General features: G+C 68.4%; 55 protein-coding genes and 1 pseudogene (2 of these 56 running past the window's edge). 31 read left to right on the plus strand and 25 right to left on the minus strand.

From position 1 onward, the window contains the following. The 4 genes from AC5592_RS20110 to AC5592_RS20125 all read right to left on the minus strand — a co-directional run. A protein-coding gene (locus tag AC5592_RS20110) for a DedA family protein (RefSeq protein WP_036500115.1) crosses the window boundary here: on the minus strand, window positions 1-160 show its start. 467 nt of this gene lie to the left of the window's left edge; 160 of the gene's 627 nt are visible here — the first part of the coding sequence; the start codon lies at window positions 158-160; the stop codon falls past the left edge of the window. A 53-nt stretch (window positions 161-213) separates the two neighbouring features. Beyond that, on the minus strand, window positions 214-1,953 hold the full coding sequence (locus AC5592_RS20115; protein WP_232329459.1) for a hypothetical protein: 1,740 nt from the start codon (window positions 1,951-1,953) through the stop codon (window positions 214-216). Between the two features lie 156 nt (window positions 1,954-2,109). Further along, complete coding sequence (locus AC5592_RS20120; RefSeq protein WP_063065118.1) at window positions 2,110-2,376, minus strand: hypothetical protein; 267 nt, start codon at window positions 2,374-2,376, stop codon at window positions 2,110-2,112. Beyond that, window positions 2,373-2,927: an RNA polymerase sigma factor gene (locus tag AC5592_RS20125; RefSeq protein ID WP_036500121.1), complete on the minus strand. Its 555-nt coding sequence runs from the start codon at window positions 2,925-2,927 to the stop codon at window positions 2,373-2,375. The genes AC5592_RS20120 and AC5592_RS20125 overlap by 4 nt, the downstream gene beginning before the upstream one ends. A 280-nt stretch (window positions 2,928-3,207) precedes the next feature. Between AC5592_RS20125 and AC5592_RS20130 the strand changes: the two genes are divergently transcribed. Beyond that, window positions 3,208-3,876 carry a trimeric intracellular cation channel family protein gene (locus AC5592_RS20130; protein WP_062999868.1) on the plus strand — a complete coding sequence of 223 codons (669 nt, stop codon included), beginning with the start codon at window positions 3,208-3,210 and terminating at the stop codon, window positions 3,874-3,876. Further along, entirely contained in the window at window positions 3,876-5,138 is a 1,263-nt protein-coding gene (locus tag AC5592_RS20135) for a M20 family metallopeptidase (RefSeq protein WP_063065119.1), read from the plus strand. Before AC5592_RS20130 ends, AC5592_RS20135 begins: the two co-directional genes overlap by 1 nt. Before the next feature lie 23 nt (window positions 5,139-5,161). On the opposite strand, the gene AC5592_RS20140 is transcribed toward AC5592_RS20135, so the two are convergent. Beyond that, on the minus strand, window positions 5,162-5,635 hold the full coding sequence (locus AC5592_RS20140) for a DUF6194 family protein (RefSeq protein ID WP_063065120.1): 474 nt from the start codon (window positions 5,633-5,635) through the stop codon (window positions 5,162-5,164). Between the two features lie 95 nt (window positions 5,636-5,730). Between AC5592_RS20140 and AC5592_RS20145 the strand changes: the two genes are divergently transcribed. After that, complete coding sequence (locus tag AC5592_RS20145) at window positions 5,731-6,426, plus strand: MerR family transcriptional regulator (RefSeq protein WP_232329460.1); 696 nt, start codon at window positions 5,731-5,733, stop codon at window positions 6,424-6,426. A gap of 227 nt (window positions 6,427-6,653) precedes the next feature. Here the strand turns inward: AC5592_RS20145 and AC5592_RS20150 are convergent, their stop codons facing one another. Together AC5592_RS20150 and AC5592_RS20155 are read right to left on the minus strand one after the other, a co-directional pair. Further along, the gene (locus AC5592_RS20150; protein ID WP_036500129.1) at window positions 6,654-7,073 is read right to left on the minus strand and encodes a group I truncated hemoglobin; all 420 of its coding nucleotides are present in this window, start codon (window positions 7,071-7,073) and stop codon (window positions 6,654-6,656) included. A gap of 262 nt (window positions 7,074-7,335) precedes the next feature. After that, on the minus strand, window positions 7,336-8,010 hold the full coding sequence (locus AC5592_RS20155) for an NADPH-dependent F420 reductase (protein WP_063065122.1): 675 nt from the start codon (window positions 8,008-8,010) through the stop codon (window positions 7,336-7,338). A gap of 90 nt (window positions 8,011-8,100) precedes the next feature. On the opposite strand from AC5592_RS20155, the gene AC5592_RS20160 reads away from it, so the two are divergent. The 4 genes from AC5592_RS20160 (at window position 8,101) to AC5592_RS20175 (ending at window position 12,252) form a co-directional block, all read left to right on the plus strand. Then, window positions 8,101-8,487: a winged helix-turn-helix transcriptional regulator gene (locus tag AC5592_RS20160; protein WP_198163892.1), complete on the plus strand. Its 387-nt coding sequence runs from the start codon at window positions 8,101-8,103 to the stop codon at window positions 8,485-8,487. Window positions 8,488-8,521: 34 nt separating this feature from the next. Further along, window positions 8,522-9,622 (plus strand): glycine cleavage system aminomethyltransferase GcvT, encoded by a 1,101-nt coding sequence (gene gcvT, locus AC5592_RS20165; protein ID WP_036500136.1) that lies wholly within the window; start codon window positions 8,522-8,524, stop codon window positions 9,620-9,622. Window positions 9,623-9,866: 244 nt separating this feature from the next. Continuing rightward, window positions 9,867-10,967 (plus strand): branched-chain amino acid aminotransferase, encoded by a 1,101-nt coding sequence (locus AC5592_RS20170; protein ID WP_036500139.1) that lies wholly within the window; start codon window positions 9,867-9,869, stop codon window positions 10,965-10,967. Between the two features lie 304 nt (window positions 10,968-11,271). Beyond that, window positions 11,272-12,252 carry a formylglycine-generating enzyme family protein gene (locus tag AC5592_RS20175; protein WP_083870693.1) on the plus strand — a complete coding sequence of 327 codons (981 nt, stop codon included), beginning with the start codon at window positions 11,272-11,274 and terminating at the stop codon, window positions 12,250-12,252. A gap of 111 nt (window positions 12,253-12,363) precedes the next feature. Here AC5592_RS20175 and AC5592_RS20180 read toward each other — a convergent pair whose 3' ends face one another. The 6 genes from AC5592_RS20180 to AC5592_RS20205 form a co-directional block, all read right to left on the minus strand. Continuing rightward, window positions 12,364-12,972: a TetR/AcrR family transcriptional regulator gene (locus AC5592_RS20180; RefSeq protein ID WP_063065123.1), complete on the minus strand. Its 609-nt coding sequence runs from the start codon at window positions 12,970-12,972 to the stop codon at window positions 12,364-12,366. Between the two features lie 89 nt (window positions 12,973-13,061). Continuing rightward, entirely contained in the window at window positions 13,062-13,784 is a 723-nt protein-coding gene (locus tag AC5592_RS20185) for an ABC transporter ATP-binding protein (protein WP_036500145.1), read from the minus strand. Beyond that, window positions 13,781-14,905 carry an ABC transporter permease gene (locus tag AC5592_RS20190; protein WP_063065124.1) on the minus strand — a complete coding sequence of 375 codons (1,125 nt, stop codon included), beginning with the start codon at window positions 14,903-14,905 and terminating at the stop codon, window positions 13,781-13,783. The genes AC5592_RS20185 and AC5592_RS20190 overlap by 4 nt, the downstream gene beginning before the upstream one ends. A gap of 182 nt (window positions 14,906-15,087) precedes the next feature. Further along, on the minus strand, window positions 15,088-15,801 hold the full coding sequence (locus AC5592_RS20195; RefSeq protein WP_036500151.1) for an MBL fold metallo-hydrolase: 714 nt from the start codon (window positions 15,799-15,801) through the stop codon (window positions 15,088-15,090). A gap of 104 nt (window positions 15,802-15,905) precedes the next feature. Next, complete coding sequence (locus tag AC5592_RS20200; RefSeq protein ID WP_036500154.1) at window positions 15,906-16,877, minus strand: carbohydrate kinase family protein; 972 nt, start codon at window positions 16,875-16,877, stop codon at window positions 15,906-15,908. Window positions 16,878-16,979: 102 nt separating this feature from the next. Beyond that, window positions 16,980-17,330 carry a HesB/IscA family protein gene (locus tag AC5592_RS20205; RefSeq protein WP_036500157.1) on the minus strand — a complete coding sequence of 117 codons (351 nt, stop codon included), beginning with the start codon at window positions 17,328-17,330 and terminating at the stop codon, window positions 16,980-16,982. A 312-nt stretch (window positions 17,331-17,642) separates the two neighbouring features. On the opposite strand from AC5592_RS20205, the gene AC5592_RS20210 reads away from it, so the two are divergent. The 3 genes from AC5592_RS20210 (at window position 17,643) to AC5592_RS20220 (ending at window position 21,397) form a co-directional block, all read left to right on the plus strand. Then, the gene (locus tag AC5592_RS20210) at window positions 17,643-18,311 is read left to right on the plus strand and encodes a DUF3043 domain-containing protein (RefSeq protein ID WP_062999860.1); all 669 of its coding nucleotides are present in this window, start codon (window positions 17,643-17,645) and stop codon (window positions 18,309-18,311) included. A gap of 235 nt (window positions 18,312-18,546) precedes the next feature. Next, window positions 18,547-20,469, plus strand: coding sequence for a nicotinate-nucleotide--dimethylbenzimidazole phosphoribosyltransferase (gene cobT, locus AC5592_RS20215; RefSeq protein WP_084506918.1), 1,923 nt, complete (start codon window positions 18,547-18,549; stop codon window positions 20,467-20,469). A 187-nt stretch (window positions 20,470-20,656) separates the two neighbouring features. Beyond that, window positions 20,657-21,397 (plus strand): adenosylcobinamide-GDP ribazoletransferase, encoded by a 741-nt coding sequence (locus AC5592_RS20220; RefSeq protein WP_371507345.1) that lies wholly within the window; start codon window positions 20,657-20,659, stop codon window positions 21,395-21,397. A 77-nt stretch (window positions 21,398-21,474) separates the two neighbouring features. Here the strand turns inward: AC5592_RS20220 and AC5592_RS20225 are convergent, their stop codons facing one another. Next, a complete protein-coding gene (locus tag AC5592_RS20225; RefSeq protein WP_167331960.1) occupies window positions 21,475-21,753 on the minus strand; it encodes a hypothetical protein in 279 nt (92 codons plus the stop codon). A 163-nt stretch (window positions 21,754-21,916) separates the two neighbouring features. Here AC5592_RS20225 and AC5592_RS20230 point away from each other — a divergent pair, with 163 nt between their 5' ends. The 3 genes from AC5592_RS20230 to AC5592_RS20240 are packed head-to-tail and all read left to right on the plus strand — an operon-like array spanning window position 21,917 to window position 25,743. Next, window positions 21,917-22,957 carry an ATP-grasp domain-containing protein gene (locus AC5592_RS20230; RefSeq protein ID WP_232329466.1) on the plus strand — a complete coding sequence of 347 codons (1,041 nt, stop codon included), beginning with the start codon at window positions 21,917-21,919 and terminating at the stop codon, window positions 22,955-22,957. 38 nt (window positions 22,958-22,995) lie between these two features. Then, a complete protein-coding gene (locus AC5592_RS20235) occupies window positions 22,996-24,999 on the plus strand; it encodes a hypothetical protein (protein WP_036500165.1) in 2,004 nt (667 codons plus the stop codon). A 21-nt stretch (window positions 25,000-25,020) separates the two neighbouring features. Next, on the plus strand, window positions 25,021-25,743 hold the full coding sequence (locus AC5592_RS20240; protein WP_063065126.1) for a maleylpyruvate isomerase family mycothiol-dependent enzyme: 723 nt from the start codon (window positions 25,021-25,023) through the stop codon (window positions 25,741-25,743). Window positions 25,744-25,918: 175 nt separating this feature from the next. Here the strand turns inward: AC5592_RS20240 and AC5592_RS20245 are convergent, their stop codons facing one another. After that, on the minus strand, window positions 25,919-27,688 hold the full coding sequence (locus AC5592_RS20245) for a purple acid phosphatase family protein (RefSeq protein ID WP_084506920.1): 1,770 nt from the start codon (window positions 27,686-27,688) through the stop codon (window positions 25,919-25,921). 120 nt (window positions 27,689-27,808) lie between these two features. On the opposite strand from AC5592_RS20245, the pseudogene AC5592_RS20250 reads away from it, so the two are divergent. Beyond that, window positions 27,809-28,006, plus strand: a pseudogene (locus tag AC5592_RS20250) (hypothetical protein); the annotation flags it as partial. A gap of 128 nt (window positions 28,007-28,134) precedes the next feature. Here the strand turns inward: AC5592_RS20250 and AC5592_RS20255 are convergent. From AC5592_RS20255 to asnB, 3 genes are all read right to left on the minus strand, one after another. Next, window positions 28,135-28,404 (minus strand): DUF2277 family protein, encoded by a 270-nt coding sequence (locus AC5592_RS20255; RefSeq protein ID WP_039777254.1) that lies wholly within the window; start codon window positions 28,402-28,404, stop codon window positions 28,135-28,137. A 53-nt stretch (window positions 28,405-28,457) separates the two neighbouring features. Beyond that, entirely contained in the window at window positions 28,458-28,793 is a 336-nt protein-coding gene (locus AC5592_RS20260; RefSeq protein ID WP_063065129.1) for a hypothetical protein, read from the minus strand. A 231-nt stretch (window positions 28,794-29,024) separates the two neighbouring features. Beyond that, window positions 29,025-30,950, minus strand: coding sequence for an asparagine synthase (glutamine-hydrolyzing) (asnB, locus tag AC5592_RS20265; RefSeq protein WP_063065130.1), 1,926 nt, complete (start codon window positions 30,948-30,950; stop codon window positions 29,025-29,027). Window positions 30,951-31,406: 456 nt separating this feature from the next. On the opposite strand from asnB, the gene ctaC reads away from it, so the two are divergent. Then, window positions 31,407-32,405, plus strand: coding sequence for an aa3-type cytochrome oxidase subunit II (gene ctaC, locus AC5592_RS20270; RefSeq protein WP_083870695.1), 999 nt, complete (start codon window positions 31,407-31,409; stop codon window positions 32,403-32,405). An 18-nt stretch (window positions 32,406-32,423) separates the two neighbouring features. Next, window positions 32,424-32,840, plus strand: coding sequence for a cytochrome c oxidase subunit 4 (locus AC5592_RS20275; RefSeq protein ID WP_036500184.1), 417 nt, complete (start codon window positions 32,424-32,426; stop codon window positions 32,838-32,840). Between the two features lie 132 nt (window positions 32,841-32,972). Here AC5592_RS20275 and AC5592_RS20280 read toward each other — a convergent pair whose 3' ends face one another. Further along, window positions 32,973-34,256, minus strand: coding sequence for an FAD-binding oxidoreductase (locus tag AC5592_RS20280; RefSeq protein WP_036500186.1), 1,284 nt, complete (start codon window positions 34,254-34,256; stop codon window positions 32,973-32,975). Window positions 34,257-34,284: 28 nt separating this feature from the next. Then, window positions 34,285-35,196: a CPBP family intramembrane glutamic endopeptidase gene (locus AC5592_RS20285; RefSeq protein ID WP_063065131.1), complete on the minus strand. Its 912-nt coding sequence runs from the start codon at window positions 35,194-35,196 to the stop codon at window positions 34,285-34,287. Between the two features lie 374 nt (window positions 35,197-35,570). On the opposite strand from AC5592_RS20285, the gene AC5592_RS20290 reads away from it, so the two are divergent. Continuing rightward, window positions 35,571-36,338, plus strand: coding sequence for an SDR family oxidoreductase (locus AC5592_RS20290; RefSeq protein WP_036500187.1), 768 nt, complete (start codon window positions 35,571-35,573; stop codon window positions 36,336-36,338). 291 nt (window positions 36,339-36,629) lie between these two features. Here the strand turns inward: AC5592_RS20290 and AC5592_RS20295 are convergent, their stop codons facing one another. Together AC5592_RS20295 and AC5592_RS20300 are read right to left on the minus strand one after the other, a co-directional pair. After that, the gene (locus tag AC5592_RS20295) at window positions 36,630-37,268 is read right to left on the minus strand and encodes a PASTA domain-containing protein (protein ID WP_084506922.1); all 639 of its coding nucleotides are present in this window, start codon (window positions 37,266-37,268) and stop codon (window positions 36,630-36,632) included. Between the two features lie 9 nt (window positions 37,269-37,277). Continuing rightward, window positions 37,278-38,162 (minus strand): IclR family transcriptional regulator, encoded by an 885-nt coding sequence (locus AC5592_RS20300; protein ID WP_063920350.1) that lies wholly within the window; start codon window positions 38,160-38,162, stop codon window positions 37,278-37,280. A gap of 542 nt (window positions 38,163-38,704) precedes the next feature. On the opposite strand from AC5592_RS20300, the gene cysD reads away from it, so the two are divergent. Genes cysD through AC5592_RS20325 form a run of 5 tightly spaced genes read left to right on the plus strand, consistent with a single transcriptional unit; the run spans window position 38,705 to window position 44,717 of the window. Further along, a complete protein-coding gene (gene cysD / locus AC5592_RS20305; RefSeq protein ID WP_036500296.1) occupies window positions 38,705-39,610 on the plus strand; it encodes a sulfate adenylyltransferase subunit CysD in 906 nt (301 codons plus the stop codon). Then, a complete protein-coding gene (gene cysC / locus AC5592_RS20310; RefSeq protein ID WP_051024488.1) occupies window positions 39,610-41,502 on the plus strand; it encodes an adenylyl-sulfate kinase in 1,893 nt (630 codons plus the stop codon). The genes cysD and cysC overlap by 1 nt, the downstream gene beginning before the upstream one ends. Window positions 41,503-41,537: 35 nt before the next feature. Further along, complete coding sequence (locus tag AC5592_RS20315; protein WP_063065133.1) at window positions 41,538-42,779, plus strand: hypothetical protein; 1,242 nt, start codon at window positions 41,538-41,540, stop codon at window positions 42,777-42,779. Then, complete coding sequence (locus tag AC5592_RS20320) at window positions 42,776-43,567, plus strand: SDR family oxidoreductase (protein ID WP_063065134.1); 792 nt, start codon at window positions 42,776-42,778, stop codon at window positions 43,565-43,567. Before AC5592_RS20315 ends, AC5592_RS20320 begins: the two co-directional genes overlap by 4 nt. Before the next feature lie 13 nt (window positions 43,568-43,580). After that, window positions 43,581-44,717 (plus strand): sulfotransferase family protein, encoded by a 1,137-nt coding sequence (locus AC5592_RS20325; RefSeq protein ID WP_063065135.1) that lies wholly within the window; start codon window positions 43,581-43,583, stop codon window positions 44,715-44,717. Between the two features lie 78 nt (window positions 44,718-44,795). Here the strand turns inward: AC5592_RS20325 and AC5592_RS20330 are convergent, their stop codons facing one another. Then, window positions 44,796-45,461 (minus strand): TetR/AcrR family transcriptional regulator, encoded by a 666-nt coding sequence (locus AC5592_RS20330; protein ID WP_063065136.1) that lies wholly within the window; start codon window positions 45,459-45,461, stop codon window positions 44,796-44,798. Between the two features lie 140 nt (window positions 45,462-45,601). Between AC5592_RS20330 and AC5592_RS20335 the strand changes: the two genes are divergently transcribed. The 5 genes from AC5592_RS20335 to AC5592_RS20355 are packed head-to-tail and all read left to right on the plus strand — an operon-like array spanning window position 45,602 to window position 50,689. Next, on the plus strand, window positions 45,602-46,753 hold the full coding sequence (locus AC5592_RS20335) for an acyl-CoA dehydrogenase family protein (RefSeq protein ID WP_063065137.1): 1,152 nt from the start codon (window positions 45,602-45,604) through the stop codon (window positions 46,751-46,753). A gap of 25 nt (window positions 46,754-46,778) precedes the next feature. Next, window positions 46,779-47,537, plus strand: coding sequence for a 3-oxoacyl-ACP reductase FabG (gene fabG / locus AC5592_RS20340; protein WP_063065138.1), 759 nt, complete (start codon window positions 46,779-46,781; stop codon window positions 47,535-47,537). A gap of 20 nt (window positions 47,538-47,557) precedes the next feature. Further along, window positions 47,558-48,715: an acyl-CoA dehydrogenase family protein gene (locus tag AC5592_RS20345; protein ID WP_063065139.1), complete on the plus strand. Its 1,158-nt coding sequence runs from the start codon at window positions 47,558-47,560 to the stop codon at window positions 48,713-48,715. Next, complete coding sequence (locus AC5592_RS20350; protein ID WP_063065140.1) at window positions 48,712-50,196, plus strand: long-chain-fatty-acid--CoA ligase; 1,485 nt, start codon at window positions 48,712-48,714, stop codon at window positions 50,194-50,196. The genes AC5592_RS20345 and AC5592_RS20350 overlap by 4 nt, the downstream gene beginning before the upstream one ends. Window positions 50,197-50,236: 40 nt before the next feature. After that, window positions 50,237-50,689, plus strand: a complete 453-nt coding sequence (locus tag AC5592_RS20355) for a MaoC family dehydratase (protein WP_036500209.1) — start codon at window positions 50,237-50,239, stop codon at window positions 50,687-50,689. A 100-nt stretch (window positions 50,690-50,789) separates the two neighbouring features. Here the strand turns inward: AC5592_RS20355 and trpD are convergent, their stop codons facing one another. Next, complete coding sequence (gene trpD, locus AC5592_RS20360; protein ID WP_063065141.1) at window positions 50,790-51,842, minus strand: anthranilate phosphoribosyltransferase; 1,053 nt, start codon at window positions 51,840-51,842, stop codon at window positions 50,790-50,792. Window positions 51,843-51,933: 91 nt separating this feature from the next. Beyond that, entirely contained in the window at window positions 51,934-52,401 is a 468-nt protein-coding gene (locus tag AC5592_RS20365; protein ID WP_036500212.1) for a hypothetical protein, read from the minus strand. A gap of 209 nt (window positions 52,402-52,610) precedes the next feature. Between AC5592_RS20365 and ctaE the strand changes: the two genes are divergently transcribed. From ctaE to qcrB, 4 genes are all read left to right on the plus strand, one after another. Beyond that, window positions 52,611-53,222, plus strand: a complete 612-nt coding sequence (gene ctaE / locus AC5592_RS20370; protein WP_062999114.1) for an aa3-type cytochrome oxidase subunit III — start codon at window positions 52,611-52,613, stop codon at window positions 53,220-53,222. Between the two features lie 81 nt (window positions 53,223-53,303). Then, window positions 53,304-54,182 carry a cytochrome bc1 complex diheme cytochrome c subunit gene (gene qcrC, locus AC5592_RS20375; protein ID WP_083870697.1) on the plus strand — a complete coding sequence of 293 codons (879 nt, stop codon included), beginning with the start codon at window positions 53,304-53,306 and terminating at the stop codon, window positions 54,180-54,182. 20 nt (window positions 54,183-54,202) lie between these two features. Continuing rightward, window positions 54,203-55,351: a cytochrome bc1 complex Rieske iron-sulfur subunit gene (gene qcrA, locus AC5592_RS20380; protein WP_051024499.1), complete on the plus strand. Its 1,149-nt coding sequence runs from the start codon at window positions 54,203-54,205 to the stop codon at window positions 55,349-55,351. Continuing rightward, window positions 55,348-56,142, plus strand: the 5' end (the start) of a protein-coding gene (gene qcrB, locus AC5592_RS20385) for a cytochrome bc1 complex cytochrome b subunit (protein ID WP_036500225.1). The gene runs 834 nt beyond the window's last position; 795 of the gene's 1,629 nt are visible here — the first part of the coding sequence; its start codon is at window positions 55,348-55,350; the stop codon falls past the right edge of the window. The genes qcrA and qcrB overlap by 4 nt, the downstream gene beginning before the upstream one ends.

Genomic DNA, 56,142 nt, shown 5'->3' on the forward strand with positions numbered 1-56,142 from the left:
GGATGCCGGCGGGGAAGATCAGGGTGTCGCCCGGAAGGAAGAAGCCCACGACCAGCAACCCGGACTCGGCGAAGGTCCCGACCAGGACGGCCAGCGCGCCGAAGTTGGCCAGCAGGGAGGATCCACTCGTCGGGTTGAGTGCGGTCCACGTGCCGGTCACGAGACAACCGTAACGGTTTGCCGGATTCGGGGTGGGGAACGGCGTCCGTCGCGCTAGGAAGCGTTCCCCGCCCGGCTGCGCTCCACCGTCTGACTCGGTCGCAGCACCGTTCCGCAGTCACCGGTCTTCTGGTAGTCGGACAACAGATGCGGCAGGACCTCGCTCGAGTACCGGCGCAGTTGCGTGAGCTGTTTGTCGCCGCGCACCACATCCTTGCGGACCCAGTCCTCGTCCGGGCTGGCGGTGTTCTGCGACTGCTGGATCCGGTAGTAGTCGCGGTCCATGCGCGGATCGACGGTCAGTCCGTTCTGCATCCAGACGCCGTGGGTGTGGACGAAGGTGGGCTTCAGGTCCTCGAAGACGTAGTCGGACAGGCCGATGTCGGCCTTGCCGGCGTAGATGTCCGCGATCCGCGCGTCGGCGAGTCCGGCCATATCGATCAGCCGGAGTCGGGAGGTCAGTGCGCTTCCGCCCATGTCGGGCGCCAGCAGTGTGCCCTGCTGCAGGTCGAGGATGTCGGCGTAGCCGTTGAAGTAGCGGCCGAAGCGAAACGCGATCCAGCACAACGGGATATCCGAATCTGCCCGATAGGATCGCGCGGCATCCGCCAGGGCCACCCCGGACGGGATCATGGCGGCGACCAGCGTCAGCGCGACCAGCGCCCGGCCCCGGGCACGCAACCGGGCCAGCACCTCCGTCGCCGAGAGCGCGACTACGAGCGCGGCGAGCGCCCACACCGGAGTGGCGAACCGGAACTGCTCCATCCAATCCGGTTGCAGCACACAGTAGCCCGTAATCGCCAGCGTCAGCGGAACCAGCAGGGCGACCAGGCCGTGACGGATTCTGCCCGGGCCGGCCAGGGCGAATCCGACCACGCCGACGGCCGCGACCACGGCGGGTGCGCCCGCATACTGCACCAGATCGCCGGCCCTGGTCAGGTCGTGCACGGTCGGCATCGCCTGATTCTTGGCGACCGCAGTATTCGCGACGAGCCGACCGAACTCGGTGATCCGCCACACCAGATACGCCCCGAACGGAATCGCGAACGCCACAACGGAATACACCACGTGACGCACGGCGACGGGCCAGGTGGCACGACGAACGAGGATCACCGAAACCAGGGGGTACGCGGCGAGGTAGATCAGGCCGTCGGGGCGGGTCAACGCCGCGAACGCCGCTAGCGCACCGGCGGTTACCGCCACCGTGGGTGTCCACAATCGGTCGTCCAGCACCGCCAGGAACAGGCGGACGGCGAGGGCGCATGCCGCCAGCGCGAAGAGTGAGTTCTCCAGGCCGGAGAAGCACCAGATCACGAACGACGGAATCGCGGCGAGCACGGCACCGGTGACGAAGGTCACCACCGCGGGCCATCGCGACACCCGCCGCGCGGCGACGTAACAGCAGAGGAGGATCCCGGCGCAGCACAGGGCCGCGATCGCCTTGGGGTAGAAGACGAAATCGGGAATGCCGAACAGGGAGCCGGAGTCGAACAGGCCGCACCATTTGCCCAGCACCAGCACCGCGAGCCAGGTGGGATCGGAAAATCCTTCCACCGGTTGCGCCCCGGGTTGCAGGACCGGCCCCGCCCCCTCGGCGACACTGCGTGCGTAGGCGAACGTGATTCCGGCGTCGTCGACCAGCCAGATGCCGTACTGCGCCGCCTGCCACACCAGTAACAGCACGCCGCTCGTCACCGCGGCCGCCGCGCCCCACCATGATCGCCCGCGTCGCTGCCGCAGGTTCTCCCGCCGCGGGCCGGAGGTTTCCGGCCGCGCTGTTACTACCTCAACCATTCACCGAAACCCATACTCGAAAGATTCGCCAAGGGGCGCAACGACTTTTGCGTCCCTCGGTGATCACTTCTACAGCTGTCGGTCGATCTTGAATCCGCGTGCCGACGGCTGTCAATCCGGCGAGACCGGCCAGAGATGGGGAAGGGTGGGTAGCGGTTACACGCGCATCCGGCACCGGCCTTCCACGCACTGTCGTTCGATTCTGCCGCGTGACACCGTCTGCGCCAGGCCGATGAGCCAGCAGGTCGGGCAGCCGCGCAGCGCGACCACCCCGGCAGACAGCAGGAGCAGGGCGGTCAGCCCCGCAACGGGGATCAGCGCGATCGATCCGGCGATCAGGCCGAAACCGAGCAGCCCGCGTGCCAGGTGAACGGGGACCGAGCGGCTGGCGAACGTTTTCTGCTGTCCGGCACCGTCGTTCATGGCCGCAGACCTCGATCCGGCATCCCGAGTTCGGCGCGAACGGCGGCACGCGCTCGGTGCAGCCTGGATTTCATTGCCGCCGTGCTCAATCCGAGCGTGCGGGCTACCATGCTGCCCGGCAGTCCTTGCACATCACGCATGATGAGGACTCGACGCTGATCGGCGGGCAGGGCGGCGATCGCGCCGGCGACCCGTTCGATCTCCAGCCGGGCCAGCACATCGTCCTCCGCCGACGCCGCCGCGACCTCCGCATCCGGTTCCCGGTGCGCGGCGGTGCGTATCCGCCGCAGGCATTCGTTGCGCACGATGCGGAACATCCACGAGGCCAGCGCACCCGCCGCCCGCAGCGTGCCGATCTTGCGGAACAGGACCAGCATCGCCTCCTGCGCGGCGTCCTCGGCGTCCTGACTGGTCGCGCACAAGGAACGGGCGAAGCGCTGGACGTGGGGATAGGAACCGGAAACCAGTGCGGCGATGGCGGACTCGTCGCCGTTGCGGGCCGCCGTGACCAGATGTTCCTCGGGCCACGCCGATCTCGTGCACTCAGCCACGGTTACGCCTCCGTCGCAGGACCAGCATGCAGCTGCACAGTAGTACGGCCGCGACCACCACGGCGATGACGGCGACAACCATGTCGACTCCTTCGATTCCGCGGGCCGGTTGCCCGCACGGATATGAGAGCGATCGCGGACGGGAAAGGATTCACGCTGTTTTCGCGTGAAGGTGCCGAGGCCGGTCGGGCGACGGCGGCCCGCCGGTTCCCGGGCGATTCGCTGACCGGCGGGTACCGTGCCGATAGCGGATGCGGATATCGCGGAAGGAACGGGGTCGATGGCGGCAGTGTCGGATACCGTCCCCGAATTGCTGCGCGCGCTGGATCTGACCGGTGTGTTTGCCAACGCGATGCTCGGCGGGGCGGTGGCGCGCACGTTCCGGTTCGACCCGATCGGATTCGCCGTGCTGGCCACCGCGTCGGGACTCGGTGGCGGCATCATCCGCGACACGCTGCTGCAGCGGGGGACGCCGGTGGCGCTGGTCGACTACACCTACCTGCTGACCGCCCTGATCGGGGCGCTGATCGCCTTCGCGTTCCGATTCGAGGGCCGGTTGTGGGACCGGCTGTTTCCCTGGGTGGACTCGCTGGCGCTGGGCTGCTGGGCGGCGGTCGGTGCGCAGAAGACGCTCGAAGTCGGGCTCGGATGGTTGCCGGCGGTGTTGCTGGGGACGACGACGGCTGTCGGGGGCGGAGTGGTTCGCGATCTCGCCGTGGGGCGGGTGCCGACGATTTTCGGGGGTAACACGCTGTATGCCACGTGTGCGCTGCTGGCCAGTGCGACACTGGTGATCATCTGGTATTCCGGGCACGTGACGGCGGGTTCGATCGCGGCGACCGTGGTCGGAGCGGGGTTGTGCCTGCTGGCGCGGTGGCGGGGATGGATGTTGCCGGAGCAGATGAGTTGGCCGGAGCGGTTGCGTTACGGACGGCGAAAGGAGAGGTAATGGCCTCGACTGCGCAGGAAGCAGCGGTATTGGCCGGGCTGGACGGAATCGGTGGGTGGCAGGACGAGTGCTATCGCGACCTGCACGCCAATCCGGAATTGTCGCATCGGGAGCACCGCACTGCCGGACTGATAGCCGAGAAGTTGCGGTCATGGGGGTACGAGGTGCGCGAGGGGGTCGGCGGGACCGGGGTGGTCGCAATCCTGCGGAACGGGGACGGCTCCGGAGTGCTGCTGCGCGCCGATATCGACGCCCTGCCGGTCCGGGAGGCGACCGGATTGCCCTATGCCAGTTCGGTTTCCGCCACCGACGCCGGCGGGCACGAGGTTCCGGTGATGCACGCCTGCGGCCACGACGTGCACGTGACCTGCCTGCTCGGCGCGGCGCAACTGCTCTCCGAACACACCGATCACTGGCAGGGCACGCTGGTCGCACTGTTCCAGCCCGCCGAGGAGGTCGGCGACGGGGCGCGCGGGATGGTCGAGGACGGTCTGGCCGAGCTGCTGCCGAAGGTCGATGTCGCGCTGGGTCAGCATGTCCTGCCCGCGCCGGCCGGGATCGTCGGAACAGGTAGCGGGCCGATGCTGGCGGCCGCCGACAGCATGCGGATCACCGTCTACGGGCGCGGCGGGCACGGGTCGATGCCGCAGGCGACCGTCGATCCGGTGGTGCTCGCGTCGATGATCGTGCTGCGGCTGCAGATGGTGGTCTCGCGCGAGGTGGCGCCGACCGAGACCGCGGTGCTGACCGTCGGCAGCATCACCGCCGGAACCAAGAGCAACGTCATCTCCGATCATGCTGTGCTGCAACTGAATGTGCGCACCTACGACGAATCGACCCGCACCACGATCCTCGACGCGATCCGCCGGATCGTCACCGCCGAATGCCAGGCCTCCAACTCCCCGAAAGACCCGGAATTCGAACTGTTCGATCGATTCCCGGTGACCGACAACGACGTCGAGACGACCCGCCGGGTCGCGGCCGCGTTCACCACTCACTTCGGCGACCGCGCCGTGGAACTGCCACGGCAAAGTGCCAGTGAGGATTTCAGCGATATCCCGAACGCCCTCGGCGTGCCCTACACCTATTGGGGCTTCGGCGGCATCGACCCGGAGACGTTCCAGGCAGCGGCGAAGGCCGGACGGACAGCCCAGGACATCCCGGTCAACCACTCGCCGTCCTTCGCCCCCGTCATCGAGCCCACGTTGCGGACCGGGACGGAAGCACTGGTCGTGGCCGCGCTGGCGTGGTTGGGGAAGTAGGTCACCGTCGGACGATGACGACATCAATTGTCTGCGTGTGATTCTCGGCGTTCGGATCGGGTGCGGGCGATGTGGTGGGCACGATGGAGGAGGTCGGTGACCGTGGTGGCGGTGTGCGGGCCCGGGTTCACTACGGCTAGCCAGCCCTGGGCGCCGTAGACGGGGTGGGAGAACAGGGTGTCGGGGATGCTGGGGTCGGCCGGGTTCGCGGCGTGGTCGCGCGGAGTGTGGCCGGTCACTTCGGTGAAGGCCTCTTTGCCCGCGAAGATGTTGAGGCGGAACGTGTTCGGGCGGTCCAGGCGGGAAGATTCGTCGTCCGGATAGTTCTTGGTGACGATGGTGGCGAAGGGCTGGGTGCGGGGAACCACGCCGTCGGGGGCGTAGTAGAAGAAGGTGTCGCCCCAGCTGATTTCGGGGGTGCCGTCGCCGGGCCGGGGGTGCAGCGTCAGCACGCCGCCGAGGTTTTCGACGAAGTCGATGATCTCGTTGATGTCCATACCTCTAGCGTTTCATTCATGTGCTTGTGGAGACTACATCCTTCGGAATGGCAGGTCAGCTGGTGGTAAGTCGCAAAACCGCTGTTCTACGAACCGTGGATGTGGCGCGGCGGGCCGGCTGTTCCGTTCAGCAGGTACGCAACCTCGAACGCGACGGTGTGCTGCCCGCGGCCGAGCGTGGTCCGTCCGGGTATCGCGCATACCGTGAGGTGCATGTGCTGTCGGCCCGCGCGTATCGGCTGGTGGCGGCGGCCGTCGGCCCCGCCGAGGCGAGAGTTGTTCTGCGCGAGGCACATTCCGGGCAGCGGTTGCCCGTGCTGATGGATGCCGCGCACGCGCGCCTCGACGCGCAGCGCCGGGAACTGCGGCTGGCGCAGCGAGCAGCCGAAGCGATCGCGGAGGAACCGATCGGGGATGCGAAGCCCGCCGACTCCATGACGGTGTCCGAACTGGCGGGCGCGCTCGGTGTGCGGCCGTCGACATTGCGGCACTGGGATGCGGAAGGGCTGGTCGTGCCCGGCCGGGCCGGGGCGCGCGGTGCGCGGCTGTACGCGCCGGAGGCTGTGCGGGATGCGCGGATCGCGCATCAGCTCCGGCTCGCCGGATATCGCATTCCCGCGCTGCGCGAGCTGCTGTCCGCCCTGCGAACCTTTCGAGGTGGTGACGTGTCGGCCGCACTTGCCGCGCGGGAGGCCGAGATCGATACGCGTTCCTGGGCGTTGTTCGAGGCGGCCGCCCTGCTGTTCCGGATCGTCTCGTCGCCCGGGGAGGACTCCAGCGGGATAGGTTAGCGGTCGTCGGCAATGCGTTTCCGCGGTCGGCCACGCATCGTCTGTCGGAGACCGCGGGTCCGGGTGCCGCTCGACCGCCGCCGATCCTGTGCGCGGGTCAGGAGCGGCGGTGGCCGTTGGGGCGCGGTCGCCCGCGCGGCGATGTCACGCTGACAGATGCGCCCCCGGGGGAGCGGTCGCCGGCGCGGGGAGGCGCGGCTCTCTCGTCGGCACCCCGTGAGCGCGGCTCACGACACGGGTGCGTCGGAGGCGATTTCCGGTGCCAAAGGTGCGATGGCGCCGATGATTTCGCCGAGGGTCGGCTCCTGAACCCCGGCGGCCACCAGGGCGTCGGTGAGGTGGGCGGCGACGAGGGTGAAGTGGTGCATGGTGATGCCGCGGCCCTGGTGCACCTGCTTCATCGCGGCGCCGGTGTACGGCTCGGGACCACCGAGGGCAGCGGCGAAGAATTCCACCTGGCGGCCCTTCAACCGCGACATGTTGGTGCCGGTGAAGAAGCCGGCGAGCTCTTCGTCGGCGAGGACGCGGACGTAGAAGTCCTCGACGACGGTTTCCAAGGCCTCGTGCCCGCCGATCTGCTCGTAGATCGACGGTGCGGGCGCGGGCGGAGCTGCGGACGATTTCGAGAAAAGTGACGAGATTCGCATGAAAACAGCAAATCAGCGGCGTGTTTCACCTCCGTTAGTTATGTGTCGCCGACCGATTGCCCCGTGTAGAAAGACGGTTGCTCCGAACTCACACTCGCCGCGGCCGGGCTGCGAGGTTTCTCTCGCTGCGATGACGAGCCAGCGGTCCGGATGCGCGACCGCCTCGATCTTCGTGCGCGCCGCGCGGTCGGCCGCTCCGGATCCCGGTGCGCGAGCCCGGCGCCGTGACGCCGGAACCCGCACAACCTCCGCGCGCATGGAACTACTGGGTCGGCATGGCGGGCACCGCCCGGCTGGGATCCACGCCGGAGAAGGCCAGCGAGATGACGAAACCGGCGGCCTCCTCCAGTTGACGTGCGCGGTCCAGACCGCCCAGCACCACCGGTTCGGCGCCGACGTCGCGGACCAGTTGTTCGGTGATCTCCAGCGCGGCCGGGTCGTCGCCGCAGATCGTGACCGACGGCGGCAGCTGAGTCGTTCCGGCATCTGCGGATTCGGCCGAGGCCCATTGTTCGCTCGGGAACAGATGGAACGCCTTGACCACCCGGGCGCCCGGCGCGAGTTCCGCCACGCGCTGTGCGTGCGAGGCGCCCGGCGGTAGCCGCAGCACGCCGACGCCGTGGTCGATCGCATTGGTCGCGTCGATGACGGTGACTCCGGACAGCGCGCCGCCGGGAGCGCCGACCGCGCGCAGAATGTCCTCGACTCCGGTGTGGGCGACCGCCAGCAGCACCGCCGCCGTGCCGGCTCGTGCGCCCGCTGGAACCGCCGCAATCTCCGCCAACGGCACCGCCCGCGCGCCCGCACCCAGCCCCTGCGCGAGTTGCCGGGCCTTCTCCACCGATCGCCCGGCCACGGTGATGTCGTGTCCGGCGCGCGCCCATCGGCGGCCCAATGCCCCGGCCAAGGTGCCGGTGCCGAGAATCGTGATGTGCATCGTGTTCTCCTTCGACGTGTCGATCCGGCGCTACCGTAGGGGAGCCGATACGCACCGATCGGTGCGCGACGGATGGGTGATCATCACGGGATGAGCGGTTACGACGAGCATGCGGGCGAACTGGTCGCCGACTGCCGATTGCGCGCGGCCACAGACCTTTTCGCGCACACCTGGGATCCGGTGGTGCTGGTCGGACTGCTCGGCGGGGCGCGCCGGCGCAGCGAATTACGGGCCGAGATCGGCGGGATCAGCGACAAGGCGCTCACCGAGGCACTGCGCCGGCTGCTCGGCCACGGCCTGATCGAGCGTCAGCGCTACGCGCAAGCTCCGCCCCGGGTCGAATACGCGCTGACACCGCTGGGGCTGAGCCTCGTCGAGGGGCCGATGCGCGCGCTCGGCGAGTGGATCGAGGTTCACGGCGACGCACTCTTGGATGCGGGCGAGCCCGATGGGGAGCGCCAGGAAGAACCGGCGTGAACCACTGGCGGACGACGCTCGATAAGCTCGCCGGGTGACCGACGAGACGCTGCAGCAGGGCCCCATCCACGCCGTCCACGCGGAGCTGGGCGCGACCTTCGCCCCGTTCGGGGGGTGGGAGATGCCGGTGCAGTACGCGGGCACCGTCGCCGAGCACACTGCCGTGCGGACCACCGTCGGTGTTTTCGATGTGAGCCACCTCGGTAAGGCGACCGTGCGCGGCGCGGGGGCGGCGGCATTCGTGAACGCGGCGCTGACCAACGATCTCGGCCGCGTCGGGCCCGGAAAGGCGCAGTACACGCTGTGCTGCACCGAGCAGGGCGGGGTGATCGACGATCTGATCGCCTACTACGTCTCCGACGACGAGATCTTCCTGGTGCCGAATGCGGCCAATACGGCCGCGGTGGTGGCGCAGTTGCGCAAGGCGGCGCCGGAGGGCATCACGATCACCGATGAGCACCGCGAGTACGCGGTCTTCGCGGTGCAGGGCCCGAAATCGGCGGAAGTGCTTGCCGCGCTGGGGCTTCCGACCGATATGGAGTACATGGCGTTCACCGATGCCGAGTGGGACGGGCGTCCGGTGCGCGTCTGCCGGACCGGATACACCGGCGAGCACGGCTATGAACTGCTGCCGCGCTGGGCCGATGCCGAGGCGGTTTTCCGCGCGCTGACGGCGCAGGTCGAGGCTGCGGGTGGGCAGCCGGCCGGACTGGGTGCGCGCGACACCCTGCGCACCGAGATGGGTTATCCGCTGCACGGCCACGAGCTCTCGCCGGAGATTTCGCCGGTGCAGGCCCGCGCCGGCTGGGCGGTCGGCTGGAAGAAGCCGGAGTTCTGGGGCAAAGCGGCACTGACGCAGGAGAAGTCGGCGGGTCCGCGGCGAATCCTGTTGGGGCTCAAAGCTCTCGATCGCGGCGTGCTGCGGCAGGGGCAGACGGTGCTGCGTGGAGAGGAGACGGTCGGCGAGACCACCTCGGGCACCTTCTCACCGAGTCTCAAGGTGGGCATCGCGCTGGCGTTGCTGAATACCGACGCCGGACTGGAACCGGGCGACGAGGTCACCGTCGATGTACGCGGCCGCCGCCTGCGCGCCGAGGTGGTGCGCCCGCCGTTCGTGACACCGCACACCTCTTGAACCGGGTCACGAACCCATGCACGTGACGGAAATCATGACATTTCCGGAGTGAAGTGTCCGGTGACCGGTATGTGCGCTGCACGACGGCGCCGGGCAAGCTCGCTGGGGTGGGGCGAATGGCTCGTATCGGACGCCGTCAAGGGGGTATTACGCCTCGATTGTCCGGTTTCCTGGCCGCTGCCCGGCGGTTCTCGACGCAGGTCCGAGCATCGGTGCCGAGGGCCGCAGTTCTAGTATCGAGGTCATGACAGTCGCCGCACAGTTCACTCGTACCCCGCATCCCGCCCCGGTTCCGGCGGATCGGCGCACGGAGATTCTGGCGGCGCCCGGGTTCGGTCGCTACTTCACCGACCACATGGTGTCGATCGACTACCTCGACGGGCAGTGGACGAACGCGCGAGTCGAACCGTATGGGCCGCTGTCGCTGGATCCGGCGACCATGGTGTTCCACTACGGTCAGGCCATCTTCGAGGGCCTCAAGGCGTATCGGCAGGCCGACGGCAGTATCGCCACCTTCCGCATCGATGCCAACGCGGCGCGGTTCCAGCGGTCGGCGCGGCGGCTGGCGATGGCGGAGCTGCCGGAGGAGCTGTTCATCGAATCGGTGCGCCAGCTGCTCGAGGTCGACGCGGACTGGGTGCCGGCCGCCGGTGGTGAGGAGTCGCTGTATCTGCGGCCGTTCATGTTCGCCACGGAGGCGGGGCTGGGCGTGAAGCCCGCGTCCGGCTACAAGTACCTGCTGCTGGGTTCGCCCGCCGGAGCGTACTTTCCGCGCGGCGTGAAGCCCGTGCGGGTGTGGCTGTCCACCGAATACGTGCGTGCCGCTCCGGGCGGTACCGGCGAGGCCAAGGTCGCCGGCAACTACGCGTCCTCGCTGCTCGCGCAGCAGCAGGCCACCGACAAGGGCTGTGATCAGGTCGTGTGGCTCGACGCCTGCGAGCGCAAGTACGTCGAGGAGATGGGCACCAACAACCTGTTCTTCGTCTACGGTTCGGGTTCCGAGGCCCGGTTGGTCACCCCGGAACTGTCGGGTTCGCTGCTGCCGGGTATCACCCGCGACAGTCTGCTGACCCTGGCCGCCGACTCCGGTTATCCGGTCGAGGAACGCAAGGTGTCGGTCGAGGAATGGCGCAAGGGCGCCGAATCCGGTGAGATCACCGAGGTTTTCGCGTGCGGCACCGCCGCGGTCATCACCCCGGTCGGCTGGGTGCAGTCCGCCGAGGGCGAATTCGAGATCGGCGGCGGGGAGCCCGGCGAGGTCACCATGGCGCTGCGCGACACGCTGACCGGAATCCAGCGCGGCACGTTCGCCGACAACCACGGCTGGTTGCGCACCCTGGCGTGACACAGCCGGGGAACGGGCTGCGGCGCCGGGCCTTTCGGCACGCGCCGTAGCCGCGCACCGGAACCGGCGCGCCCAGCCCGGGGCCGCAGCTCACGTGCCGGCGATCGTCGCGCCGCGTGCGCGATACGGTCGCGGCGGTGCGCCTCATCCGCCGAGGGTGAATTCGTTATCCCTCCTCCACAGCCGTCCGAACAGTTGCCGAATACTGCCCACGACGGGGCGAACGGCGCTGTACCGTCGGGTCAGCGAACGATCGGCTAACGCTGCTGGTGTTGTCGTTTCGGACAATGAGGGAGAGGAAGTCATGCCACATCGCACCGACTCCGGCACCCGCCAAGCCTGCTGCGCACCCTCCGCGGACAAGAACGCCGAGCCGACCGGGCACGGCGAGGACGCCGCGCGGTCGGCCGGGGGAGATCGCCGCGGCGACCTCGAGCTCGCGCTGGTCGCCGTTCCCGGTGGCACCTTCACCATGGGAGACGAGAGCCGCTGGGCCTATCCCGGCGACGGCGAGGGGCCGTGCCACCCGGTCACCGTCGACGCCTTCGCCATCGGCCGGTACGCGGTGACCAATGCCGAGTTCGCCGCATTCGCCGCCGACACCGGCTACCGTACCGATGCCGAGAAGTACGGCTGGTCGTTCGTCTTCGCCGGGTTGCTGCCGCCGGATATGCCGCCCACCCGTGCGGTGGTCAACGCCCCCTGGTGGCGGCAGGTGGAGGGCGCGGACTGGGCTCATCCGTTCGGGCCCGACTCCGATGTCGGCGCCCTGGCCGACCATCCCGTCGTCCATGTCTCCTGGGAGGACGCCCGGGCCTTCTGCACGTGGTCGGGCACGCGGCTGCCCACCGAGGCCGAATGGGAGTACGCCGCCCGCGCCGGATCCACCGGCCCGTTCCCCTGGGGCGAGGACTTCGAGCCGGACGGGCAGCGGCAGATGAACGTCTTCACCGGCGAATTCCCCCGCACGGCCCCCGGCGTGCACCTCGGCACGATGCCCGTGAATGCTTACGCTCCCAATGGTTTCGGGCTCTACAACACCACCGGAAACGTGTGGGAGTGGTGTTCGGACTTCTTCTCACCGGACTACTATCGGCACAGTCCCGAGGCGAATCCCACCGGACCCGATCTCGGCCGCGACCGGGTGATGCGAGGCGGATCGTATCTGTGCCACCTGTCCTACTGCCGCCGCTACCGGGTCTCGGCGCGGCAGGGCAGCGAGCCGGTCTCCTCGACCGGGAATCTCGGTTTCCGGGTGGTCGCCGATTCCCCTCCCGCACGCTGACGCCAGTACCCGGCGCCGGCGCGGACTCGTACTCGTCCGGCGGGGTTCCGCACGATCACGGTAGAGCGGGGATGACCGCGTGCCGTCACACGTTGCGGTGAGATCGGCGGGCTAGGTGCCGCCGGAGGGGCGCGAGACGGACGCGGTGTGAACGAGGTACGGACTCAGCAACTCTCGGACGCTCGTCGCCACGGTGTCGACGGGAGTGTGGTTTTCCACCAGGCGGGAGGCGGTGTGGACGACGGCATTGATCAGTTCGGCGGTGGTGGCCGGATCGGGTGCGCCGAGTTCGGTCAGCGCGTCGAGCAGCGGTGTGCGGAGTTCGTCGTGGATGGCGCGGCCCTGGGCGGCGAGGGCGTCGGCGGCGACGTGGGTCGAAAGCCCTTGGACCACTGCGTGTTCGCCCTCGTCGACCAGTTCGAGGTTGGCCATCGCGTAGGCCAGGACCTTGCCGCCGGGGTCGCCGGCCGCGGCCATGCGTTCGGCGATCCGTGCGCTCCAGCGGGGGAGTGCGTCGGCCAGGACCGCCTCGAACAGTTCGTCTCGCGAGCCGAAATACTGATACACGCTGGGCCGGGCCAGACCGGCGCGGGCGGCCACCTCGGCGAGGGTAGGCGCCGCACCGGTCTGTTCCGAGAGGATCGCGCGGGCGGCGTCGAGGAGGGCACGTCGCTGCGCCTGCCGGTGTTCCGCGACCGTTGCCGCCTGAATTCTCGGCACGACACCTCCTTCTCGCACGACCGGGCCTGGGTCCGACCCTAGCGACAGTGCTATCACACCCCGTCGCGGTGACGGGGTGTGGCGCATGCTCAGCGCTCGGGAGTGAGGCGGCCGTCGACCATGTGCAGGACGCGGTCGCAGCGGTCGAGGATGTCGTGGTCGTGGGTGACCATGACGGTGGCGACCGCCGCCGCGCGGGTTTCGCGGGCCAGCAGTTCCACCACCTCCGCGCTGCGGGCGCGATCGAGGGCGGCGGTGGGCTCATCGACCAGCAGGACTCGCGGTGAGCCGATGAGTGCGCGGGCGATGCCGACGCGCTGGCGTTCCCCGCCGGACAGTTGCTCCGGACGCCGATCGGCCTTCGCGCCCATCCCGACCGCATCGAGCAATTCCTGCGGATCGCGCCGGGCACCGGTGAGCCGGGCGATCAGGCGCAGTTGATCGGCGGCCGTGAGCGCGGGCAGCAGGTTGCCCGATTGGAAGACGAAACCGATGTGGCGCAGGCGGAATCGGGTGCGGGCCCGGGCGCCGAGGGCGGCGAGATCGGTGCCGCCGATGCGGACCCGCCCCGCGTCGGGCGTGGTGAGCCCGCCCGCCACCGCGAGCAGACTCGATTTGCCCGAACCGGAGGGGCCGATGATCGCGACGAATTCCCCCGGCGTGACCGACAGGTCAATGTCGTCCAGCGCGGTCACCGTATCGGCGCCGTCGCCGAGGGTGAGCGCTACGCCGTCGAGTTCGAGGCCCGTCAGGTCGCGGTCGTGCGAATCGTCCTGTGCCGCAGCGGCTTCGTGTGTGGTGAACAGACTCATCGGTTGGCTCCCAGGGCCGCGAGGGGATCGATTCTGGTGACGCGCACGATGGCGGCGGCCGCGCCCAGCACGCCGAGCAGCACCAGCAGGCCGGCGCCGGTGGCGATGGCCGCGGGATCGAGGGTGAACGGCATACCGTGAATGAATCGGCTGCCGCCGACGGCGATCAGCACTCCGACGGCGGTCGCACCGACCAGCACCACCACGGCCTGAGTCAGTCCGTCCGCGAGCAGGAATCGCGTCGGTGCGCCGATCGCCCGCAACACCGCCAGTTCGCCCGCGCGCTGAATGGTCCACACCAGGAAGAACGCACCGACCACCAGTGCCGAGATCGCGTAGAGGAACACCTTGATCAGCGACATGGTCGCCATCTCCGCCGAGAAGCCGGGGGAGGCGTCGTAGGAGGCGGTGCGCGTCATGGCGGTCGTATCCGCCGCCGCGTCGCCGGCGGCCAGGTCGACAGTCGCACCCGGCCGCGCGCGCAGTGCCACGGCACTGGCCTCGCGGTAGGCCTGCTCCCGCACCTGCTCGCCCGGTTTCACCCCGGCATGGATCTGCTGCCAGGTACGCAGCGGCACATAGGCGACATCGACGTGGCCGAAGGTCTGCTTGCCCGCGGTGACACCGACGATCGTCAACGTGGTGCCGAGCCGATCGATCACGACGGTGTCGCCCAGTCGCGCACCCTTGTCGAGGGCGGTCGCGCTCACGACGATGCCGTCGGGCCGGTCCAGCCGTGCGCCCTGCGCCGGATCCGGGGCCAGGAACGACACCGGATCGACGCCGAACAGGGCGAAGTCGACCGCGACCCCACCCCCGGTCTTGGCGTTGACCAGCGTATTGCCGAAGGGCGCGGCGTCGGCCACGTCCGGCCGGGACCGCCACGCCGCGACCTGCGCGGTGTCGATCGTGCTGCGGGTGAACGCCGAGTCGGTCTTCGTGCCGTGCGCGAAGGCGAAGGCGTCGACGGGCAGAGCGCGCAGGCCGGAAACGCCGTCGTCGACCAGTCCGGACGACAGCCCGGACAGCATCACGGTCAGGATCGAGATGAGCGCGACCACGCCGCCCATCAGGCCGAATCTCACTCGCGCGTACCACAGTTCGCGCAGTGCCAGGAACATGACAACTCCTCACGGCTGCCGCCGGGCGGGCCGGCGGCGGGACAGCACCATCTTCCTGACGGTGCGTCGGTAAGATACCAACGCTGCGTCGGTAAAACTGCGCCGGGGTGGTGTATCTGCGCCGGAAATGCGAAAAGCCCTCTCGCGCAAGGCGAAAGGGCTTGTAGGGCGGGTGCGTGTGCTCAGCCGGGCATGAGCATATGCCACTGCTCCAGGGTGGTCGGGCGCATCACGTAGTTGTTCTCGCGCACCGACGACAGGGCCGCGCTGGGTTCTTCGGAGTACCAGTGGCCGGGGTAGACGACCGGGTCGCCGGACAATTCGGCCAGGTGGCGCAGGCTGCGGAACATGGCGTCGGAGTCGCCGCCGGGGAAGTCGGTGCGGCCGCAGCCGTCGACGAACAGCGTGTCACCGGCGACGAGCCGGTCCTCGAACAGGAAGCACTGGCTGCCCGGAGTGTGGCCGGGGGTGTGCAGGAATTCGATCTCGACGCCGCCGACGGCGAGAGTGTCACCGTGATCGTGGCCGGTCAGCTCGCTCGGGGCGATACCGGTGACGTTGGCGACCCAGGACAGTTCCTCGTGATTCACGTGCACCGGAACCTGCACCCGCTCGAGCAGTTCCCTCACTCCGCGCAGGGTGAAACCCATCATCGTGCCGCCGACGTGGTCGGGGTGGTGATGGGTTGCCAGCACGCCCGTCAGCCGCAGGCCGTCGGCCTCGGCGATATCGACCAGATCACCCGCCGCGTACGCGGGATCCACCACCACACATTCGCCGGACTCGCGATCGCCGATCAAATACGAGAAATTGCGCATTTGAGTGGCGATCGGGTCGCCGACGGCCCAGTCCCGGCCCGCCAGCAGCTGACGAAAATATAAACGATCGGATCCCATACGCACACCCTATTGTTCGCCGGCGAACTCCGCGCATCCGGACGCAATGTTGTGAATCCTCACGGCAGTGGGCCGCCGAATGGCTCGGTTCTTCGGGGACGGCGTCAGCTCAGCAGCGCGCCGAGTTCCTCCGCCGCCTCCGGTCCGTACGCGCCGCGCAACCGCCGCAGCGCGTCGTCGCGGTCGAGCGACCACTCCTGGGTGCCCACGGTCTCCAGCACGAGCACAGCGGTCAGCGAACCCAGCTGGGCCGAGCGCTGCAGGCTGAGTCCGGCGGTGTGCCCGGTGAGGAAGCCGGCCCGGAACGCGTCGCCGACACCGGTCGGGTCGACCTGCGAAAGTTCCGGCACCACTTCGACATTCACCTCGACACCGTCGCCGTCGACGATCAGCGCGCCCTTGGCGCCGAGGGTGGTGACGCGAATGCCGACCCGGCGGCCGATCTCCTCGGGGGACAGGCCGGTCTTCTGCAGCAGCAGGCCCCACTCGTACTCGTTGGTGAAAAGGTATGTGGCGCCGTCGATCAGGGCGAGCGCCTGGTCGCCGTCGAGGCGGGCCAGCTGCTGGGAGGGGTCCGCGGCGAACGGGATGCCGAGCTTGCGGCACTCCTCGGTGTGGCGCAACATCGCGTCGGGATCGTTGGCGCCCACCAAAACCAGGTCCAGCGAACGGTTTTCGGCCACCTCGGCGATCGAGATGTCGCGGGCCTCGCTCATCGCGCCGGGATAGAACGACGCGATCTGGGCCATCGTCTCGTCGGTGGTGCAGACGAAGCGGGCGGTGTGCGCGGTCTCGGAGATCCGTACCGCCGAGCAGTCGACGCCGTGGCGCTCGAGCCAGTCTCGGTACTCGCCGAAATCGGGGCCGACCGCGCCGAGCAGCAGCGGGTTACCGTTCAGCAGACCCATCGCGTACGCGATGTTGCCGCCGACACCGCCTCGGCGAATCACCAGATCGTCGACCAGAAAACTCAACGACACGTGCTGCAACTGATCGGCAAGCAGGACGTCGGAGAATTTCCCCGGAAATCGCATCAAATGGTCGGTCGCGATGGAAGCGGACACAGCGATGGTCACGAAGCCCGGTCCTTGTCTGTCGAGGGCGGAATCAGCTTTACCGTACCGTGTGCACGACACGGCGCGGAACCTCCGCAGAGATTCCGCGCCGGGTGCAGATCGTCAGTTGAAGCTGTCGCCGCAGGCGCAGGAGCCGGTGGCGTTCGGGTTGTCGATCGTGAAGCCCTGCTTCTCGATGGTGTCGACGAAGTCGATGGACGCACCCTGGACGTAGGGGGCGCTCATCCGGTCGACGGCGAGCTTGACCCCGCCGAACTCGGCGGTCAGGTCACCGTCGAGGGTGCGATCGTCGAAGAAGAGCTGGTACCGCAGACCCGCGCAACCGCCCGGCTGCACCGCGATGCGCAGCGCCAGATCATCGCGGCCCTCCTGGTCCAGCAGCGCCTTCGCCTTGGACGCGGCGGCGTCGGTCAGGATCACACCGTGGGTGGTGGTCTCGTTCTGCACAGTCATGAAGTCTCCTCGCAGACCCTCGTTACCCGTGAACGTTGTTTCCGTGAACAGCGCACGGCTCGGTAGCTGTCAACGCCACGTCGCGGGTGGCTATTCCAATCTTGCCACTGCGGGCGACGGTGCGGGCCCGTCGGCCCCGGAATTGCCGGTTGTCGGCGGCCGGACGTGCGAATCGCCACACCCGTGAGGCGTGTCGCGGGGTGCAGACCGCCCGGTCGGAGCCGGTTTGCCGGTATGGGTGGTATGACCGATCACACAGGTCTGCGGAGACCGTGTTTCCAGGCCGGTATGCCATCCAATAGCCTGGTCGGCGTGAAGTTCCTGCGCCGTGGCGATGCCAGCACCACCGACGACCACGTCGACGACACGTCGGCCGCGACCGACGACGACACGGCCACGGCAGCGCAGCGGCCCGCACCGACCGCCGGTAAGGGCCGGCCGACGCCCAGACGTCGCGATGTCCAGGGCAGACGTCGCGGTCCGGTTGCGCCCGCGCCGCTGACCGCCAAGGAGGCCCGTGCCCGGCGCAAGGCCACCCGCGGCAACCGCGAGGAACGCAAGGTCGCCTCGGCCGAACGCCGGGCCGCGGCCGCCGATCGCCGCGCCCGGATGCTCGCCGGTGAGGACAAATATCTGCTGCCGCGCGACCGCGGCCCGGTCCGCGCCTACGTCCGCGACCTGGTCGACGCCCGGCGCAACCTGGTCGGACTGTTCATGCCGCTGGCGCTGGTGCTGATCCTGACCATGTTCCTCACGCCGCAGGTACAGGCCTACGTCACCCTCGCGATGATCGTGATGATGCTGTTCATGGTCGCCGAGGGCTTCGTGATCGGCCGCCTCATCAACAAGCGGGTGAGCGAGCGCTATCCCGACGACACCACCTCGAGCTGGTCGCTGGGTTGGTACGCCTTCGTCCGCGCCTCCCAGATCCGGCGTATGCGCGCGCCGAAGCCGCGGGTTTCGCCCGGCGACGCGGTCTGAGTCCGGGTTGTTCCGTGCGAGGGGGCACGATCGCCTTCTCGCGGACAGTCGCGTGTTCGATTGGCGGCGCGGTCGGAAGCGCGGGGGCGGCTGTCGTGTGCTTCCGGTCGCGCGGTCTCCGAAGTCGCGGCTGTGGGGAAAGGGACTCGGGCGGCGCGATGTGCTGCGGGCTCGGGGTAGGCGATGGCTCGGGTAGGCGAGGGCTCGGGTGCGGGCCGATTGGTACCGTGCTGACGTGGTGAACGATGCTGCGGGCGGCCGAGGGCTGCGGACGCTGGTGCTCGGTGGGGCGCGCTCGGGGAAATCCGCCTATGCCGAGGAGGTGGCCGGCGGCAGCGGACCGGTGCGCTACGTGGCGACCGCGGTTCCCGATCCCGCCGACGCGGACTTCGCCGATCGTATTGCCGCCCATCGCGTCCGGCGCCCCGGCACCTGGCATGTGGTGGAGGGCGATCCGATCACCGTGCTCGGTGATCCGGCGCCGGTGACGCTGATCGACGACCTCGGTACCTGGCTGACCGCCCGCATCGACGCGCGCGCGGCCTGGGAATCGCCGCGCGGAACAGTCGGCCCCGATATCGACGCGCTGGTCGCGGCGGTGGCCGGCTACGCGGACCGCCTGCTGATCGTGAGCCCGGAGGTCGGGCTCGGTGTGGTTCCGGCGACCGCGTCGGGACGACTGTTCCAGGACGAGATCGGGACGCTGAATCAGCGGCTCGCGGCGGTGTGCGACGAGGTCGTGCTGGTCGTCGCCGGAGTGCCGGTCGTGCTGAAGGGCGCGGAAGCTGCGAGCGCATCCACCGGACGCGGGATCGGGGCCGCCTCTGCGGCGGCCGCGGCAGCCGGAGTGGCAGGTGGTGCGGCGGAACGGGTTTCGGCTTCGGACAGCGCTGATACTGTGGGCCGGGAGCATCCTTTCCACGGTTCCGGGTTCGCCGACTCCGCTGCGGCGGAAAGGGCTTTGGCATCCGGTCACGAAACCGACAGCGCCGCTGCGCCGACCGGATCGAATGACGCGGGCGCCGGAGCTGCCGCCGGCTCGCCGGCGGGCTCGACTCCGCGTGGCCTCGCCGAATTCAACGGCACCACACCGGCATTCGGCCCGGTCGCCGCGCCCGATGCGCGCGTACGGGCCGAGGCCGAGCAGCGGCAGTTGCAGTTGACCAAACCGGCGGGGGCACTGGGCCGGTTGGAGACACTGGGCAATTGGGTGGCGGCGTGCCAGGGGGAGTGCCCGCCGCATCAGTTCCGGCGCGCCCGGGTCGTGGTGTTCGCCGGAGATCACGGCGTGGCGCGACACGGGGTGTCGGCGTATCCGAGTGAGGTGACCGCGCAGATGGTCGCCAACTTCCTGGCCGGTGGGGCGGCGGTGAACGCGCTGGCACGACTGGCCGATGCGACCGTGCGCGTGGTCGACATCGCGGTGGACGCCGACACCGATCCGTCGGTCTCCACGCACAAGATTCGCCGCTCCAGCGGCGCCATCGACCGCGAGGACGCCGTCACCGAAGCCGAACTGTACGCCGCGCTGGCCGCGGGCCGCGCGATCGCCGACGAGGAGATCGACAGCGGAGCCGACCTGCTGATCGCCGGCGATATGGGTATCGGGAACACCACGCCCGCAACGGTTCTCATCGCCACCCTCACCGATACCGAACCGGTGGTGGCGATCGGCCGCGGCACCGGCGTCGACGATGCCGGATGGATGCGCAAGGCCTCCGCGATCCGCGACGCCATGTGGCGCGCGCGCCCGCACCGCCAGGACCCGTTCGCGCTGCTGCGGATCGCCGGTGGCGCGGATTTCGCCGCCACCGCGGGCTATCTCGCTCAGGCCGCCGCCCGGCGCACGCCGGTGATTCTCGACGGTGTGGTGGTCACCGCCGCCGCGCTCATCGCCGAGATGCTCGCCCCCGGTGCGAAGCGCTGGTGGGTGGCCGGGCATCGGTCCACGGAACCGGCGCACCCGCTGGCGCTCGCCAAGCTCGACCTGGAGCCGCTGGTCGAGCTGAATATGCGGCTCGGTGAAGGCTCCGGCGCGGTGAGCGCGCTGCCGCTGCTGCGCGCGGCCGTCGCCGCACTGTCGGAGATGTCGACCTTCGGCGAGGCCGGGGTCAGCACCGCCGAAACCGATTCGGCCGCACCGGAAGTCGTGTCCTGAACGAGGTGGGTGGTACCTGCCCGCCCGGTGCGCCGGATGCCGATGCCGGTCGACGCGCGCGGCACCACTCACCGAGCCGGTCGCGTGGCCGGAGCGCGGTCCCGGTGCATTCGGTCCGTGGGCGTCGCGGCATCTTCGTATCCGGCGTCGTGGAACGCGCCGTGCATGTCTCGAGGTCCGGGCGATGATCGCGGCGGCTCGGCTCGCGCTCTCGTGGCTGACGGTGCTGCCGGTGCGCGGACCCGAAACGGTCGACCGCACGGCGGCGGCGGGGGCGATCGCGGCCGCACCGGTGGTCGGGGCGGTGCTGGGTGCGGGCGCGGCCGGGTTGCTGTGGGTATCGACCTGGGCGGGAATGAGTTGCGCGCTCGCTGGTCTCGTCACCGTCGGCGCGCTGGGGTTGGCCACCCGCGGAATGCATCTGGACGGGCTGGCCGACACCGCGGACGGGCTCGGCAGTTACGGTCCGCCGGAACGGGCCCGGGAGATCATGAAGAGCGGCGGGGCGGGGCCCTTCGGGGTGGCCGCGTTGATCTTCGCGATCGGCATTCAGGCGCTGTCGTTCGCCGCCCTCGCCGAACACGGCCGCTGGTTCGCGGTGGGGCTCGCGATTGCGGTCGGGCGGGTCGCCGTCGTCCTCGCCTGCCGCGGGTATGCGCCTGCTCCCGGCGCCGCGTTCGGCGCGCTGGTGGCGCGCACGCAATCGGTGGTGACACTGGCGGTCTGGACTCTCGTCGCGCTCGCCGCCGGCGTTGTCGCCGCGCCCGCGCGGTGGCTCGGGCCGGTCGCGGTTGCCGTAGCTCTGGGCGGCGTGGCTTTGCTGGTGTGGCATTGTGTGCGGCGTTTCGGCGGGCTCAACGGTGATGTGCTCGGCGCCGCCGTCGAGGTGACCGTCGCGGTCACCGCCGCGGTGCTGTCGGTGTCCTGAGCTCCGGCCGGATCGCCGGGGCGGCCGTACGTCCTTCTCCGTCCCGGAAGATGACGACCAGCGAAAATGATTGTGTATCAATAACGCAACGGCGTTGCCCCTGTTTGGGAATGAAACATCGGGGTATCCGTGGGCAATGACGGTGATAGAGCGGATCGCCGTTGTTGCCGCCCGCCGACGATGCCGAGCGCACGCGCGGCGATACCGGAGCCCGCCGAATTCGCAGCCCCGGTGTCGAGCGCAGGACCACCGCGCGACAAGACGACCTCGCGATCGACGAACGGTGCACCGAGGTCGAAGAGGGGAGCAGGTTTGTCGATTTCATCCCGTGAATCGAAGCGCAGGAACCCGGACAAAGGCTTTGTCGCCCTGCTGGGTTGGAGCTTGAACGCAGTCGAAGCGGTGGACCGATTCGATCGGCGCTATGTCGTGGTGGCTCCGGAGTGGGCAGAGGAGTATTGCACCGAGCACGAAATCCCCTATCTCTGCTGGAATTTCGAGCGGCTCAACGACCGGTCGATGGAAATCGCGGAGACCCTGAAGGAGATGGGCGTCGACGTCGCCATCCCGATCTTCGAGGAGACCGTGGAATGGGCGGGCGCGATCAATTCGGTGCTGCTGGACAATCCGCGGCTGCTCGGCCAGGCCATGCTGCTGCGCGACAAATCGCTGATGAAGCGGCGCGCGCAGCTGGGCGGTATCCGGGTGGGCATCTTCGAGGAGGCACACGAGCGTGACGACGTCATCCGGTTCCTCAAGCGCGTCAACCAGACCCTGCTCAAACTCGACGGCGATCCGAACGACCCGATCCACATCAAGGCCTTCGACAAGGCCGGCTGCCTCGGTCACCGCGTGATCCGCACCCCCGACGAGATCGACGCGATCCCCGACGACGAGTTCCCGGTGCTGATGGAATCCCATTTGGATGGCTGGGAATTCGCGGTCGAGGCGTGGATTCACGACGGCAAGATCCGATTCCTCAACATCTCCGAATACGTGCGGCTCGGCTACTCCGTCTTCGTCCCCGCGACACCGGAACTGGAGAAGTATCGTCCGGAGATCACCCGGCAGGTGGAAAAGCTGATCAAAACCTTCGATATCGAATTCGGGTTCGTCCACCCGGAATACTTCGTCACCAGCGACGGTGAGATGTATTTCGGTGAGGTCGCTTATCGCCCGCCCGGGTTCAAGGTGTTCGAATTGCTGGAGCGCGCATACGGTTTCAACGCCTATCACGCGCTGGTGCTCGCCTTCGATCCGAAGACCACCGAGGAGGAGATCGTGGCGTTCTTCCCCCGCGAAGTGGTGGATGCGAAAGGACATGCCGGTTCGTTCGGCGTCTATCCGCGGCGGCGGGTGGTCAGCCGGTTGTCGATCCCGGAGGAGACGGAGGATCACGAATATTTCGAAACCCACGAACTCACCGCCCCACTGGCGGAAAAGGTCACCAAGCGAACCGCATTCGGCAATCACTGGGGCCTGCTGTACTTCTTCGGCGAAGACCCGTACGCTCTGCGGGACCTGCTGAAGCGACAGGAAGAACTCGACTTCTACGTATGACTCCTTCTCGGCAGGAATGGATCACGGGAGGATCCTGATTGACTCCACTCGGCAGCGACGACGACACTCTGGACAGGCGTCTCGCCACGCTGGACGAAGCCACCCGAATTCTGGGCGACACCAGCGATTTCGGTAAGCAGGTGAAGCTGTCCAGGGTGCTGGGTGCGCTGCGGCGGGTGCTGCTGCTGCCCGGCGGCTGCGCGGCGGTGCGGGCGCGGGCGAGCGGGCTCGAGGCGGCCGGGCTGTTCCTCGGCACCGACTGGGCGCATCCGGAGATCCTGATTCCCGCGTTGAGTGTGGGTTCGCTGCGCAGCGCCAACGCCGACACGATGGTGCTGGAGACGGTGAGCGATCTGCGGTTGCTGGCGGTGGCCAAAGGTGATTACCCGCATCCGTCGGTGAGTGCGGAACAGGCGCTGGGGCATCTGTCGCAGGTGCTGGCGGTCAATCTGAGCCTGCTGTTCACGCCGCCGAGCGAGGCCGAACGCGAACAGCAGGGGCGGATGGCGCGGGTCTCGCGGGAGCTGCTGCATCATCTGGTGGAGGAAATCGGGTACGAGAAGGTGCTCGAGCATCTGGTCGACGAGATCTGGCGGATTCTGCGCCAGCGTCCCATCCAGGTCGAGCAGGTGAAGCGGATGATCACGCAGATCGCCGTCGCCCGCAGCAATCCCGATATCGATCTCGGCGCCGCCGGGCTGGGCGCGGACCGGCTGATCAGCAGCCTCTACGGCACCACCGACGCATGCCGGGAGGATCCGGGCGTGGAGGTCTACCGCACGCGCCTGGAAAGTATGGACGACAGCGCATTGCAGTACGAGGCAACGGGTTTCGCGCGTTCGATGCACGACACCGGGCTGGTGTCGCCGTATCACGCGGTGCTGCTGCGGTTCCTGCTGACCAAGGGCGAATATCTGCTCGGTGAGGCGCTGGGATTGTCGAGCACCGGGCGCGACAGCCTGCTGTGCTACCACGAACTCGTGCGCAACCTGATCGAGGAGGCCGTGCACGTCGAGACCGCGCAGGGCATCTACGGGCTCGCGCTGCTGCTGGAGCGGGGGATTCTGTATCAACCGCCGGTCGCGCCCGCGCTGTGGCGGCAACTCGCGCTTCCGGTGTCGCCGCGTTCGCGGGAACGGCTGCACGAGGTGTTCGGCCCGGTGCCGGACGCGCGGGCGCGGCTGCTGTCCGGGATGCTGTCGATCCTGGGTCTGCCGCTCGGCGTCGGGCAGGGTGACAATCCGACCTGCCAGTCGGCGCGCGCCCTGTCGATGTGGGCCTACAACGATCCCGACTACCTGTTGCAGACCGTGGCGTGGGCGGCCCGCGACGACGAGATCGTCATGCATTTCGAGGGGCAGCCGATTTCCTCGCTGGAGGCGGGGGCCGGGGTGGCGACCACCCTGCCGATGGATCTGGACCCGGTATCACTGCTGGTCGTGCCCCATCTCGACCGGATCTACGCGGAGATGGGCCGGCGTTGCGTCGGCCGCGAGGGGGACCCGCATCGGTGGATCAACCCCGAATTCCACGGCTGGTGGTCCGGGCGCGGATTCCGTATCAACGTCGATGTGGATACCGGGCGGCTGATCGACGTCGACGAATTCCTGCGGCACTTCTACGCCAGCTACCACCCCTTCTACAACGGCAATCAGCCGCTGATCCACCCGCAGCCGGCCGGCATCGCGGTCACCGACAGCGCCGCCCGGTTCGTCGGCTGGCACGCGATCACCGTCCTGCGGGTCAGCCTCGATCCGCAGGACACCATGCGGGTCTACTTCTACAACCCGAACAACGACAGTGGCCAGGACTGGGGTGACGGCGTGGTCGTCGGCACCGCCGGGCACGGCGAACGGTTCGGGGAGGGATCGCTGCCGTTCGAACAGTTCGCGTCGCGGCTCTACATCTTCCATTTCGATCCGCTCGAACGCGGCGAACCGGCCGCGGTGGAGCGCGCGGAACTGGATCGGGTCGTCGGCTACATCCACCGCAGCTGGGGTGCGGACCGGCTACCGGAGATCGTGAGCGATGCGCCGTCGTGACGCGGCGGATAGGTTGCGTGCATGGACGATTCACGGTGGCTGGCGGCACTCGTAGCCGAGGGCGACGCGATCGCCGCGATACCGCGGGACGCGTACGGGGCGCCGGTGGCGGCCTGTCCCGGATGGGATGTGGCGCGCCTGATCTCCCACGTGGGCCGGGTGCATCGGTGGGCGGCGGGATTCCTGCGCGGCGACGACGCGCCGGTTCCCCGCCCCGACGGTGAGGACCTTTCGAAGTGGTATCGCGAGAGCCGCGATCTGCTGCTGCGACAGCTGGACGGGATGGATCTCGACGGCGAGGTCGACACCTTCCTCGGCCGGCGGACCGTGCGGTTCTGGCTGCGGCGACAGGCCCATGAGACGGCGATGCACCGGTGGGATGCGCAGGACGCGGTGCGGCCCGGCGCGGCGGCGCCGATCGACGCGGACTTCGCGGGTGACGGCATCGACGAATGGCTGCACGTCTTCGTCCCACGCTTCCTCGCCCGAGTCGATGTGCCCGGCGAACTCGTCGGGACCGCAACGCAATTCGTTTGCACCGACCTCGACGGCCCGCCGTGGACGCTGCGCCTGACCCATCCGGAACCGACGATCGACTACGGCGCGGCGGCGGCCGATACGGTTCTGTCCGGCAATGCGGCGGACCTGCTTCTCACCGTGTGGCATCGGCGGCCGGCCACGCGAGCCGAGTCCACCGACGCCGAATTGGCACGCCGGGTGCTGGATCTGATCCATGTCACGTAACAGTTGGGCGGCGGGGCCGTCTCGCTGCCTACGGTGTTCAGAGCCGGGCCGATGAGCGACGGCGTTGTGTGCGGCGTGACGGGTGCGGTGGGGGATGTGCGGGCAGGACAGGTGACCGGCGGTGATGTGGGCCGAGCCGTTCACGTCGGTGCAGGTGCCGATGACCGCGGCCGGGTCAGTGGTCGGAACGCGGCCGCGTGAGGATGAAACTGTCCACCGGCTTGACCGTGTCGGTCACGGCGTAGTAGGTGGCGGTCATGGTGGTGTGGCCGCCGGGGGCGCCGGGATCGACGTCGAAAGCGCAGAATCCGTAGGGATGGTCGGGATCCTTGAAGGCCGACCAGGGTGCCTGCTCCATCACATAGATCGGCGCCTTCTTGCCGGTGGCGGGGTCGACCGCGCCGACGCCGGTGATCACCCGGCACTGCTGCCCGGGGAAGAACAGCCCGTTCGAGGGGACGGAGGTTCCGCCGCCGCCGATCACGAGATGCACTGTGCCCCTGGAGGTGTCGATGATCTCCGGTGTGGTCGCGGTGGCGGGCGTGACCGCCTCCGGGACCGGTTTCGGGGTGAGGGTGTCACTGCCGAGGACGCCGCGGACGGGATGGGAACGCTCGTAATGGTGTTCGTGGCCGCACAGCACCAGGTCGACCTGGTAACGGTCGAACAGCGGTAGCCATTCCTGGCGGATCCCCAGATCGGCGCCGTTGGCCTTGTCGGCGGAGGAGATCGCGGTCTGATGCATGAACACGACGATCCAGTCGATCGCGCGGTCCGCCCGAGCGGTAGCCAATTCCTTGTCCAGCCAACGCTTCTGGGCACCGCCGGAGTAGCCGTGCACATAGGAGTTGCCGCCGTCCTGCAGGCAGATGTCGTCGTTGGCCACCGCGATCACCCGGACCGCGCCGACCGTGAAGGCGTACCAGAGCCCGCGCGCGAGATCCTCGGCCCCGCTGTCGGGCACGGTGAAATACGTTTGGAACGCCTCGTAGCCGATCGGGCCGTTGCCGCGTTCGTTCTCGTGGTTACCCGGCGCCGGCATCCACGGGCGGTGGCGAGCGGACCGGGAATTGTTGGCCCACCAGTCGTTCCAGGTGCGGATCCGGTCGGTGGCGAGATTGGCGTAGCACAGATCGCCGTTGACGAGATTGAACAGCGGGGCCAGATGTTCGATCCCCGCGGTGACGTCACCGGCGACGGGGGAGCCGAGGTTGTCGTTGACGTAGCGGCCGTTGTCCAGCTTGCCGAGCGTCGGAGTGCCCTGATCACCGAAACTGGTGAAGCGGAACGCGGCCCGGCCCGCCGGCGCGGTGCGGTGCGTGCCCAATTCCGGTGTGGCACCGTCGTGTCCGGCTGCGTAGATGTAGTCGGTGTCCGGCGTGAGCCCGGTCAGGACCGCGTGATGGGCGTATACCTCGGTGCCCGAGGCGGCGTCCCGGTAGACCCGGGTCTGTGCTTGCGCGGCCGCGCCGAATCCGGTTGTGGCCGTGCCGAATCGCACCACCGGATTGCGCACCGATGCCGAACTCTGCCAGCTCACCACGGCCTCGCGCGCGGCGTCGGCACCGAACTGCAGGTGCAATCCCGTTACCGGCGGTGCGGCCACCCGGGCCGGACCCGTCGCCAATTCCGGTGACAGCGGCCAGAATCGCCCGCCGCCGGTCGAGGAACCCTCGTCGTGCAATGCCGCCGTCGTCCCCGCACCCACGGCCAGCCCGGCGAGCGCCGCCGCCCCCGACGCGCCGAACAGCCATCGCCGGCTCACCCCGCGCGATCGGTCGGGGCGCGCGCCGCCTCCCTCCGGTCCGCCTGCTCGTGCGGCGGCGTGCGGCCCGGCGGTGACATCTCCGTGGGTACCGGTGCCCGGCGTCGAACCAGGACCGGCCCCCGCCCCGGCGCTACCCGCCTGCTCCGATACCGGCTCCGACGCATCCCGCTCGTCCATACCTCCAGCCAACCGTGCGCGGGTTCAGAAAACCCGACGCCACGGCGAACTCCGGGTGAATCACGAGCCGGGACGACGGCTCGAGGACTTGGCGTCCGGATCGGTGGTTAGCCGAGCACTATGGATCACGACAGGGCCCCGGTGCTCGACGCGCTGCGCGATTTCCGGCGGCGGGGCTTCGTGCCGTTCAGTCCACCGGGTCACAAGCAGGGACGGGGAGTCGATTCCCGGGTACTGGACGTCCTCGGGCCGGATGCGTTCGCCGCGGACGTGGTCGCGCTCAACGGGCTCGACGATCGTCTGCTGCGGTACGGGGTGCTGGGTGAGGCGCAGGAATTGATGGCCGACGCGGTCGATGCGTACGAGTCGACGTTTTCCACCCGATGCCACCGACCCCACCCTGTCGACGGTCCGCGTGGTGGCGAAGGGTTAGGTCCGCTCCGGGCTCAGGCGCGGGCGGCGATGCGCGCCTGCACCTCCGGTCGCCGCAGCGGCGGAACCGACTTCGGCGGCACCTTGCGGTCGGGCAGGGCCGCCAGCAGGCGGGTGGTGGCCGCGGCGATCTCGGCGACGGCCTCGTCGACCGCGGGGCGGGTGGCCGCGGAGATACTGCTCAGGCCACCCACCTTGCGGACGTACTGCAGCGCGGCCGCCTCGATCTCCTCGGCCGTGGCTTCCGGTTCGAGGCCGCGCAGGGCGGTGATATTTCGGCACATAGCTACGAGGTTAGGCCGTGTGCCGGGTGCGATCGAGCCGATGTGATCTCGGCTCAGGAGGCGCTGCCGGTCGAGAACGGCGAGTAGCCGTAGCCGTACCCGTATCCGTAGCCACCCGACCACGGGCTGTTCCATCCCGGATAGAAGCCGCCGTAGCCTCCGCGCGGCAGGCCCCAGCCCGGCATTCCCCAACCACCGTGATGCTCCCAGCCGTGGTGGCCCCAGCCATGGATTTCCTGGGCCTGGGCCGGGGCCGGGGCTGGGGCCGCCGCCGGTTCGGCGAGAGCGGGGGTGGCGGCCGCCACGATCGGCGCCGCCGCGATGGCGACCGTGATCACGGTGCGTGACATGCGGGTGCGGAGCTTCGAGGGCAGGTCGTTTCGAACCATCGGAATTCCTTCGGTACGTGTCTCGGTCGTATCCGTCCGCGGCCCGATCGGGCCGCGCGACTAGCTTGACGTCATTTAATGTACCGCTGTTTAACGGTACGTTCAAGAGCGTCGAAAAGATGACATGACTACGAGTGGGCCTTCGAAGGGGGTCGCCGCACACGGGACGGGCGCCGCACCGCCGGCCGTGATCGGCCGCGGTACGACGCCCGCGTCGCTGGTATCCGCCGGCTAGAGCCGCACGGGGTAGGTCGGCTCCTGGATATCGGGCTTGATGCGGTCTTCGACGAAGATGCCGTGCCAGATCATGAACACCAGCAGCGTCCACAGGCGACGGCTGTGGTCGCCGTTGCCGGCCCGGTGCGCCTCGAGCATGGCCTTGATCGCGGACTTGTCCAGCAGATGGTCGGTCTGCGATTCCGCGATCTGGGTGGCGGCCCAGTCGTAGAGTTCCGGTCCGCGCAGCCAGTGCCGCAGCGGCACCGGGAAGCCCAGTTTCGGCCGGTGCAGCACATGCGGCGGGACGATTGTCTCGAGCGCGCGGCGCAGCGCGTACTTGGTGGTCTCCTTGGTGATCTTCTGCTGATACGGGATCTGCTCGGCGACCGCGAACACCTCGGGATCCAGGAACGGAACCCGCAACTCGAGCGAATTGGCCATCGTCATCTTGTCGGCCTTGACCAGGATGTCGCCGCGCAACCAGGTGAACAGGTCCAGATGCTGCATGCGCGCCACCGGATCCCAGCCGCGCGAGCGCGCGTAGATCGGGGCCGTCACATCCTGATGCGTCCACTCCGGGCGGAATTCGCGCAGCACCGAACGCAACTGGGCGTCGTTGAAGCTGCGGGCATTGCCGTAGTAGCGCTGCTCGAGCGGCAGTGAACCGCGGTGCAGCAGGCTCTTGCCGCGCGTCCCGTCCGGAATCCGGTCCGAGAGCTTGCCGGCCAGCCGCCGCACGCCCTTCGGCAGGTACTCGAAAGGCTTGAGCGACAACGGTTCCCGATAGATCGTATAGCCGCCGAACAGCTCGTCGGAACCCTCGCCGGAGAGCACCACCTTGACGTGCTTGCGGGCCTCCTGGGCCACGAAATACAGCGGCACCAGCGCCGGATCGGCGACCGGATCGTCGAGGTACCAGACGATCTCGGGAATCGCGCCGGCGAATTCCTCGGGGCTGACGGTGCGGATGAAATGCTTCGCGCCGATCGCCTCCGCGGTCTCGGCCGCCACATCGGCTTCCGAATACCCCTCCCGCTCGAACGCCGAGGTGAAGGTGAGCAGATTCGGGTTGTGCCGGATCGCCAGCGCCGCGATGGCGGTGGAGTCGATGCCGCCGGACAGGAAGGCGCCGACGGTGACGTCCGCGCGCATGTGCTTGGCGACCGAATCCTCGAGCACCGCCGCGATCTCGCGGTAGCGGGCGTCCTCCGAGCCGGCCGCGAACGGGCGCACCCGGAAGTTCGGCTCGAAGTAACGGGTGACTTCCGGCGCGGCGCCGGGGCGCAGCGTGGCGTAGCAGCCCGATTCCAGGCGGCGGATGTTCGCGTGCAGCGATTCCGGCTCCGGCACGTACTGCAGCACCGTGTAGTGCTCGAGCGCGCGCGGATCCAGTGCGTCCGAGAGATTCAGGGCCGGCAGCAGTTCCAGCAGGCTCTTCTTCTCGCTGGCATAGGCGGTGCCGCCCGGGCCGGTAGCCAGGAACAGCGGCTTGATACCGAACGGGTCGCGGGCCAGTACCAGCTCCTGGGTCTCGGTGTCCCAGATGGCGAAGGCGAACATGCCGCGCAGCTTGGAGAATGCCGCGGTGCCCCAGTGGTGATAGGCCGCGACGATCGCCTCACCATCCCCCTCGGTGGCGAACCGCGCCCCGAACTCCTCGCTCAGCTGCGCGCGCAACTCCAGGTAGTTGTAGATCTCACCGTTGAACGCCAGCGCATAACGCTGCGTATTCTCCGGCGGACCCCAGCGCAGCGGCTGATGCGAATGCTCGATGTCGATGATCGACAGGCGGTTGAAGCCCAGGATGATGTGTTCGTCGTGCCAGGTGCCGCGCTCGTCCGGGCCGCGATGGCGCCCGCACTGCAAGGCGTCGTACACCTGCTGTACGACGGAGTCGGTGGCCACATCGGCGGTCAGAAATCCCAGCAGTCCACACACTGCGTCGAGAACCTCGTTTCCGGATCGGGTACGCGGAGAACATTCGAAACCAGTCCCCGAGTATGCCGCACCGCGGGCCTGCTCGTCGCCTCGCTGGGCGGCGGTCGCGCTCGCCAGGGATTTCGCGTACGGGCGCGTGAGCGGCGCGGAGGTACGGCCGGGGATCGCACCCGGTGGCCGGTGTGTCGAAAGCGACCCGGGCACAACGCGGGAGGCGGTTTGGTCTACGCTGCGTAGTACTCGGGAACTCTCGTGGTCGGCCGCGCGTTCGGTGCGGCTCGCGGAAGGCTCCCGAACGTGCTGAAAACGCGCCGCCCGGCATCCGGGTGGCGCCGTGTCGGATGGACGACCAGGAAGGCGTTGAGCGTGGCGCACAAGGCGAGCGAAGCGATAGGGGCACGACCCGCCCGGGTACGGCGGGGCCGCATCCTTCGGCGGGCCGGGCTGGCGGTGTCCATGGGGATCACCGTGATGCTCGTCTCGGGCTGCTCGATCGACAATCCCGTGCTTCGGTTCGGCTGGCCCTCGGGTGTGACCCCGCAGGCGACCCGGATGCGGGAACTGTGGACGTGGTCGGTCGTCGCCGCCCTGGCGATGGGTGTGCTGGTCTGGGGCCTGACCTTCTGGACCGTGGCCTTCCACCGCAAGAAGAAGAACTCCCCGGAGTTCCCGCGGCAGACCGGCTACAACGTGCCGCTGGAGCTGACCTACACCGCGATTCCGTTCGTGATCATCGCGGTGCTGTTCTACTTCACCGTGGTCGTGCAGAACTACGTGCACGAGAAGACCTCGAACCCCGATGTGGTCGTCGACGTGACCGCGTTCCAGTGGAACTGGAAGTTCGGCTACCAGAAGGTCGTCGGCCAGAACGGCCAGGTCCACGACGGTGTCGACCAGACCCGTCAGGCGATGAACGAGCAGATTCAGAGCGAGTACAAGGAGCGCACCGCCGACGGCCACCCGCAGCCGGGTCCGCTGCACGGCCTGCCCGCCAACGACATCTCCTACCTGCACTACGACAAGGTGGAGACCGTCGGCTCGTCCAACGAGATCCCGGTGCTGGTGCTGCCGACCAACAAGGTCGTGGAATTCCAGCTGGCCTCCGCCGACGTCATCCACTCCTTCTGGGTGCCGGAGTTCCTGTTCAAGCGCGACGTGATGCCGAACCCGAAGGAAAACCACTCCGACAACACCTTCCAGATCACCAAGATCGAGCACGAGGGTGCCTTCGTCGGCCGCTGCGCGGAGATGTGCGGTACTTTCCACTCGATGATGAACTTCGAAGTGCGTGCCGTGACGCCGGACAAGTTCGACAAGTACATCGCCGCCCGCGAAGCGGGTAAGACCAATGCCGAGGCCCTGTCGAGCATCGGCGAGTCGCCGGTCGCGACGACCACGCATCCGTTCGACACCCGTCGCACCGCGCGTGAAGCCAGCCAGGCCGAGAGCAAGTAAGAAGGGTACTGAACTGACATGAAGGTCGAAGCACGCATCTTCGAGCTGCTCACGGTGTTCTTCATCATCGTGGCGGTTGTCTACGGATTCTTCACCGGCCAGTCCCGCACCGGCGTCGAGTGGGCGGGTACCACCGCCATCGTGCTGACCGCCGGACTGACGCTGATCGTCGGCACCTACTTCCGCTTCGTGGCCCGCCGCCTGGATCTGCGCCCCGAGGACTACGAAGAGGCCGAGATCATCGACGGCGCCGGCGACCTGGGCTTCTTCTCGCCCGGCAGCTTCTGGCCCATCCTGCTGGCCGGTTCCGCCTCGGTCACCGCGCTCGGCTTCGCGTTCTTCCAGTACTGGCTGATCGGCCTGGGCGTGCTCTGTGTCCTGGCCTCGGTCGCCGGCCTGGTGTTCGAGTACCACGTGGGACCCGAGAAGCACTGAGCATCTGACGGCAGTCGCGAGCGCCCCGGCTTCGGCCGGGGCGCTTCGTCGTTGCGGGGGCCGTTCGAGATACTGCCGGAAAAGCCGAACGCCCCGACATGTCTGCCGGGGCGTTCGGTCTACGCACAGGGTTCAGTCGGGGGTGTGATAGCGGCGGGCGCGTTCGGAGCGGCAGATGTCGTCGATGCCGGAGGTGATCTCACGCATCAGTTCCGGTGCGCCGGAGCGGCCGGAGTAGGTGCCGGTGGGGCGCAGGCGGCAGGTGAAGGTGATGAAGCCGTGGTCCTCGCCCGCGGATTCGTGCAGATCCGGGGAGCGCACGCCGTAGGTCATGGCGGAGATGACCGTGATGGCGCCGCTGCGTTCGCGGTGGTCGGCGAACAGGTCGTGCAGCCGGTGGAAGACGGTGCTGTAGCTGCTCATGGGCGCGAAGACCGCCACCCGGTAGGCGGGGCCGCGCTCGGAGGAGCTGATCACCGTGTCGGCGAGATATTCGGCGTCGCGCAGCGTCAGCACCTTCGGCGCGAACATCAGCGCGCCGGCGGCGGCGTTGCGCACCGGCATACCGGCGCGGCCGCCCGCGGCGGAGGCGATGGCGCCCAACGACTTTCGCGCCCGCGCACCCAGTTCACGGCGGGCCCGCAGTGAGGGGGTGGCGGTGGTGGGATGCAGACTCGACCACTGGCCGAAGCGGACCGTGCCGAGCTGGATGTTGCCGGTGCCGACCGGTCGCGACACCCGCAGCGGCGCGGTGTCGACCCAGCGGCCGACCTGCAGCAGGGCGTCGCCGGGGCGGGTGATCTCGGCGTGCGAGTGTTCGACGAACGTGTCGAAGTCGAGGAATCGGTGCGCGTCGGACGTCAGCCAGGTGTGGTCCTTGTCGACCTCGATGGCTTGCAGCGTCAGCGCCGTGATGATGCCGGTGCGCCCGGCTCCGCCGAGGATGCGCCGGAAGCGGTCGGCGTGATGGGTGCGCCCGCAGGTGCCGAATCGACCCTCGGGGTCCACGTATTCGAGGGCGACCACGTTGTCGCTGAACATGCCGTAGCGGTGTGAGGCCGCGCTGAGCCCGCCGACGGCCGCGAAACCGCCGGCGGTGATCTCGCGGTGGTCGCCGACGATCGGCAGCCCCAGGCCGTGCGCGGCCAGGGTGCGATCGATATCGGACAGGCGTGCGCCGGCCTGCACCCGCACCAGTCGCGCGTCGGCGTCCACCGCCTGCACGCGGTTCATCCGCCGCAGCGACATCACGATGCGACGGTCGGGCGGGGCCGGTTCGTCGTCGAGCTGCTCGCTGCTGTGGTCGCCGCCGCGCACGGTCAGCGGTTGCGGTCGTGAATCTCGCACTGTGCGAACGACATCCGCGGTGTCGCGGGGCAGGTATTCCTCCGGAAGAGCAGCGAGCGTGGTACTCATGGCCTCAAAGCTAACCACAGTAGCGGCGCTACGTCTGCACCGAAGTTCGCGGTGCAGGTGCGGGGGTTTTCGCAATCGGCGCGAAGGCGAACAGTGCGGTCGCCACGGCCGCCCACAGGATCCACCCCGGGATGCCGGAACCGCCCAGCAGCGTGTGCGCGTGCTCGCTCGAGTCGGCCGACTGCAGGGCGCCGAAGATCATCGCTCCGCCGTTCCACGACGCGTGCGCGATCGCCGCGGGCCACACGCTGGCCGACCGCAGGCGCAGCCAGCCGAGGACGGCGCCGAAGCAGATGCAGAACGGGATGTAGGCCGCCGCCGACCAGGCGCCGATATCGGTGAAGCCGTAACCGAGCAGTGTCAGCGGGGCGTGCCAGAGGGCCCAGACGACGCCGGTCGCGATCAGCGCCACCGGGGTGCCGTAGCGGGAGATCAATTGTGGCAGTAGCCAACCGCGCCAACCGATCTCCTCGCCGAGCGCATTCGGCAGCGTCGCGATGACGGACGTCGTCAGCGTCTCGAACAGCATCGCGACCAGCATCGAAGTGTCGATTGTGCCCAGATCGAAATGGAACCAGCCGAGCGCCGCACTGATCTCGTAGCCGATCCACGCGACCATCTGCGTGCCGAGCCAGGCGGCGACCATCAACCGGGCGGTGCGCGCGGGTGCCGGACCGAGTCCGAGGCCGACGTCGGCGGCGAAGCCGGGAGCGGCCTGGACGCCCGGGGCCGCGGAGCGCGCGATGACGGGCTGCCGCATCCTCGACCGTGCGACCAGAACGGCCACTGTCGGGGCGAACATCATGAGGGCCGCTCCGTCGTGCAGCCAGGGGACCGATTCCAGCCCTTTTCCGTCGATCCAGGGAATCGACGCGAGCACCCACGCGAGTGCGTACGCCACCACGATGTAGGTGGCGATATCCGAACGCCGAGCAATCATAAGTCCGTCCTTGCGACTGAATCCGATGCCGATCGGGATCGGCCGTCACCTCTCCGGCACTCGGCGCCCCCGGATACTTCGACGCGGGGGATGTGGGATCGGTTCCCGCGCAGTGTGGTTCGGATGGTGCGTCCGCCGATGTGCGGGCGTGCCGGGCGAGGGGAGTTGGGACGCCCCGTGAACTTTTCGTGCAAACCGCCACTGGAAATGCGGAAAACCGCCGGATTCGGCGAGGTTTGCACGATTAGTTCACCCAGCACCCGACTTGCTAGTTCACCCAGCACCCGACTTGCCGACGCTTACCGTGCTGATCCGGATGTGACATCGGCTGCCGGGTGCTTGCCCGGACCGCGGGGGCGGGGTTGGGTGGAGGCATGAGCACAGTGCTGGTGACCGGTGGGACAGGCGCGCTCGGGCGGCACATCGTGGATCGGCTGCGCGAACGCGGGCACGACGTGCGGGTGCTCTCGCGACGCCCGGGTGCGGGAACGCACGTGGGGGATCTGGCGACGGGGGCCGGTGTGCGCGACGCTGCCGAGGGTGCGGAGTCGATCGTGCACGCGGCCTCGGACTTCCGGCGGTTCGGCAAACCGGATATCGAGCAGACGCGGAATCTGCTCGCGGCCGCCGGGGGAGCGCGGCATCTGATCTACGTGTCGATCGTCGGCATCGACCGCATCCCCTTCGGCTACTACCGCAAGAAACTCGCCTGCGAACACCTGATCGCCGACAGCGGTGTGCCGCATACGATTCAGCGCGCCACCCAATTCCACGACCTGATCGCCGCGGTGCTCGCCGGGGTGCAGAAGCTTCCGATCGCCCCGCTGCCCTTGGATTTCCGCTTCCAGCCGGTCGCCACCGAAGATGTGGCCACCCGCCTGGCCGACCTCGTCGAAGGCGAACCCCGCAGCCGTGCGGCAGATTTCGGTGGACCGCAGGTATCCACGCTGGGCGAGTTGGTGAAGACGTGGCAGCAGCATTACGGGCGCCCTCGGCGGACGGTGCCGCTCCCGCTCCCCGGCGAGATCGCGCAGAGCTTCCGTGCCGGCGACAACACCTGTCCCGAGCACGCCGACGGCACCCGCACGTGGGCCGACTACGTCGCGGCGAACCCGGGCCCCAGCTACCGGCTGCGTGGTTGATCCGCCGGGGACAGGCGCTCGAGCACGCCGGCCAGCCCGCTGCGGATATGCGCGGCCGAGCCGGTCTCGAGGCCGTGGGTCACCTCGTGCCACGGCCCGAGCCGATGCCATACCGCAGGTGAGCGTCGACGAAATCGATCACCCTGGTGGTGCGGCCGGCCTCGACCAGGATGTGCTCGGGACCGATATCGCCGTGGACGACGCTCGACCCAGCGGTCGTCGACCAAGGTTGCCACGGTGTCCCAGCCTCCGGAAAACCCTATGGTGCGACCGTAACTCGATGGCCGTGGGTCAGCAGGGACTCTGCCCGCCGACCTCGCCGGTGGCGAGCTCGATCGTGGTGCCGGTGGGTACCGAGGTCTCCGCGTCAGGGGTCTGGCTGCTGATGACGCACTGACCGCCACCCGGTCCGCGGCCGGTGCCGCCGGTGATGTGCGCGTGCAGGCCGGCGGCGGTGAGGAGTTGATCGGCGAGGGCCGGGCGGTCCCCGCGGACATCGGGAACGGTGACCGTGCCGGGCGAGGGAGATGTGCTCGCGCTGGGGTTCGCGGCGTTCGGTGCGCTCGTCGCGCCGCCGGACGTGTGCGCAGTGGCAGCCGAAGTGCCCGCGAGGGTGGTAGTCGTTGCGGGCGTCGCACTTTCGGACCCGCAGCCGGACAAGGCCGCGGTCACTGCGAGTGCGGCGATCGAAATCCGCAGGGGGAGAACGCCACGGCGGAGGTGGAGGGAAAGGCGTGGGAAGGTTGAGGTCGGCACATTCCGACCGTAGTTGCTGCAGCGTCGATGCGCGTGGTCTGGTTGTGGCATGTGGAGGCCCGGTGGGACCAGGCGCTTCCTTCCGCCATGGCAGTCTTCGGCCCTGAATCGATGTACCGGTGGCGGCAGTTGCCCGCCCGTCGCGATCGGCATTCCTATGCTCGGGCAAGGCATGCCGGTCGGTCAGGTGCCGGTGGTGGTCCGGGTGATCTTTTCTGCGGTGGCCGTGATGGCGGCGCCGAGGTTGGTGAGGTGCTGGGCGGAGAGGCGGGTGTCGGGGCAGGCGACTACGGCGGCGATGACGCGGTCGCCGGCGAAGATGGGGGCGGCGACGGTGACTACGGCGTTCTCGGCGCCGAGTTCGTCGGGGAGGTAGTCGATGGTGATCAGGTCGGTGATCATGCTGCCCAGGCGGTTGCGGAGCGGGTCGGTGACCGGTGAGTTGCGCAGGGCGGCAAGGGCTTCGAGGATGGGCGCGGATTCGTCGGCGAGGCGTTCGACGGAGTAGCCGCGGGCGCGGACGGCGTCGAGTACCGCGAGCAGGCGTTCGCGATGGGCGGGGTCGGCGTGGTCGATCCAGGTGGTGCGTTCGGAAGCTGGTGCCCAGGCGATGAATTCGCGCGCGACCGGCGGTGCGAGGGGCAGGCGGCGGCCCTGCCGGATCCACGGCACCGAGGGAGTCCCGGCGACCTCGGTGATGATGATCGACCCGTCGTCGCGCTCGGCCAGGAAGACCGGAAAGCCCTGTTCGGCAACGAATTCCCGCAGGAGATCGGCGGCCAGCCGGCGCAGCGGGAACGCCGCCTCCGCACGGCGTGCGACGGCGAGCAGCCCCATCCCCAGGCCATAGTTGCCGTCGAGATCGCGCACGGTCCAGCCGTCGGCCGTGAGCTGGGTCAGCACCGCATGTGCCGTCGCCCGGGAGAGTCCGGTCTCGCGCACGATCCGCGCCAGCGACAAGTGCTCGGCGGGACGGCGCGACAGCAGTTCGATCACCCGCACCACCCGATGCGTGGGTGGTGATCCCGCGGAGGCGGCGGGAGTAGCGATGTCGGTGCCCTCGGACATGGCGCCCTTTCCTGGTCGATAGGTCGATCCATGCGGCCGGTGATCGCGCCGCACTCGACGGTGACGGGCCACACCGCCGCTCACCGTACCGGTCGCCGCAGCCGCGCTCCTTCGAGTGCGGTGGCTGCGTTCGGTCCGGTCGACATCGGGGCGCGGCGGGCGGGTAGCGAATGTCGGAGCTTCCGGATACGGCGACCTTCCTGTTGGCTCCGCGCTCTGGGGTGGGGGCCATCTCGGCACGGTGCTCGCCGCGGCGTGCAATGGCCACGCCGAAGTCCGAGATCACCGGTGCCGTGGAGCGCAGGGGCTCACCATCCGCTCCCGCGGCCGGTCGACGCAGCGACGCCGCGCCGGTAGGGCGGCCGGGTGGGCGGCGAAATCCGCGCGGGGGCGACAGCCCCTTGACCGACGCACCCGCATCCGCTTATCGTCGGTGTCACAATATCGAACAATAGCGTCGAATATTCGACATCGCAACCCGGAAGTGGTCGAGATTTCGGATTCGGGGAAGCGGTGCGAGCGATGCGGACAAGGCGAATGTGATGCGGACGGGATACGAGCTGTCGCATCTGTCGGCCCTCGAGGCCGAATCGGTGCACATCTTCCGGGAGGTGGCGGCCACCTTCGAACGGCCGGTGCTGTTGTTCTCCGGCGGTAAGGACTCGGCGGTGATGCTGGAGTTGGCGCGGAAGGCGTTCTGGCCGGCGGCGCTGCCGTTCGCGCTGCTGCACGTCGACACCGGGCACAACTTCGACGAGGTGATCGACTTCCGCGATCGCACGGCGGCCAGGCTCGGTGCGCGGCTGCTGGTGGCTCGGGTGCAGGACGATATCGACGCCGGGCGGGTGATCGAACGCCCGGGGGAGAGCCGGAATCGGTTGCAGACCACCACATTGCTGCGTGCGATCGCCGAACATCGCTTCGACGCCGTGTTCGGCGGGGCGCGGCGCGACGAGGAGAAGGCGCGCGCCAAGGAGCGGGTGTTCAGTTTCCGCGACGAATTCGGTGCCTGGGAGCCGCGGGCGCAGCGCCCGGAGGTGTGGAACCTCTACAACGGCAAACACCGTGCGGGACAGCACATCCGGGTGTTCCCGCTGTCGAACTGGACCGAACTCGACATCTGGGAGTACATCGACCGCGAGGCGGTGGAACTGCCCCCGCTGTACTACGCGCACCGCCGCCCGGTCTTCCGGCGTGACGGAATGCTGCTGGCTGCCAATCCCTTCCTGACTCCGGGCGCGGACGAGAAGGTGTTCGAGACGACGGTCCGGTTCCGCACCGTCGGCGATGCCACCTGCACCGGATGTATCGAGAGCGAGGCCGCCGATCCGGCGGCCGTGATCGCCGAAACCGCGATCACCCGGCTCACCGAACGCGGCGCCACCCGCGCCGACGACCGCATCTCCGAATCCGGGATGGAAGACCGCAAGCGGGAGGGCTACTTCTGATGAGCCGCAATCTGTTACGTCTCGCGACGGCCGGCAGCGTCGACGACGGCAAGTCCACCCTCATCGGCCGCCTGCTCTACGACTCCAAGAACCTGTTCTCCGATCAGCTGGCCGCCATCGAACGGGCCAGCGCCCAACGTGGCGATGCCGCAACGGATCTGGCGCTGGTGACCGACGGCCTGCGCGCCGAGCGGGAGCAGGGCATCACCATCGACGTGGCCTACCGCTACTTCACCACGCCGCGCCGCAAGTTCATCATCGCCGACACCCCGGGCCACGTGCAGTACACGCGCAATATGGTGACCGGCGCCTCCACGGCCGATCTGGCGTTGATTCTGGTCGACGCGCGCAAGGGCGTGGTCGAGCAGACCCGCCGGCATGCGTTCCTGGCCTCGCTGCTCGGGGTGCCGCACCTGGTGGTGTGTGTGAACAAGATGGATCTGGTGGACTGGTCGGCCGCGCGGTTCGAGGAGATCCGCGAGGAATTCGCCGATTTCGCGGCGAAGCTGACCGTCGGCGACCTGAGTTTCGTGCCGGTCTCGGCGCTGCACGGCGACAACGTGGTCACCGATTCCGCGCATACGCCGTGGTTCGCCGGCCCGCCGCTGCTGAGCCACCTCGAACAGGTGCATATCGCCTCGGACCGCAATCTGATCGACGCGCGGCTGCCGGTGCAGTACGTGATCCGCCCGCACGCCGCCGACGCCGCCGCCGGCGGGGCCGGGCATCGCACCTATGCCGGAACCATCGCGGGCGGCATCTTCAAACCCGGCGACGAGGTGGTCGTGCTGCCGTCCGGGCGCTCGTCGCGGGTCGCGCGGATCTGGGGGCCGGGCGGGGTGAAGGTGGACGAGGGGTTCACCGGGATGGCGGTCTCGGTGGAACTCGACGACGAGGTCGACGTCGGGCGCGGAGATATGCTGGCCCGTCCCGGAAACCGGCCGCATATCGCCGGTGAGGTCGACGCCATGGTGTGCTGGTTCTCCGAGACCACCGAACTGCGGCCCGGTGCTCGCTACACGATCCGCACCGCCGCCCAGACCACCCGCGTCCAGGTCCACGAACTCGACTACCGGCTCGACGTCAACACCCTGCACCGGGTCGCCGACGCGGAAGCCCTGGCGCTCAACGACATCGGCCGCCTCACCCTGCGCAGCCAGCGTCCGCTGATGGTCGACAGCTACCGCGACAATCGCCGCACCGGCAGTTTCATCCTCGTCGACGAGGACACCGACCAGACCGTGGCTGCCGGGATGATCCTGGCCCGCGACACCGGACCGGAGTCCGTGCCCGACGTCTCGGCCGCACCCGCGGTGGTGCGTGCGGACGTCGTCTGGCACAGCTCGTCGGTGGGACGCGGCGAGCGCCCGCACGCCGGCGCGACGGTGTGGCTGACCGGTCTGTCCGGCTCCGGAAAGTCCACTATCGCCGTGGAATTGGAGCGCCAGCTGGTGGCCGCCGGCCGCCCGGCCTACCGGCTCGACGGCGACAATCTGCGGCACGGGCTCAACGCCGACCTCGGTTTCACCGACGACGACCGGCGCGAGAACATCCGCCGGGTGGCCCAGGTCGCCTCGCTGTTCGCCGACGCCGGTCTGATCGCCATCGTCTCGGTGATCAGCCCGTTCGCCGACCAGCGCGAACAGGCGCGCGGGGTGCACGCCGCGAGCGGCCTGGACTTCCACGAGATCTTCGTCGACACACCGCTGGAGGTGTGTGAGCGCCGCGATCCGAAGGGCTTGTACGCCAAGGCCCGCGCGGGCCGGCTGCCGGAGTTCACCGGGATCGACTCGCCCTACGAACGTCCCGAACACGCCCAGCTCGTGATCACCCCCGACCACGGCTCACCCGCCGAAATCGCCGCGCTGATCCGCCGCGAACTGAGACTGTGAACCGCAGTACCGCCCGCACAACACGCTAGGACGACATGAGTACATCGACAGGCTCGTCACCGGGAACCGATACCGCCACCGGAAATGGACTTCCGGGCGGCGGCGCTCCCCTGACCGAACCGTTCACCGCGGCGATCGCCGAGGCCGAGAAGCTGATCGCGGCAGCGGATTTCATCCACGACGAGAAGGATCTCGCCGAGGGCTACGACTACCTCGCCGGCAGTATCGCCGCCTGCCTGCAGCTCTCGGGTACGCACGGCACCAGCCACCCGTACTTCGTGAGCTCCACCGGCCCGCACGCGAAAATGGGTCTGGACAACCCGGATACGCTCTACTACCACGCCAATGTCGAGCCGGGTGCGGAATATCTGCTCACCGGTGTCCGCGGCAGCACCGTCGACCTCAGCTTCCAGGTGCTGCGCGGCGACTACACCGCGACCGACGTGCCCAACGGCGACGACGCCTTCGACGACCGCCGCCTGCAGATCGCCGCGGACGGCAGCTATCAGCTCCGCTTCGGGCCGCCGAAAGCCGATGCCGGGCCGAACTATTTCGTTCTCGGTGAGGGCGCCTCGATGCTGGCGGTGCGCGAGGTCTACGGCGACTGGAACGCGGAGACGAAGGGCAGTGTCCGCATCGAGCGCCTCGACACCGTCGGTACCGCGGCGCCCGAACCCGGTGTCGAACAGTTGCGCAAGCGGTATCGGGCCGCGGCGCGGGCGCTGGTGCAGCGCATCCACACCTGGTTCAACTTCCCCAAGTGGTTCTATCTCGACCTGCCGGTGAACACCCTCACCGAGCCGCGGCTGACCCCGGGCGGGCTCAGCACGCAGTACTCCTCGGTCGGCCACTTCGATCTCGACGACGACCAGGCGCTGGTGATCACGGTGCCGAAATCCGATGCGCCGTATCAGGGATTCCAGCTCGGCAGCCGGTGGTACATCTCCCTCGACTACGTCAACCACCAGACCAGCCTCAACAGCGCACAGGCCCAGGTCGATCCGGACGGGATGATCCGCATGGTGGTCTCGGCGCGCAATCCGGGCATCGTTAATTGGATCGAGACCACCGGACGCCGCCGCGGCATCCTGCAGTTCCGCTGGCAGCGCGTCGCTCGTGAGATGACCCCGGCGGACGGACCGCAGTTCGCGCTGGTGCCGTTCGACGAGGTGGCGGCGCAGCTGCCGCACTACGACCTCAACCGCATCGATGAGCAGGGCTGGCGGGCCCGTATCGCCGACCGCCAGCGCGGTTTCGCCGATCGGATGCTCGGATGAGCGCCGCAGCGGGCCTGCTGGCCGACAAGGTGGTCGTGATCAGCGGCGTCGGCCCCGGGCTGGGCCGCGCCCTGTGCGTCCAAGCGGCCGCGGCCGGCGCCAAGGTGGTGCTGGCCGCACGCACCGAATCGCGGCTGCGGGAGGTGGCCGACGAGATCGACGGCGCGGGCGGGACGAGCCTGGTCGTGCCGACCGACATCACCGACGATGCCGCGGTGGCGAATCTGGTCGAGCGCACGGTCGAGACCTTCGGCCGGGTCGACGCGCTGGTCAACAACGCATTCGCGATGCCGTCGATGAAATCGCTGGCGCGCACGGACTTTCAGCAGATCAGCGACAGTCTCGAGCTGACGGTACTGGGCACGCTGCGCGCGACCCAGGCCTTCACCGACGAACTGGCCAAGACTCGCGGCGCGGTGGTGATGATCAATTCGTCGGTGCTGCGGCACTCCGAACCGCGCTACGGCAGCTACAAGGTCGCCAAATCGGCGCTGCTGGCGATGTCGCAGACGCTGGCAACCGAACTGGGCGCCAAGGGGATTCGGGTCAACAGTGTGGCGCCCGGCTACATCTGGGCCGATCAGCTGAAGTGGTATTTCGGTGAGGTCGCCAAGAAATACGGCATCACCGTCGACCAGGTGTACGAGCAGACCGCCTCCCGGTCGGATCTGAAGCGACTGCCCGAACCGGACGAGATCGCCAAAGCCGTGGTGTTTCTCGCGTCCGACTGGGCCAGTGCCATCACCGGCCAGACCCTGGACGTCAACTGCGGCGAATACCACGTGTGAGGAACAGAATTTCATGACCGCTCGTACCAACGTCGGCACCGTCGAGGATCTGCACGCATCCGCCACCAAGGCGTGCGGCCTCACCGATTTCGGCCCCGACGACTACACCGAGGCGCTCGGTGTGCTGCTCGACTCGTATCGGCGCGACGCCGACCTCACCGAACTCGGTTCCAAGATGAACCGCTACTTCCTGCGCGGCGCACTGGTCGCGCGGGCGCTGAGCGAGGCGTCCTGGAAGGCGAACCCCGGATACGCCGAGACCGCGATCCAGCGGCCGATCTTCGTCACCGGCCTGCCCCGCACCGGCACCACCGCGCTGCACCGGCTGCTGGCCGCCGACCCGCAGCATCAGGCGCTGGAGATGTGGCTGGCCGAATTGCCGCAGCCGCGCCCGCCGCGTGAGACCTGGGCCGACAATCCGGTGTTCCAGCAGATCGACGCCGGTTTCGCACAGCATCACATCGACAATCCGGAATTCATGGGCCTGCACTACATGAGTGCCGCCGAGGTCGAGGAATGCTGGCAGTTGCTGCGCCAGACGGTGAAGTCCATCGCCTACGAATCGCTGGCCTACCTGCCGACCTATTCGCAGTGGTTGCAGAAGCAGGACTGGACCAACGCCTATGAGCGGCACAAGCGCAATCTGCAGTTGATCGGCCTCGGTGATTCCAGGGGCTGGGTGCTGAAGAATCCCAGTCACCTGTTCGCATTGGACGCGCTCATGGAGGTCTACCCCGACGCGCTGATCATCCAGACCCACCGTGACCCGGTGACCATCGTCGGTTCCTCGTGCAGCCTGTCCGAACAGGCCACCAAGGGCTGGTCGAACACCTTCATCGGCGAGACGATCGGCCGCACCCAGCTGGAGTTGTGGTCACGAGGCCTGCGCGAATTCAATTCCGCGCGTAAGCGTTACAACCCCGGCCAGTTCCTCGACGTGCAATTCGAGGATCTGCGGGCGGACCCGTTCGGCACGGTCGAGAAGATCTATTCGACCTTCGGGCTGGATTACACCGAACCCGCCCGCAATGCGATGCAGGCCCTCGACGAGGAGAGCAAATCGGGCGATCGCAAACCCGCCCACAAGTATTCGCTGGCCGACTACGGGCTGACCGAGGACGAGGTCAGGTCGGTCTTCGCCGATCTCTGAGATCGCTGTACCCGCCGCGGGCCGGCTCGGAATCATGGTCCGAGCCGGCCCGCGGCGTTTTCTGCCGTCTGAGCCGTGTCAGCCCTCGGTGGTTTTCTCGCGCCGGCGGGCGCGGCGCTGCTGGATGGCGGCGAAGCGGATCTCCAGCCCGGTCACAAACGATTCCAGCGCCAATTCGAAACTCTCCGAGTCGATTTCGTCGGCCTTGGCGCGCAGCAGGTGCGCCTGTTCCAGGTGCGGGTAGCGGTCGCGATAGACCTGGACGTCGTCGACGAAGCCGCGGGAGAACGAGCCGATGGTCGAGCCCATCACCACATACCGGGTGGCCGCCCCGATCATGGTGGCCTGGCGGGGTGGCCACCCGGCGCCGACCAGGCCGCCGTGCACGGCGTCGGCCGCGCGCAGATTCTCCTCGCGCTTACCGGGGCCCGAGGCCAGGTAGGGGACGAAGTTGGGGTGGCGGACCAGGGCCGCGCGGTAGGAACGCGCCCACGAGACGAGGCCGGTGCGCCAGTCGGCGGTTTCGAAGGCCGAGGCGTCCACATGGGACATGATGCCGGCGGCGATATCGTCGAGCAGATCGTCCTTGGTGGGATAGTGGCCGTACAGCGAGGCCGCCTGAACGCCCAGTTCGGCGGCCAGTTTCCGCATCGAGAGCTCGGGTAGCCCGTCGCGGTCTATCAATTCCAGTGCCGTCTCGCGGATGCGTTCGCGACTCAGTAGCGGTACCCGTGGCCGGGGCATCCTCGCCACCTCCTTCGCCGCGACACCGATCCGTGCCGAGTCAACCTACACCGTCCGGGGCCGGGGCCTTGAACATCCGAACAGTGTTAGTTTATCGTGGCGTAGATACCTAACAACGTTCGGTTAGGAGTTTTCCCGTCATGGATCTGGAACTCGGCGATGCCCACCGCGAGCTGCGCGAGGTCGCCCGCGCGTGGGTCGACAAGGAGGTCGTGCCCTATGCCGCGGCCTGGGACCGCGCCGAATCGGTGGATACCGCGATCGTGCGCAAGCTCGGTGACATGGGCTTTCTCGGCATCGAGATCCCGGAGGAACACGGCGGTTCGGGCGGCGACGCGCTGTCGTACTGCCTGCTGCTCGAAGAACTCGGCCGCGGCGACAGCTCGGTGCGCGGCATCGTCTCGGTCTCGCTCGGCCTGGTCGGCAAATCGCTCGAGACCTACGGCAGCGAACAGCAGAAACAGGACTGGCTGCCGCGCCTGTGCGCGGGGGAGTCACTGGGCTGCTTCGGCCTCACCGAACCGGGCACCGGATCCGACGCGGCGAATCTGACCACCCGCGCGGTCCGCGACGGCGAGGACTGGGTGCTCACCGGCACCAAGATGTTCATCACCAACGGCACCTGGGCCGATATCGCGCTGATCTTCGCCCGCACCGGCCAACCGGGGCCCAAGGGGGTCACCGCCTTCCTCGTGCCCACGGACGCATCGGGTTTCGGCCGCACCGAGATCAAGGGCAAGCTCGGCCTGCGCGGCCAGGCCACCGCGGAAATCGTGCTCGACGGAGTGCGGGTGCCGGACTCGGCGCGACTCGGCGGCGAGGGGCAAGGCTTCCGGATCGCGATGGCCGCCCTCGACAAGGGGCGCATGGGCGTGGCCGCCGGATGCGTCGGTGTGGCCCGCGCCTGTCTCGAGGCCGCCGTGCGCTACGCCGGAGAACGCGAACAGTTCGGCAAACCGATCGCCTCCTACCAGCTGGTCCAGGAGTTGATCGCCGATATCGCCGTGGACGTGGAGGCCGCGCGGCTGCTGGCCTGGCGGGTCGCCGACCTGGTCGAGCGCGGCCGGCCGTTCGGCACCGAGGCGTCGGTGGCGAAGCTGTTCGCCAGCGAGGCCGCGGTGAAGGCGGCGAACAACGCCATCCAGGTCTTCGGCGGCTACGGGTACATCGACGAGTACCCGGTGTCGAAGTATCTGCGCGATGCGCGGGTGCTCACCCTCTACGAAGGCACCAGCCAGATCCAGAAACTACTCATCGGCCGCGCCCTCACGGGCGTGAACGCCTTCGTGTGACAACCGATTGCGAGGAGAGAATTCGATGACAGATCAGCGCAGAGTGGCCGTGGTGACCGGGGCCGCCCGGGGCATCGGCGCGGCCACCGCGGCCCGGCTGGCCGCCGACGGGGCGGCCGTCGCCATCGCCGACCTCGACGAGAACGCCTGCAAGACAACCGCGGACGAGATCGTCGCCGCCGGCGGCGTGGCCGTCCCGCTGGCCTGCGACGTCACCGACGAGGCGAGCGTCGACGCCGCCTTCGATCGTGTCGCCGCGGAACTGGGATCGCTCGACATCCTGGTCAACAACGCCGGCGTGCTGCGCGACAATCTGCTGTTCAGGATGTCGGCCGACGACTGGGACACCGTGATGTCGGTCCACCTGCGCGGTGCGTTCCTGTGTTCGCGTGCGGCACAACGGCATATGGTCGCCCGCCGGTACGGCAAGATCGTCAACACCTCCAGCGTCTCGGCGCTCGGCAACCGCGGGCAGGCCAACTACTCGGCCGCCAAGATGGGCATTCAGGGACTCACCCGCACCCTGGCGATCGAACTGGGCCCCTACGGCATCACCGTCAACGCGGTGGCCCCCGGCTTCATCGTCACCGAGATGACCGCCGCCACCGCGGCCCGCGTCGGCGTGAGTGTCGAAGAGTGGCAGGCGAAATCGGCCGAGATCACGCCGGTGCGCCGGGTCGGCCGCCCCGAGGACATCGCCAACACCGTGGCCTTCCTCGCCTCCGACGAGGCGTCCTTCATCACCGGCCAGACCATTTACGTCGACGGCGGCCGTCGGCTCTGAAACCCGTCCAGGAGAACATCATGCGCAGAACAGGCTTCACCGCAGACCACGACGCCTTCCGTGGCACCATCCGCAAATTCGTCGAGACCGAAGTGGCTCCGGTCTACGACATCTGGTTGGAGGCGGGCATCGTGCCCCGCGAGTTCTATTACAAGCTGGCCGAATTGGGCGTCTTCGGTATCGAGGTGCCCGAGGAATACGGCGGCGCCGGCATCGAGTCGTTCCGGTTCCAGGCGATCCTCATGGAGGAAACGGCACGGGCGGGTGTGTCGTTCGGCGGCTCCAGTGTGCACGTCGGGCTGTGCCTGCCGTATCTGAAGAAGCTCGCCACCGAGGAGCAGAAAAAGCGCTGGCTGCCCGGATTCGCCGCCGGTGAGATCATGTTCGCCATCGCCATGACCGAACCCGGCACCGGCTCGGATCTGGCCGGAATGCGCACCACCGCCAAGCTTTCCGAGGACGGCACGCACTATGTGCTCAACGGCGCCAAGACGTTCATCACCGGCGGTGTCAACGCCGACCGGGTGATCGTCTGCGCCCGCACCGCCCCGCCCCGGGAGGACGACCGCCGCTTCGGCATCTCCCTGCTCGTGGTCGACACCACCTCGCCGGGCTACACGATCGGCCGCAAACTCGACAAACTGGGCCTGCGGAGCTCCGATACCGCCGAGCTGAACTTCACCGACGTCCGGGTGCCCGTCGAGGATCTGCTGGGCGAGGAGAACAAAGGCTTCTCCTATCTCGGCCAGAATCTGCCCCAGGAGCGGTTCTCCATCGCCGCCGGCGCCTACGCCCAGGCCGCGGCCGCGGTGCGGTTCGCGCAGGAATACACCCAGCAGCGCAACGTCTTCGGCAAACCCGTCGCCTCGTTCCAGAACACCAAATTCGAACTCGCCGCCTGCAAGGCCGAGGTCGACGCGGCCGAGGCCGTGGTGGATCGGGCCCTCGACGCCCTCGACGCCGGTGAACTGAGCGCCGCCGACGCCGCCTCGGCGAAACTGTTCTGCACCGAGGTCGCCGCGCGGGTCATCGACCGCTGTCTGCAGCTGCACGGCGGCTACGGATTCATCAACGAATATCCGATCGCCCGGCTGTATGCCGACAACCGGGTCAATCGCATCTACGGCGGGACGAACGAGGTCATGAAGATGATCATCGCCAAGGATATGGGGCTGTGAACGCGACGCTGTCGCTGGCGAGCATCCTCGCCGAACCGGCGCGACGCCGCCCCGATCACATCGCGCTCGTCGAGGGCGACCGGCGATTCACCTTCGCCGAATTGTGGCGTGCGGCAAGGGAACAGGCCGGCGCACTGATCGAGCGCGGCATCCGGCCGGGGGACCGGGTCGCGCTCATGTGCCCGAATACGGCCGAATTCCCCCGCGCCTACTACGCGATCCTCGCGGCCGGGGCGACGGTGGTGCCGGTGCATCTGCTGCTCACCGCCGACGAGGCCGAATTCGTTCTGCGTGACAGCCGGGCGACGCTGCTGATCTGCCATCCGCAGGTGGAATCGGTCGGCGCGGAAGCGGCCCGGCGGGTCGGAATCGCCTGCCTGCGCCCCGAAAGCCTTGTGGGCGAGGCCATTGCGCTGTTCGTGCCGCGTTCCCCACTGGATACGGCGGTGGTGTTCTACACCAGCGGGACCACCGGCCGGCCGAAGGGTGCGGAGCTGAGCCATCTCAATATGGTCATGTGCGCCACCGTGAACAGCTTCGATGCCAACGATGTGCACCGCGACGACATCGCCCTCGGTGCACTGCCGCTGTTCCATGTGTTCGGGCAGACGGTCTCGATGAACTCCACTTGGCGGGCCGGTGCGACGCTCGTGCTGATGCCGAGATTCACCGCGCCCGAGGCGATTCGGCTGATGGTGACCGAACGGGTGAACACCTTCCACGGTGTCCCGACGATGTATCACGGACTGATCGAGGCGGCCGCCGACGCCGACGAACTACCCGCACTGCGGCTGTGTATCTCCGGTGGCGCGGCACTGCCGCTGCCGGTGCTGGAACGGTTCGAGGAGGTGTTCGACGCGCAGATCCTCGAGGGATACGGGCTGTCGGAGACCTCACCGACGGCCGCGGTGAATCAGCCGGTCTTCGGACCGCGGCCCGGCACCGTCGGACATCCGGTCTGGGGCGTGGACGTGGAGATCGCCGATCCCGGCCTCACCGACCGCATCGAATTGCTGCCGACCGGCAGCGTCGGTGAGGTGGTGGTGCGCGGGCACAACGTGTTCAGCGGCTACACCGGCAATCCGGAGGCGAGCGCGCGGGCCGTGGTCGAGGGCTGGTTCCGCACCGGCGACCTCGGCGTGCGTGACGAGCAGGGTTATCTGCGGATCGTCGACCGGATCAAGGAGATGATCATCCGCGGCGGATTCAACGTCTATCCCACCGAAGTGGAGGAGGCGCTGCTGCGGCATCCGAAGATCGCGCAGGTGGCGGTGATCGGGGTGCCGGACGAGAACTACGGCGAGGAGATCGTGGCGGTCGTCGTGCCCGCCGGTGAGATCAGCGCCGAAGAGGTCATCGCCTACGGCCGCGAGCATGTGGCACGGTACAAATATCCGCGGCGGGTGGAGTTCGTCTCCGAGCTACCGCTGGGGCCCACGCACAAGGTCCTCAAACGCGAACTGAAGCAACGTTTCATGTGACCCGGCGGCTTGCGCCCCGGCAGCACGAAAGGGACGAGATATGACCGATTTCGCCGATCTGGACGCCCTCGCCGCGGCCGTGGGCACCGAACTCGGTGTCAGCGACTGGTTGCAGGTCGACCAGGACCGCATCGATACCTTCGCCGACGCCACCGGCGACCACCAGTGGATCCACGTCGACGCCGAGAAGGCCGCGCAGGGCCCCTACGGGCACACCATCGCCCACGGATTCCTCACGCTGTCGCTGCTGGTGCCGCTGACCAACCAGGCGACCACGGTGGGCGGCATCACGATGGGAATCAACTACGGGCTCAACAAGGTTCGCTTCATCACGCCGGTCCCGTCCGGCGGCCGCATCCGTGCCCGCGTCCACCTCGACTCGGTCTCCGAGATCCCCGGCGGCATCCAGGCGGTGCGCACGGTCACCATCGAACTGGACGGTGCGGACAAGCCCGCGTGCGTAGCGGAAAGCATCGTGCGCTACCTGAGGTGAGCGCGGGCCGCGGCGGGGCGGAATTCGGTCCGCTCCCGTCGCGGCGTCAACGTCGGCCGGGCAACGCTGTGAGGTCGCGCCGGATTGTCGCGTGCGGCTCTTACTCGCCGAGTTCGTTGCTCACCTTCACCCAGCGGTCCAGGAGTTGAGTGGCGGCGCCCGAATCGACCGAGGCGGCCGCCCGCTCCAGGGCGGGACGCAGCAGCTCGTGGATATCGGTGCGGGCGGTCTCGGGGGTCAGCTCGAAGGCGACGATCGCGGCGGCCGAATTGAGCAGGACCGCGTCGCGGACCGGCCCCGGGGCACCGTCGAACATGTCGCGGGCGATCGCGGCGTTGACCGTCGCGTCGCCGCCGCGCAGCGCCGCCGGATCCACGCGCGGGATGCCCAGGCGCGTCGGGTCGATGACGGTCTCGTACTTCTCACCCGCGGCGACGACCCACACGTCGGTGGTGTCCGCGGTGGTGATCTCGTCGAGGCCGTCGTTACCGCGCACCACCAGCGCGTTCGCGCCGCGTTCGGCGAACGCCCCGGCGATCACCGGGACGAGCTCGGCGAACGCACAGCCGATCAGGCCCGCGCTCGGCTGCGCCGGATTGGTCAGCGGTCCCAGCACGTTGAAGACCGTCGGAATGCCGATCTCCTTGCGCGCCGGACCGGCGAACCGCAGCGCCGGATGAAACAGCGGGGCGAAGCAGAAACCGATGCCCACCTCGCGCACACACCGAGCCACCGACTCCGGGCTCAACGCGATCCGCACTCCCAGCGCCTCGAGCACGTCCGCGCCGCCGCTCTTCGACGAGGCCGCCCGGTTACCGTGCTTCACCACCGGAATGCCCGCCGCGGACACCACGATCGAGGACATGGTGGAGATATTGACCGTGCCGGACCGGTCGCCGCCGGTGCCGACGATGTCGACCGCGCCCAGATCGAGCGAGACTCGCCGGGCATGGCTCAACATGCCGGTCGCGAGGCCGGACAGCTCGATCGCGGTGGGGCCTTTCATCTTGATGGCCACGCCGAAGGCCGCGATCTGCGCCTGAGTGGCGTTGTCGGAGAAGATCTCGTCGATCGCCCACGCCGCCTCCTCCGCGGTCAGATCGACCCCGTCGGTCAGGGCACCGAGAATCTCGGGCCAGCTGCGCGCGCTCATCACATCTCCCGTTCGCGATCGGACACCCGCATCGGCCGTCCGCGCGGGCGGGGGCAGGCCGTGGATCGCCGGCGGCCGCCCGGCTAGCAGCCTAATCGGCGGAGGCAATTTCTTTGTATCCGCTCGGCTGAAGCGCATCCCAGCCCGTCGCGGTGCCCTCGTGCCGCTGGGCCAATCCCGCCATCCGCGAACGTTCCTGTGCGCAGTGCAGCGCATCCAGGATCTGCACCCGCTGTAATACCAATTCGATATGACCGTCGGCCGCATCGTCCGGCGGGACATCGGTCTCGGCATCGGCCGCCGACGGTGCGGCGGGGGAGTAGCCGTCCTGGGCGGCGATGTCCACGACCTCGTCCCGGGCCGCGGCCGGGATGCGCAGATGATGACGAAGCAGGGCCTGCTCGTCGGCGCGCCAGGCGGTCGCGCGGTCCAGCGCGCTCGAGCAGGCTTCAGCATCGTCGAAACTGGACACAACAACCACCAGATCCGTTCGTGCCGGATCCAATTCCGTCGCCGCGCCCCGGCCCGACAGCCGCTGCCACACCGATCGAATTCCCATTCCACCTGCCTTCTTCCGCGCCCGGACGCAGCATCGCATACCCGCGATATCCGCTGGTCACCATGGTGACATCGGTGCTCGACCCGGGCATTCACCGGACACGCCGAACCGGCCCCCAGACCCGCACGCGCGCTGCCGATTCCGAGGCCGACACCCCGAATTCGCACCCGGCTACGCCTGTCGTACTACGACGAGTCATACTTACCGGCGTGACGACCGCAGTAGGGACCCCAGGATCGGCCATTACTCAGCGTGTGCATTCGCTGAACCGGCCCAACATGGTCAGCGTCGGAACCATCATCTGGCTGTCGAGCGAGCTGATGTTCTTCGCCGGCCTCTTCGCCATGTACTTCGTCGCTCGTGCCCAGGCTCATGGCAACTGGCCGCCGGAACCGACCGAGCTGAACCTCAAGCTCGCCGTGCCGGTCACGGCCGTGCTGATCGCCTCCTCGTTCACCTGCCAGATGGGTGTGTTCTCGGCCGAGCGCGGCGATGTCTTCGGCCTGCGCCGCTGGTACCTGGTCACCTTCTTCATGGGCGCGTTCTTCGTGGCCGGTCAGGGCACCGAGTACCACGCGCTGTACCAAGAGGGCACCACCATCTCGAGCAGCATCTACGGCTCGGTGTTCTTCATCACCACCGGCTTCCACGGTCTGCACGTCATCGGCGGTCTCATCGCGTTCATCTTCCTGCTGATTCGCACCAAGGTCAGTAAGTTCACGCCGGCCCAGGCCACCGCGGCCATCGTCGTCTCCTACTACTGGCACTTCGTCGACATCGTCTGGATCGGGTTGTTCGCCACGATCTACTTCGTCCGCTAGCCGGACGGCGGCCGTCACGCGCGGTCCGCGACAAATACACACTTTGCACAAGTCGGTTCCGTCTACTCCAAAGGGACACAGATGAGTTCATCTCCCCCGTCAGCGCCAGATCCCACGAGCGGGATCGGCAGCGCTGAGAACAACCAGGCCATCAAGACCCGCAAGCAGCGCCGGATGCGCCGCAAGCTCGCCGGCGGTCTGGTTCTTCTGATGGGCCTCGTCGGAGCCGGCTTCGCGGCATCGGCGCTCACCCCGCACGCACAGGTCGCGACGGCCAACGAGGATCAGTCGGCGCTGATTCGCGAGGGTAAGCAGATCTACGAGACCTCCTGCATCACCTGTCACGGCGCCAACCTGCAGGGTGTGCAGGACCGCGGCCCCAGCCTGATCGGTGTCGGCGAGGCGGCGGTCTACTTCCAGGTGTCCACCGGTCGCATGCCCGCCGCGGGCAACGGCGCGCAGATCCAGCGCAAGCCCCCGAAGTTCGACGCCCGCCAGACCGACGCGCTGGGCGCGTACGTGGCGGCCAACGGCGGCGGCCCGACCGTGGTCCGCGACCCGAACGGCGAGATCGCGCAGGATTCCCTGATCAAGGGGGCCGACCTGGGCCGCGGTGGCGAGTTGTTCCGCCTCAACTGCGCGTCCTGCCACAACTTCACCGGTAAGGGCGGTGCGCTGTCCTCCGGCAAGTTCGCGCCGCCGCTGGAACCGGCCAACGCGCAGCAGATCTACACCGCGATGCTCACCGGCCCGCAGAACATGCCGAAATTCTCCGACCGGCAGCTGTCTCCGGAGGAGAAGCGTGACATCGTGGCCTATGTGAAGGACCGCACCGAGACCACGCCGGAGGCCGGATACGGCCTGGGCGGTTTCGGTCCCGCGACCGAGGCCATCGCCATCTGGGTCGCCGGCATCATCGTGCTGGTCGGCGCCGCGATGTGGATCGGATCGCGATCATGAGCGAACAGGAGCGAAACGAGATGAGCCGGCCTGAGGATGGCGGCGGTAAGGGCGTGAACCTGAACCCCACCGAGGAGCAGCTCGACGCGATGTCGACCGCCGAGCTGGTCGAACTCGGTACCGCGCGCGACGGCGTCGACGTCGTCTACCGCGCTCCGCGCTGGCCGGTTCCGGGCACACGCGCGGAGAAGCGGGCCGAGCGGCACGTGACGTTCTGGTTCGCCATCTCCGCCCTCGCGGCGGCCGGGCTGATCGGCGTCTTTCTGTTCTGGCCCTGGGAGTACAAGGGCCGCAACGAGGACGGCAACGGCCTGTACTCGCTGGCCACGCCGCTCTACGGCCTGCTGCTGGGTATCGCGGTGCTGGCCATCGGCGTCGCCGCGGTCATCATCCGCAAGAAATTCATCCCGAACGAGATCTCCATCCAGACCCGCCACGACGGTCCCTCCGACGAGGTCGACCGCCGCACGCTGGGCGCGCAGCTGTCGGACGCGCTGGAGACCTCGACGCTGGGTCGTCGCAAGATGATGACCCGTACCGCCGGACTGGGCGTGGGTGTGCTGGGTATCGGCGCACTGTTCCTGTTCGTCGGCGGCATGATCAAGAACCCGTGGGCCAAGGGCATGAAATCCCCGCTGTGGGTATCGGGCTGGACTCCGGACTTCCCGGGCCAGACCATCTACCTGCGCAAGGACACCGGCCGGCCCGAGGACATCGTGCTGGTGCGGCCGGAGGACCTCGACGGCGGCGCCATGGAGACCGTGTTCCCCTGGAAAGAGGAATGGCGCGGCAACGAGGAGGAGACCCTCCAGTCGCTGCGTGGCATCCGCAACGCGGTCATGTTGATCCGCCTGCGCCCGGAGGACGGGCAGAAGGCGATCAAGCGCAGGGGCCAGGAGAGCTTCAACTTCGGTGACTACTGGGCGTACTCGAAGATCTGCACTCACCTGGGCTGCCCGACGTCGCTGTTCGAGCAGCAGACCAACCGGATCCTGTGCCCGTGCCATCAGTCGCAGTTCTCGGCGACCGAGTGGGGTAAGCCGATCTTCGGTCCCGCCGCCCGCGCGCTGCCGCAGCTGCCCATCACCGTCAACACCGACGGCTACCTGGTCGCCAACGGCGATTTCATCGAGCCGCTCGGTCCGGCCTTCTGGGAGCGTCGTTCATGAGTCCGAGCAAAGTGGTCGCACAGGCCAACGAGATGGACGAGCGGTATCGTGCCGCGGCGTTCGTGAAACGGTCGATCAACAAGGTCTTCCCGACCCACTGGTCGTTCCTGCTGGGTGAGATCGCGCTCTACGCCTTCATCATCCTGATCCTGTCGGGTATCTACCTGACGCTGTTCTTCGATCCGTCGATGAGTGAAGTCGTCTACCACGGCGCATACCAGCCGCTGCGCGGCGTCACCATGTCGCGGGCGTACGAGACGGCGCTGAACATCTCCTTCGAGGTGCGCGGCGGGCTGTTCGTCCGCCAGGTGCACCACTGGGCGGCGCTGCTGTTCGCGTGCTCGATCATCATCCACCTGTTCCGCATCTTCTTCACCGGCGCGTTCCGCAAGCCGCGTGAGGCGAACTGGGTGATCGGCTCGCTGCTGCTGATCCTGGCGATGTTCGAGGGCTTCTTCGGTTACTCGCTGCCCGACGACCTGCTGTCGGGTACCGGTCTGCGGGCCGCCTTCGGTGGTATCACCATGGGTATTCCGCTGGTCGGCACCTGGATGCACTGGCTGATCTTCGGCGGTGACTTCCCGGGCACGATCATCATCCCGCGTCTGTACATCGCGCACGTGCTGCTGTTCCCGGGCATCATGCTGGCGCTGATCGCGGCGCACGTGGCGATCGTCTGGTACCAGAAGCACACCCAGTTCCCCGGACCGGGCCGCACCGAGAACAACGTGGTCGGTGCCCGCATCGTGCCGGTGTTCGCCGCCGACCAGGGCGCTTTCTTCATGTTCACC

Origin of the sequence: Nocardia violaceofusca NBRC 14427 (assembly GCF_963869435.1) — a bacterium.
In the GTDB taxonomy this organism is placed as follows: Bacteria; Actinomycetota; Actinomycetes; order Mycobacteriales; family Mycobacteriaceae; genus Nocardia; species Nocardia aobensis.

Bases quoted from the DNA above. Each gene is read 5' to 3' on its own strand.
- AC5592_RS20115 (WP_232329459.1), bottom strand. From the start codon at position 1,953: ATGGTTGAGGTAGTAACAGCGCGGCCGGAAACCTCCGGCCCGCGGCGG.
- AC5592_RS20120 (WP_063065118.1), bottom strand. From the start codon at position 2,376: ATGAACGACGGTGCCGGACAGCAGAAAACGTTCGCCAGCCGCTCGGTC.
- AC5592_RS20130 (WP_062999868.1), top strand. From the start codon at position 3,208: ATGGCGGCAGTGTCGGATACCGTCCCCGAATTGCTGCGCGCGCTGGAT.
- AC5592_RS20135 (WP_063065119.1), top strand. From the start codon at position 3,876: ATGGCCTCGACTGCGCAGGAAGCAGCGGTATTGGCCGGGCTGGACGGA.
- AC5592_RS20140 (WP_063065120.1), bottom strand. From the start codon at position 5,635: ATGGACATCAACGAGATCATCGACTTCGTCGAAAACCTCGGCGGCGTG.
- AC5592_RS20150 (WP_036500129.1), bottom strand. From the start codon at position 7,073: ATGCGAATCTCGTCACTTTTCTCGAAATCGTCCGCAGCTCCGCCCGCG.
- AC5592_RS20155 (WP_063065122.1), bottom strand. From the start codon at position 8,010: ATGCACATCACGATTCTCGGCACCGGCACCTTGGCCGGGGCATTGGGC.
- AC5592_RS20160 (WP_198163892.1), top strand. From the start codon at position 8,101: ATGAGCGGTTACGACGAGCATGCGGGCGAACTGGTCGCCGACTGCCGA.
- AC5592_RS20170 (WP_036500139.1), top strand. From the start codon at position 9,867: ATGACAGTCGCCGCACAGTTCACTCGTACCCCGCATCCCGCCCCGGTT.
- AC5592_RS20175 (WP_083870693.1), top strand. From the start codon at position 11,272: ATGCCACATCGCACCGACTCCGGCACCCGCCAAGCCTGCTGCGCACCC.
- AC5592_RS20185 (WP_036500145.1), bottom strand. From the start codon at position 13,784: ATGAGTCTGTTCACCACACACGAAGCCGCTGCGGCACAGGACGATTCG.
- AC5592_RS20190 (WP_063065124.1), bottom strand. From the start codon at position 14,905: ATGTTCCTGGCACTGCGCGAACTGTGGTACGCGCGAGTGAGATTCGGC.
- AC5592_RS20195 (WP_036500151.1), bottom strand. From the start codon at position 15,801: ATGGGATCCGATCGTTTATATTTTCGTCAGCTGCTGGCGGGCCGGGAC.
- AC5592_RS20205 (WP_036500157.1), bottom strand. From the start codon at position 17,330: ATGACTGTGCAGAACGAGACCACCACCCACGGTGTGATCCTGACCGAC.
- AC5592_RS20230 (WP_232329466.1), top strand. From the start codon at position 21,917: ATGGAAATCGCGGAGACCCTGAAGGAGATGGGCGTCGACGTCGCCATC.
- AC5592_RS20240 (WP_063065126.1), top strand. From the start codon at position 25,021: ATGGACGATTCACGGTGGCTGGCGGCACTCGTAGCCGAGGGCGACGCG.
- AC5592_RS20245 (WP_084506920.1), bottom strand. From the start codon at position 27,688: ATGGACGAGCGGGATGCGTCGGAGCCGGTATCGGAGCAGGCGGGTAGC.
- AC5592_RS20255 (WP_039777254.1), bottom strand. From the start codon at position 28,404: ATGTGCCGAAATATCACCGCCCTGCGCGGCCTCGAACCGGAAGCCACG.
- AC5592_RS20260 (WP_063065129.1), bottom strand. From the start codon at position 28,793: ATGGTTCGAAACGACCTGCCCTCGAAGCTCCGCACCCGCATGTCACGC.
- ctaC (WP_083870695.1), top strand. From the start codon at position 31,407: ATGGGGATCACCGTGATGCTCGTCTCGGGCTGCTCGATCGACAATCCC.
- AC5592_RS20275 (WP_036500184.1), top strand. From the start codon at position 32,424: ATGAAGGTCGAAGCACGCATCTTCGAGCTGCTCACGGTGTTCTTCATC.
- AC5592_RS20280 (WP_036500186.1), bottom strand. From the start codon at position 34,256: ATGAGTACCACGCTCGCTGCTCTTCCGGAGGAATACCTGCCCCGCGAC.
- AC5592_RS20285 (WP_063065131.1), bottom strand. From the start codon at position 35,196: ATGATTGCTCGGCGTTCGGATATCGCCACCTACATCGTGGTGGCGTAC.
- AC5592_RS20290 (WP_036500187.1), top strand. From the start codon at position 35,571: ATGAGCACAGTGCTGGTGACCGGTGGGACAGGCGCGCTCGGGCGGCAC.
- AC5592_RS20295 (WP_084506922.1), bottom strand. From the start codon at position 37,268: ATGCCTTGCCCGAGCATAGGAATGCCGATCGCGACGGGCGGGCAACTG.
- AC5592_RS20300 (WP_063920350.1), bottom strand. From the start codon at position 38,162: ATGTCCGAGGGCACCGACATCGCTACTCCCGCCGCCTCCGCGGGATCA.
- cysD (WP_036500296.1), top strand. From the start codon at position 38,705: ATGCGGACGGGATACGAGCTGTCGCATCTGTCGGCCCTCGAGGCCGAA.
- cysC (WP_051024488.1), top strand. From the start codon at position 39,610: ATGAGCCGCAATCTGTTACGTCTCGCGACGGCCGGCAGCGTCGACGAC.
- AC5592_RS20315 (WP_063065133.1), top strand. From the start codon at position 41,538: ATGAGTACATCGACAGGCTCGTCACCGGGAACCGATACCGCCACCGGA.
- AC5592_RS20320 (WP_063065134.1), top strand. From the start codon at position 42,776: ATGAGCGCCGCAGCGGGCCTGCTGGCCGACAAGGTGGTCGTGATCAGC.
- AC5592_RS20325 (WP_063065135.1), top strand. From the start codon at position 43,581: ATGACCGCTCGTACCAACGTCGGCACCGTCGAGGATCTGCACGCATCC.
- AC5592_RS20330 (WP_063065136.1), bottom strand. From the start codon at position 45,461: ATGCCCCGGCCACGGGTACCGCTACTGAGTCGCGAACGCATCCGCGAG.
- AC5592_RS20335 (WP_063065137.1), top strand. From the start codon at position 45,602: ATGGATCTGGAACTCGGCGATGCCCACCGCGAGCTGCGCGAGGTCGCC.
- fabG (WP_063065138.1), top strand. From the start codon at position 46,779: ATGACAGATCAGCGCAGAGTGGCCGTGGTGACCGGGGCCGCCCGGGGC.
- AC5592_RS20345 (WP_063065139.1), top strand. From the start codon at position 47,558: ATGCGCAGAACAGGCTTCACCGCAGACCACGACGCCTTCCGTGGCACC.
- AC5592_RS20355 (WP_036500209.1), top strand. From the start codon at position 50,237: ATGACCGATTTCGCCGATCTGGACGCCCTCGCCGCGGCCGTGGGCACC.
- trpD (WP_063065141.1), bottom strand. From the start codon at position 51,842: ATGAGCGCGCGCAGCTGGCCCGAGATTCTCGGTGCCCTGACCGACGGG.
- AC5592_RS20365 (WP_036500212.1), bottom strand. From the start codon at position 52,401: ATGGGAATTCGATCGGTGTGGCAGCGGCTGTCGGGCCGGGGCGCGGCG.
- qcrC (WP_083870697.1), top strand. From the start codon at position 53,304: ATGAGTTCATCTCCCCCGTCAGCGCCAGATCCCACGAGCGGGATCGGC.
- qcrA (WP_051024499.1), top strand. From the start codon at position 54,203: ATGAGCCGGCCTGAGGATGGCGGCGGTAAGGGCGTGAACCTGAACCCC.